The organism is Streptosporangium sp. NPDC002607 (genome assembly GCF_053592655.1).
This window is the reverse complement of sequence record NZ_JBSFWD010000021.1, coordinates 113,760-155,857: the sequence shown is the minus strand read 5'-3', so window position 1 is coordinate 155,857 and position 42,098 is coordinate 113,760. Positions and strand designations below refer to the sequence as shown.

The following is a 42,098-nucleotide window of genomic DNA, read 5'->3' as shown; positions in this document are numbered from 1 at the left end:
AGAGGAGGGCACTCCAGCGGAACATACTGCTGTGTTCTATGGTGTTCTATAGAATTGCATGTCTATGATGCGGCCATGGCATCGGTGAGCGGTGGCCTACGTGCCAGCTCGGGACCGCTTCCCCACACCGGTCCCGTCCCCTGGCGCTGGAGGGCGCCAAGGGACACGGTTCCGGGTTCCGCTCACCGATGCCCACCCACCAGGAGCTGTCGCCGAATGACGTGGAGAAGGGAGTGAACCGTGACCTTCCCCGACGACACAACGGTAAGGGCTGCCGAAGAGCTCCGGGAGGCCCTGACTCGGTACGGGATCACTGCCGATGTGCCTGACGGGTACGGGCTGGCGCTCGTGTCGGTCTGGGTGGATCTGATCGTGTGGTGCCGCGGGGATCAGTTCTGGTGGCGTACCGGCTGGAACCCCCGCCAATACCGTCCCATCTACGCCCGCCACCCGGTGACAGAGCCCAGCCGGGCCGCGCATCGCGTCGCCCTGCGGTACGCGGAGCTGCGGCAAATCCATCCACTGCCGGAACCGGACCAGAAAGCGGCGTACCCGGTATGACCGCGCCTGACGGGAAGCCGCTGGTTCGTCCGCGCTGGGTGGCTGTCGGGGCCGTGGTGCGGCCCGCGGAAGATCTCCACCCGGGATACTTCCTGGCCTTTGAGCGCGACCGTGACCAGCCGTTTCGGATCGCCCCGGTGCAGGGTGAGGAGTACGAGCGCAGACAGCGGTCCGCTGATCTCGTGTGGGGACACGTCACCGGGCTCGACCGGCTGGGGAGCAGCGGTTGCCGGTGGAAGCCGTCGACGTTCCTGCTGTCGGTGTTCCGCTCGTTCCCCTCCGATGCCTCCCTGATCACCACCTTGTTCAACCATTCCCCCGTGCTGCTGTGGCCTCGGCCGTCTTTCTCATGCGGCGGGATGGTGACCCCCTGAACGGGCGTGACCGCGCCGGCCTCGGGAGAGGAGCGCCGTCACGCCTCACCCCACCGGCCACGACGAAAGAAGGTAGGCATGTCTGAACGGTTCGCTCAACGGTTTCCGACCGGGTGGCCTCTGCCCGCGGTGAGTGCCGGACCGGTGATCGAGGGGTGGCGGACCGAACAGAGCGGCTGGGGCGTCTTCTCCGCGTGCCACGCCCCTGACCGCGTGCTGACCGAGCATGAGATGCTCGCTGGGCTCACCGGGCACCTGGTCGCCGAAACGGCCGAGGAACTCATCCGGCTGACCGACGAACAGCGACGCATCGAGGACCGACTGAACAAGGCACCGCCGGTGTGTCCACACTGCGGGTGCGTCCAAGGGGACGCGTCGTTGATCGTGACGGTGAGTCAACGACCCCCTCCTGAAGGAGGGGGCTTGAAGTGCAGTAATGCGCTTTGAAGCCCCGCGTTGACCAGCCCTGGCCATCAGCTCAAGGAGGTGCATTTTGATGGCTACGTTGAACACAAGATCACAGACCGACCTTGGGGTGCTTCCTCAGCCCCAGGCTCTCGAATCCGTGGGAGCAGACACGCCCGAGGGTGGGCACGAAACGGCTCACGGACACCGCCGCCAGGCGGTACCTGGTGTTCAACCTGGGCGAGGGGAGATCGAGCAGACCGGCACCCGGTCTACTCGGCGTCACCCCGACCCGGCTTCGGCTGGGAAGGGAGCGGGCACTCCAGCCCACCCGGTCGTGTTCGTCCTAGACAAGCACGGCCAACCGTTGCAACCCACGAGCCCTGCCTACGCGCGGAAACTCCTCCGTTCCGGCCGGGCCGTGGTTCACCGGCATACCCCGTTCGTTATCCGACTGAAGGACCGCACGGCAGCTGATTCCGTCGTGGCAGACGTACAGGTCGGTATCGACCCCGGCTCCAAGCACACCGGCCTGGCCGTGTTCACCGAGCACGGCGGGAGCCGGGCCGGACGGTACGCGATCCAGCTCGACCACCGGGGCGGGGCGATCCGCGACAAGCTCACCGCCCGCTCGCAGTATCGGCGTCGGCGCCGCAGTAAAAACCTGCGTTACCGCGCGCCCCGGTTTCTCAACCGCACCAAGCCGAAGGGGTGGCTCGCGCCATCGCTGCAACACCGCGTCGACACCACCATGTCGTGGGTGGCGCGGCTCACCCGCTGGGCGCCGGTGCGGGCCGTGCACGTCGAGCGGGTCGCGTTCGACACCCACGCCCTGTCGGCCGGGCGGCCGCTCGAAGGGGTGGAGTACCAGCAGGGCACCCTCGCCGGGTACGAGGCCCGCGAATACCTGCTGGCCAAGTGGGGCCGGGCGTGCGCGTACTGCGGCAAGCAAAACGTGCCGTTGAACCTCGACCACATCCACCCGCGTTCCCGGGGCGGCTCCGACCGGATCAGCAACCTGACCCTGGCGTGCATCGGCTGCAACCAAGGCAAGAACGCCACCCCGGTGGAGGAGTTCCTCAAAGGCAGGCCCGCCCTCCTGGCGAAGATCCTCAAGCAGGCGAAGACTCCGCTGCGCGACGCCGCCGCCGTCAACACCACCAGGTGGGCGCTATGGCGGGCCCTGGTGGCGACCGGTCTGCCCGTTCACACCTCCTCCGGAGGCCGCACGAAGTGGAACCGCTCCCGTACCCAAGCACCGAAGTCGCACACCCTTGACGCGTTGCACGTCGGCCACCTGGGAGGCGTCACCGCCTGGCCCTCGACGGTCTTGGTGGTCACGGCGACCGGTCGCGGCACCTACGCCCGCACCCGCACCGACCGCTACGGCTTCCCCCGGCTGCGGCTGCCCCGGACCAAGCAGGTCAAGGGGTTCGCCACCGGCGACCTGGTCCGCGCCGTCGTACCGAGCGGCAAGAAGACCGGTGTCCACTGCGGCCGTGTCGCGGTCCGCAGCACCGGCAGTTTCAACATCACCACCCGGCACGGCACGGTGCAGGGCATCGGCCACCGCCACGTCCGGCTGCTCCAACGAGCCGACGGCTACGGCTACACCACCCACCCAGAAGTGCGGCACCGTGCCGCGTTTCCTCGCGGCCCTGAAGGACCGGGTCTCCACGCTGGAGGTAATTGATGAATCATTGGTCACAGCACAGCGGTGCGCGCAGCTACGCGCCCCTGCTGGCTTCCAATTCCGTGGGCGGCCTTGTCAGGAGAAGCCCAGATAGTGGGCCATCCGGGGAAGCCTGCGGGCTATCTCCGTCTCGTCCTCGAAGTCCCACTCCTCGCCGTCGAATCTCCCGCCGATGAGAGGGAACTTCCCTTGAACTCCACGGGCGCGGACAGCGTCGCCCAGATGTCCCGTATCCAGGCCGGTGACCTTCTCGTAGGGCTCGAAGGTCACGTAGGCGAGGAGTTCGAAGTCCGGTTCCTCCTCCGACCACGCTGGGGGCTCGCCATTGGCGATCCTCGTGCGAAGCATCTCCATCAGACGCAGGAACTGAGGCAGCTCGACCAGGCTGTCCGGATCGGCCGCCACCTGTTCGAAGGCCATGCGTCCGAGGCTGATGAGCCAGTACACGAAGTACTCGAAGCCATTCAACGACTGTTGCCGAAAGACGTGGCAGTACACCGCGTACATGTCCCAGGTGCAGAGCCGGCTCGTCTCGGAGTCCCACCACATCGCGAAGTCGACGATCTCCTCGGCCGAGCACCGGGAAAGCCCGTCATCCAGCCAGGCGAGACGTTCTTGTCTGGTGTCGGTCTCTCGGCTGGACCGCTCGATCAGCTCCCAGAAGGCATCCGCGTCCATGAGACGTGATCGTGGCATCCACGATCATCCGTGTACAGATCGCCACCGTCCCCGTCCGCGGCTTGCGGAGCTCTCACGGAACAGGGCCTCCCAGGATCCACACGGCACCTGCGAGGCCCGGTCCGGGAGCCTCGCCCGGACCGGGTTTCCACTGGTCAGGCCCTACTTGAGCAGCTGGCGGGCCATCACCAGGCGCTGGATCTGGTTGGTGCCCTCGTAGATCTGGGTGATCTTGGCGTCGCGCATCATGCGCTCGACCGGGTAGTCGCTGGTGTAGCCGTACCCGCCGAGGAGCTGGACCGCGTCGGTGGTGATCTCCATGGCTGCGTCCGAGGCGGCGCACTTGGCCGCGCTGGAGATGAAGGTGAGGTCGGCCTGGGGCTCGCCGTGCATGGCACGCTCGGACTTGGCCGCGGCGACGTAGGTGAGCTGGCGGGCGGCCTCCAGCTTCATGGCCATGTCGGCGACCATGAACTGGACGCCCTGGAAGTCGGCGACGGCCTTGCCGAACTGCTTGCGCTCCTTGATGTAGCCGATCGCGTAGTCCAGCGCGCCCTGGGCGATGCCGAGCGCCTGGGCGGCGATGGTGATGCGGGTGTGGTCCAGGGTGGCCAGGGCGGTCTTGAAACCGGTGCCGGGGGCGCCGATCATCCGGGAGGCGGGAATCCGCACGTTCTCCAGGATGACCTGGCGGGTCGGGGAGCCCTTGATACCGAGCTTGCGCTCCTTGGCCCCGAAACTGACGCCCTCGTCGGCCTTCTCCACGACGAACGCGGAGATGCCCCTGGCTCCGACGCCCGGCTCGGTGACGGCCATCACCGTGTAGTACTCCGACACCCCGGCGTTGGTGATCCACATCTTGGCGCCGTTGAGCACGTAGTGGTCACCGTCCGCGACCGCGCGGGTCTTCATGGCGGCGGCGTCGCTGCCCGCCTCCGCCTCCGACAGGGCGTACGAGAACATCCCGTCGCCCCGCGCGACCGCCGGAAGATACTGCTGCTTGAGCTCCTCGGAGGCCGACAGCAGCAGCGGGACGGTCCCGAGCTTGTTCACGGCGGGGATCAACGAGGACGAGGCGCAGGCCCGCGCCACCTCCTCGATGACGATGACCGTCGCGAGCGCGTCGGCACCGGCGCCGCCGTACTCCTCGGGAACGTGCACGGCGTGCAGGTCCGCCGCGACGAGCGCCTTGTAGACGTCCGAGGGGAACTCCCCGGTCTCGTCGACCTCCGCGGCACGAGGGGCGATCTTCTCGTCGGCGAGGGCGCGGACCGTCTCGCGGAGCATCTGGTGCTCCTCGGGCAGTGCGTAGAGAGGGTAGCTCATAGGGAAATAGTAGGACGTCCAACAAACACTGGAGCGCTCCACCCCATGTGGTATGTCCTCCCGCGTTTACGCAGGTGGCAAAGTGGAAGTGTCAGATGCCGATACTCTGACGGCAAATAATTGGGCAGAACCGAAAGGAGCACCAGTGGCCTACCGCCTGACGATGGTGGGAACCGGATACCTCGGTGCGACGACGTCCGCCTGCATGGCCGAGCTGGGCTTCGAAGTCCTCAGCCTCGACGTGGACGCGGAGAAGATCGGCCGTCTACAGGCCGGTGACCTGCCCATCTACGAACCGGGCCTGCAAGAGGTGCTGCGGCGCAACCTGGCCAACGGGCGGCTGCGCTTCACCACCTCGTACGAGGAGGCCGCGGCCTTCGGAGACGTGCACTTCCTGTGCCTGGGCACCCCCCAGAAGCCGGGAGAGTACGCGGCGGACGTGTCCTACCTGGACGCCGCGATCGAGTCGCTGGCCCCTCACCTGACGCGCGAGTGCCTGGTCGTCGGCAAGTCCACGGTCCCGGTCGGCACCGCCCAGCGCCTGGCCGACAAGCTGGCACGGCTGGCCCCCATCGGCGCGGGCGCCGAGCTGGCGTGGAACCCCGAGTTCCTCCGTGAGGGCTTCGCGGTGAAGGACACCCTGCACCCCGACCGGATCGTGCTCGGCGTCGCCTCCGACAGGGCGGAGAAGGTCATGCGGGAGGTGTACGCCTCCATGCTGGAGATGGGCACCCCGATGGTGATCACCGACTACCCCACGGCCGAGCTGGTCAAGGTGGCCGCCAACGCCTTCCTCGCCACGAAGATCTCCTTCATCAACGCGATGGCCGAGGTCTGCGAGGCCGCGCACGCCGACGTCAAGCAACTCTCCCTGGCGCTCTCCTTCGACGACCGCATCGGCGGCAAGTTCCTCAACCCCGGGCTCGGCTTCGGCGGCGGCTGCCTGCCCAAGGACATCCGCGCCTTCATGGCCCGTGCCGGAGAGCTCGGTGCCGACCAGGCGCTGACCTTCCTGCGCGAGGTGGACGCGATCAACATGCGCCGCCGGGCCCGCATGGTCGACCTGGCCCGCGAACTGGCCGGAGGCTCCTTCCACAACTGCACCGTCGCCGTGCTCGGCGCCGCGTTCAAACCCAACTCCGACGACATCCGCGACTCCCCCGCCCTGGACGTCGCCGTCAAGATCAGCGAGCAGGGTGGCCGGGTCACCGTCTACGACCCCGTCGCCCAGGAGAACGCCCGCCGGGCCCACCCCCGGCTCTCCTACGGCGCCTCCGCCCTGGAGGCGGCCAGGGACGCCCATGTGGTGCTGCTGCTGACCGAGTGGCAGGAGTTCATCACCATGGACCCCGAGGAGCTGGGTTCCGTGGTGACCTCCCGCAAGATCGTCGACGGCCGCAACGCCCTCGACGCCGAGACCTGGCGCGCCTCAGGCTGGCACTACCGCGCCCTCGGCCGCCCCTGACCGCGCCGTTTCTCTTTCAGCCCCTCGCTCGGCCCTCTGGCCGTGACTCGCCGTCACGCCTTCTCCCGCCACGGCCCGCTCCGCGCATCGCGGGAGCGGGTCGTGGCGATGACGGTCGTCTGAATGATCGAACACAACGAGTGCGATCAGCCGGCGAACACCGCGCGAGGCCGGAGCGACAGAGGATCTTCGGGGTGGGAGGATGGCGCGAACCGTCTTCGAACACAGCTACGGGTTCCCGACATGTGCCGGAAACCCGTTCGAATGTGCGTTGACCGTTCGGGAGCCTCGTCGCTCACCACCGCCAGCCCCAGCGACGCCTGCGCCAGTGGCGGCGATGGAAGCGGCGCCCCCTCCAGCCGAAACCGTATTCGACCCGTCCTCCTCCAGGGAAGATCACGTTGAAGCTCATGAGCGCCCCTCTTCATGTCAATCCTCTGAACCTGTCAATAACCATAATATATGCAATATCCATATAAACCCACAAAAACACCCCCAATTTAGTATAAGAATGCTTTTGATAGATATTGCGCTTTTAAAACGCGTGACCGATCTCACCCGCGCGACTGGCCCTGCGGACCCGCTTTTCATGGTCGGGCAGACGTTTCCCCAGTTCACGGCAGGGATTCCGATGACAGGAAGGCGCGGGTCGCATGGCGCCGCGCCCCTCAAGACCGGGAAAAGGAATCGTGCCGGAGGAGCCGGCAGGCTCGACCACACAGACCCAGAAGGCCGGATGGGCCTCCATACGAACGTCGGCCGCGCCGGCCAAGAGGAGCACAGCCCCGGCCGCAAGGACCGCCGAACGAAAAGACCCCCGTCTCGGACGGGGGTCTTCCGGGCTTGGTTCCGTCAGTTGTCGAACTCGCCGAGCTTCACACCGCCGACGAAGGCGTCCCACTCCGAACGGGTGAAGAACAGCTTCGGGCCGTCCGGGTTCTTGGAGTCGCGCAGCACGTAGAGGGGACCGGCTCCGGCCTTGTGCCCCTCGTCGAGGTCGTCGATCACGGCCACCTCGACACAGTCTTCACCGGTGTCACCACCCGGAGCCGCCTTGCGCCAGACGGCGTTGCTCAGGTCCGCGTCCATGTGTCCATCACCTTCGTCATGAGGTCGATGCTCGCTCGCGGGGGCGAGGCCTCCGTGCGGAGCTCTTCGAAACGGGTGCAGATCCAGGCGACGTCTCGGGAACGGTCGGTGACATGCCCTTCGACGGCGCGGTCCACATACACAGTATCCGGACCGCCCCGGTAGGTCTCCAGTATCGGCACCGCTCCCAGGTCTCGTACGGAACGGGGCGGCCGGCGGGCCTTCGAACGGGCTGCCGGTGGCCGGGAGTCCTTCTCACCGGATGAGCTCCCGGATGGGTTCGACGCGCGGGTCGTCGATGTCCGCGTGGTAGTCGTCGGCCGAGGTCTGGTCGCGGCCCGCCGGCCGTTTCGCCGCGCGGAACGCGAGAGTGGCGGCCACGCTGACGGCCGCGTTCAGCACGCAGGCGGTCAGGGCGACGTAGCCGAGACGGCCGTCGCCGATGACCGGGATCTCCGCGAGCGATCCGCCGAAGTGCCTGCCGGTTCCGGGGTTGACGATGCCGTACGCGGTGACGGTGCCGTACACCATGCCGAACGCCCAGCCGACGAGCAGCGCTCCGGGGTGGAACCAGCGGGTGTAGAGCCCGACCACGATCGCCGGGAAGGTCTGCAGGATCCAGATTCCGCCGAGGAGCTGGAAGTCCAGCGCGAACTTCCTGTCGAGGAACAGCACGAAGGCCAGCGCTCCGAACTTGACGAGAAGGGAGGCCGCCTTGGAGACGCGCAGCTCGTCCTGGGAACTCGCGTCCGGCCTGATGAACTCGCGATAGACGTTACGGCTGAAGAGGTTGGCGGCGGCGATGGACATGATCGCGGCGGGTACCAGAGCGCTGATGGCTATGGTGGCCAGGGCGATGCCGCTGAACCAGCTCGGGAACAGGTCCACGAAGAGCCGCGGGATCACGAGCTGGGGGTTGGGCTGACCGTCCATGCCGACAGGGCGCGTACCGGCCGCGATCGCGAAGAAGCCGAGCAGCGCGAACAGGCCGAGAACCAGCGTGAAGGCCGGCAGAAGTGCGGCGTTGCGGCGCACGACGTCGCGGCTTCTGGTCGCGAGCACGGTGGTGACCGTGTGCGGATACACCACCAGTGCCATCGCCGACCCGAGGGCCAGCGTGGCGTACGGCCAGAAGCCACTCGCTCCCGGGATGAAGACCCCGGTGGGTCGTCCCGTCTTCGGATCGGGCGCCGCCATCCTCTCCTGGGCCGAGGCGAAGATCGTCTCAAAGCCGCCCAGCCGCTGGAGCAGGACGACGAACGCGACCGTCACGACGAGGCACAGCAGAAAGGCCTTCAGGATCGCGATGAGCGCGGGTGCCCGGAGCCCGCTGACGTAGGTGAAGGCGGCCAGCACGGTGAAGGCGACGGCGAGAGGCAGGTCGTTGACGAGAGGGTTGCTGCTCCCCAGGCCGAGCACCTCGAACACGGCCTGGATCCCCACCAGCTGCAGCGCGATGTAGGGCAGGGTGGCCAGCAGTCCGGTCAGGGCCACCGCCAGCGCGAGCCCTCTGCTCCGGTAGCGGCCGCGCACGAAGTCGGCGGGAGTGACATAGCCGTGCCGATGGGCCACCGACCACAGACGCGGCATGACAGCGAAGATCAACGGATACACGATGATGGTGTAGGGGACGGCGAAGAAGCCGCTCACCGCGCCCGAGGCGAACATCGCCGCCGGTATCGCGATGAACGTGTAGGCCGTGTAGATGTTGCCGCCCAGGAGCAGCCACGAGGAGAGGGTGCCGAAGCCCCGGTCGGCCAGCCCCCACTGGTCCAGCGCGTTCACGGTGCCCGTGATGTGGCGGCCCTTCCTGCCCTGGACCGCGGCGAACCCCATGACCGTGACGATCAGAAAGAAGATCACGAGGATCGTGAGAGCGGTCCAGTCGATGCCGTCTCGGTTCATCGGAGTCCCTCTCCGCGATCGGCGGGCCGATGCGCGCCGGTGCGCACCGGGCGGGTGGGGGTCGTGTGGAGGTAGGCGCACCAGGTGAGGCCGGAGGACAGGAAAATCCACAGGAACTGGTACCAGTAGAAGAACGGGAGGCCGAACAGCCGTGGCTCCGCACCCGCGTAACCTCCGACCCAGAGCAGCGCCGGGAAGGGCATCCACAGCGCCACGGTGCTCAGCTTCGCCCAGGGGCCGGAGGTCCTGGACCTGACCGGCCGGGCCGGTGGTGACGATGGAGCTGCCACGTCGTCTCCTGAAGTGTCGTCGTCTCCCCCGAAGTGAGGACAGGACGCCGGCGCCCTCCCGCCCGCTCGCCTGAGGATGGTCGGCGAGCGGGCGGAAGGCGCCGGCGGGGATGGGCGCGGATACGCTGACGGATCCCGCCTCAGCAGCACCGGATGCCGGGGCTGCTGTCCCGCAGATCGGATCGGCGCCGTTCGAACTCCCGTCGTGAGAGCGGCGGCGAGTGCGGATGGGGTCGGTGCCGGGCCAGGTACCGGTCGTATTCACCGGAACCGGTGAGTTCGCGGAGGTACCAGCGGGCGAAGTGCAGCAGTGAAGCCACAGTCATGATCGCTCGCTGTCCGCTCCGTTGTTCCCCGCCCCCACCTCGGCCAGCTCACGCCGCTCCGCCGCGGTGGTGAACAACCCCGCGGGTGCCACGATGCTGGATTCGACATAGGGCGCCTCTGCCATTGGCAGGGGGTTACGGGACAGTATGGCGCGCCGGCACACGACCACGGCGTTGCCGACGACGATGATGACCAGCAGTGCGAACATCGCCGCCAGCACGCCGTCGACGGTGGAGTTGACGACGACCGCCTGCATGTCGCCGAGGTTCTTGGCGGGCGCGATCACCTTCCCCGCGGCCAGTGCGTCGGCGTACCGTTCCCGCTGGGCGAAGAAGCCGATCTTGGGGTCATCGTGGAAGACCTTCTGCCAGCTGGCGGTCATCGTCACCGCCAAGTCCCAGACCAGCGGTATGCCGGTGACCCACGCCCACTTGAGCTTGCCCGACTTGATCAGGATCGTGGTGGCCAGGGTCAGCGCGATGGCGATCAGGAGCTGGTTGGAGAGGCCGAACAGCGGGTAGAGCTGGTTGATGCCGCCCAGCGGGTTGGTGACGCCGGTGTACAGGAAGTAGCCCCAGGCCAGCACGACCGCGGCGCTGGTGCCCCACAGGCTGGGCTTCCAGCTCACCCGCCCGATCGGCTTCCACAGGTTGCCGAGGGAGTCCTGAAGCATGAAGCGGGCGACGCGGGTGCCGGCGTCCACGGTGGTCAGGATGAACAGCGCCTCGAACATGATCGCGAAGTGGTACCAGAACGCCTTGAACGCGGCGCCGCCGAAGATCCCGGACAGGATCTCAGAGATGCCGACGGCGAGGGTGGGGGCACCGCCGGTGCGGGCGATCACGGTCTGCTCCTGGACCGCTGCCGCAGCGGCGCGCAGGTCGTCCGGGGTGATGACGAAGCCCAGCTTCGTGACGGCGGCCGCCGCGCTCTCGGGGGTGGTGCCGAGCAGGGCGATGGGCGAGTTCATCGCGTAGTAGAGGCCGGGTTCGAGCGCGCACGCGGCGATCAGCGCCATGACGGCGACGAACGACTCCATGAGCATCGCACCGTAGCCGACCAGCCGGACCTGCGACTCCTTCTGGATCATCTTCGGGGTGGTGCCGGAGGCGATGAGCGAGTGGAAGCCTGACATCGCGCCGCAGGTGATGGTGATGAACAGGAACGGGAACAGCGACCCGGCGAAGACCGGCCCGGTGCCGCTGAGCGCGAACTTGGTGATCGCCTCGTTCTGCAGGTGCGGCGCCGCGATGACCACGCCGACCGCGAGCAGCCCGATCGTGCCGACCTTCATGAACGTCGACAGGTAGTCGCGCGGCGTCAGCAGCATCCACACCGGCAGGACGGAGGCCAGGAAGCCGTAGACCACCAGGCAGATGACCAGCGTCTGCGGGCTCAGCGTGAAGGCGTCGGCCCAGGCCGAGTTCTGGACCCAGCCGCCGCCCGCGATGGCCAGCAGCAGGAGCACGACCCCGATCACCGTGGTCTCCATGACCCGCCCCGGCCGCAGAACGCGCTGGTAGAAGCCCATGAAAAGGGCGATGGGGATGGTCATCGCGATGGAGAAGGTGCCCCACGGCGAGTGCGCGAGCGCGTTCACCACCACCAGGGAGAGCACCGCGAGCAAGATGATCATGATGGCGAACACCGCGACCAGCGCGGCGGTCCCGCCCACCGGGCCGATCTCCTCGCGCACCATCTGGCCCAGGCTCTTGCCGTCGCGGCGCATCGAGAAGAACAGGGTGACCATGTCCTGGACCGCCCCGGCCATGATGACCCCGACGATGATCCATATGGTCCCCGGCAGGTATCCCATCTGCGCGGCGAGGACCGGGCCCACCAGCGGCCCGGCGCCGGCGATGGCGGCGAAGTGGTGGCCGAACAGCACCCGCCGGTCGGTCGGATGGTAGTCGACCCCGTTGTCCAGCCGTTCGGCGGGAGTCGCGCGACGGTCGTCGACGCCGAGCACCCGGCGGGCGATGAACCGGGAGTAGAACCGGTAGGCGATCGCGTACGAACCGAGGGCGGCGGCCACCAGCCAGATCGCCGAGATCTCCTCTCCTTGGGACAGGGCGATGACCCCCCAGGCGACCGCGCCCACCAGGGCGACCGCCGTCCATATGAGGATCTGCTTGGGGGTTGATCTCGATTTCGTGATGCCGTTTTCGGGCATGGCTGATTCTCCTGAACTCAGGGCATGGCAGAACAGCGCGGTACTACGAGGGAAAAGTCGCCCGGAGATCCGAGCGGGGTGACGTGGTCGGTATTACCGGCGACGCTGGTCGCGGGTGAGATGACGATCGCGAGGCGGGCGTTCCGCGCCACGTCTCAGGACGTAGGCGACGGCCATGAACACCACGCTCCCCGGCACCCAGATGAGCTGGTACCAGAAGAAGAATTTCATTCCGGCCAGATGTGGCGCGTCGTAGGAATACCAGGGCACCCACAGGAGCGCCACGATGGGCAGGGCCAGACAGATACCGGCCGCGAAACGTCGCGCCCGCCGCGTCGGCTTCACCATCGTCGTCCTCCGGAATGTTCCCGCGTTCTTGTTGCAAGGGTTGCGGATGGTTCCGATCTGGTTTACGCAGATTTCGAGGAGATTTCGTGTCAACCAGCCGTGCGGATTACGCAACCTACAAGTACTGCCCGGGCGTAGTGGACGGTGGCCGATGACAGAGCCGATAAGCGCGGTGACGTTCCTCGCCGTGCTCGGCGGCACCTCTCTGCTCGCGGTCGCCGCGCGCTGGTTCCGGCCGTCTCCCGAACTGCCCACCCTGGAGGACTGGGCGCTGGCGCAGCGCCAGTTCGGCACCCCGACGACGTGGTTCCTGCTCGGCGGGACGATATACACGGCCTACACGTTCGCCGCCGTACCGGGCCTGGTGTACGGCACGGGCGCGCTCGGGTTCTTCGCCCTGCAGTACACCGTGATCATGTGCCCGCTGGCGTTCGTGCTGCTCCCCCGGCTCTGGTCGGCGGCGCGCCGGCACGGGTACATCACCCCCGCCGACTTCGTCCGGGGACGCTACGGCTCCCCCGCCCTCGCACTGGTCGTCGCGGCGACCGGTGTGCTGGCGACCATGCCCTACATCGCGCTGCAGCTGGTGGGCATCCGTTCGATCCTGTCCGCCGTCGGGCTGTACCCGAGGGGGGTGCTCGGCGACCTCGCGCTGGTCGCCGTGTTCGCGGTCCTCGCCGTGGCGACCTACCGGCACGGGCTGCGCGCGCCGGCGGTCATCTCGCTGATGAAGGGCGCGGCCGTCTTCTGCTCGATCCTGGCCGTCTCCTTCCTCGTCCTCGACCGGTTCGGCGGGCCCGGGCCGATGTTCGACAGCGCGGAGCGCGCGCTGTCCGGCGGGGAGGCGACCCAGGCGTCGTTGACGCTCGATCCGAGCCAGTTCCCCGTCTACGCCACCCTGGCCCTCGGCTCGGCCCTCGCCCTGCTGATGTACCCCCACGTGCTGACGGCCGCCTTCGCCGCGTCCGGCCCGGACACGCTGCGCCGCGCGGCGGTCGCGCTGCCCCTGTGGACGGCGGTGCTCGGGCTGTTCGCCATGCTCGGCGTCGCGGCGCTCGCGGCCGGCATCCAGCCCCCGTCCACCGGCGCGGAAACCGCCGTCCCCCTGCTCGTCAAGGATCTGATGCCCGCCGCCCTCACCGGTCTGGTCTTCGGTGCGCTCGCCGTGGGCGCGCTCGTACCGGCGGCGGTCATGTCGATCGCGGTGGCGACCTCGTTCGTCCGCAACATCTACGTCGAGTACTTCCATCCGACGGCCACGCCCAAGCACCAGACACGGATCGCCCAGATGGTCTCGCTCAGCACCAAGGTCGGGGCGGTCGTCTTCGTGTTCGGACTGCGCAACCAGGACGCCATCAATCTTCAGCTGCTGGGCGGCGTCTGGATCCTGCAGACCTTCCCCGCCGTGGCCCTCGGGGTGTTCACCCGCCGCCTGCACCCCCGGGCGTTACTGGCCGGGTGGATGAGCGGCATGGCCGCGGGCACCCTCCTGGTGGTGCACAGCGGATTCTCGTCGCTGGTGCCCCTGGGCGTGGGCGGCCAGGAGGTGCAGGCATACGCCGCGGTGGTCGCCATGACACTGAACCTCGCCGTCGTCGTGACGTTGACCCCGCTCTTCAACCGAGTGGGCAGATCGCACGTTCCGAAGTCGAGCTCTCCGGTCCCCATACCCCCCGAAGCGGAGACGATCACATGACCGGGATCCGGCCACCCGCACCATTACCGACGTTCGTCGAATCCGGCTCCGTATCGGTCGACACGCCGCCCCCGGCGCGGACGGACGGGCCGTCCGCCGGGGGACCGCCCGCCCCCGGCCCGCCGGACACCGGGCGTGAGGCCGCGCTGACCCAGCTGTTCGAGACGCACTACACCGGCCTGCTCCGGCTGGCCGTGCTGCTCGGCGCCGACGACGCGGAGGACATCGTCGCCGAGGCGTTCTGTCAGCTGCACCGCCGCTGGAACCGGCTGCGCTCGGCCGAGGCCGCCCTGCCGTACCTGCGCTCGGTGGTCTGCAACCTGACCCGCATGAGACTTCGCCACCTGCAGGTCATCCGCAAGCACACGGATTGGACCACGGGCCTGGAACGGTCGGCTGAAAGCGTCGCCCTGCTCCACGACGACCAGAAGGCGCTCACCGAGGCCCTGCAGCGGCTCTCGGCCCGGCAGCGAGAGGCCCTTGTCCTGCGCTACTGGCTCGGTCTACGCGAAAGCGACATAGCCGAGGCCATGAGCATCTCCTGTGGTGCGGTCAAGGCGCACACCAGCCGCGGCATGGCCACTCTCACCAAGATCATGCAGGAGCGACGATGACGACCGGCCCCGCCAGCACCGAGGACCAGCTACGCGAGGTTCTCGACAAACTCGCCAACGGCGTCCAGCCGGCCCCGGACGCCTACCGCCGGGTCCAGGGCGAATGGCGACGGCGCGAGCGCAGACGCCGGCTCATCCTGGTCATCCTCGTGGTGCTCGTCCTCACGATCGCCGACATCGTGGGGCTGTGGGCGCTGAACCAGTACCAGGACCGGTCGCACATCGCCCCCAGGGAGCCCGTCTCGGCCCGATCGCACGCACCGCCCGCCGACGGCCTGCCGGACCTCCCGGTACGGTGATCGAAGCCAGGTCCGCGCGCTCCCACACGGCCCGGATCCGGGCAGGCAGCGCCTGATGTCCAACCAGGGCGCCCTCCGCCGCGTCCGGCGTGGCGTTCCCCGTCGGCCCGTGACACCAAGGGCGGGGAAGGTCGCCCCGACGATCTCAGGTTCCCGGCCGGGCGCTCGCGATCCTCGTTGCGGGACGGAGTGCTAATGCGCGGATACGGAGCTGACGCCGGAGTCGGCGGGCCGATGGCTCTCACCGGCGCCGAAGCTGCCGAACACCGCCAGTACGGCCGTCGTGATCCCGAGGAGGGCGCGGATCGCGTTCCTCATGATTCTCAACCTCCAAAGTCTCTGTCGGCCTCCCCCTTCCCGATGATTCCTCGTATATCCGTGATGTCACCAAGCCATCGGTCAAAGATGGCGATATCAGGCACCGAGCTGGGCGGCCTCGGCGCGGAGCCTGGCGCCCTTGGCGTGAGCCTGTTCCTTGAGAGCGAGCTGGAACGCCTCCATCTTCGCCCGTAGTCCCTCGTCGGCGGCGGCGAGGATCCGGACGGCCAGCAGGCCCGCGTTGCGGGCACCGCCGACGGCGACCGTCGCGACCGGGACCCCGGCGGGCATCTGGACTATCGAGAGCAGGGAGTCCATGCCGTCGAGGTATTTCAGCGGGACCGGGACACCGATCACCGGCAGCGGGGTCACCGAGGCGAGCATGCCCGGCAGGTGGGCGGCTCCCCCGGCACCCGCGATGATCACCTTCAGCCCGCGCCCGGCCGCCTGCGCGCCATAGGCGATCATCTCCTCGGGCATCCGGTGCGCGGAGACCACGTCGGCCTCGAACTCCACCCCGAACTCGGCCAGCGCCTCGGCGGCGAGCCTCATCACCGGCCAGTCGGAGTCGCTGCCCATGACGATGCCGACGGTGGTCATGCTCTCTCCTTGCCTCACGGCCCGGGGCCGCGCGCGTTCGCTGTGGTTGCGTGGCCCCCGCGGGTGCGGTGGCGCTCCGTGCTGTCGGGGCCGTGACGGTGCGGCGGTGCCCCGGACGGGTGGGCGACCGGCCTGCGGGCTCGGACGCGTTTCCCCCCGATGAGACCCGCTGGGCTCAGGTGTATCTTCCCTCGGTGAGGTAGACGGCGGCGTGCCGGGCGCGCGCGCGTACCTCTTCCAGGTCGGTGCCGAGCGCGGTGACATGGCCGATCTTGCGCCCCGGTCGCACCTCCTTGCCGTAGAAGTGAATCTTGATCCCCGGGTCGTGCGCCATCACGTGCTCGTACCGGGAGAAGATGTCGGAGTCGTCACCGCCCAGGAGGTTGGCCATCACCACGACGGGGGCGGCCGGCGCGGGTGAGCCGAGCGGGAGGTCGAGGACCGCGCGCAGGTGCTGCTCGTACTGGGAGGTGCGGGCCCCCTCGATCGTCCAGTGGCCGCTGTTGTGCGGGCGCATGGCCAGTTCGTTGACCACCAGACCCGAGGAGGTGGCGAACATCTCCACGGCCAGCAGCCCGGTCACGCCCAGTTCCTTGGCGATGTTCAGGGCGATCCGCTGGGCCACCGCGGCCTGCTCGGGATCGAGGCCGGGTGCGGGGGCGAGGACCTCGACGCAGATGCCGTCACGCTGGACGGTCTCCACCACCGGGTAGCTGACGCCCTGGCCGTGCGGCGACCTGGCGACCAGCACGGCGAGCTCCCGCTCGAACGGCACGAACCCCTCGGCCATCAGCGGCACCCCGGAGGCCAGGGGCCCGGCCGCGTCATCCGCGGAGCGGCAGATCCAGACGCCACGCCCGTCGTAACCGCCCCTGATCGCCTTGAGCACCACCGGCCAGCCGTTCTCCGCGGCGAACTCCTCGATGTCGGCGGCCGTCTCGACCCGTCGCCACGGCGGGCACGGGGCACCGATCCCGGTCAGCCGCTCGCGCATCACCGCCTTGTCCTGGGCGTGTACGAGCGCGTCGGCGCCGGGGTGCACGGCGAAGCCGTCCTCGACCAGGGCACGGATGTGCTCGGTGGGCACGTGCTCGTGGTCGAAGGTGACCGCGTCGCACCCCTTGACGAAGTCGCGCAGGTCCGCCAGGGACCGGTAGTCGCCCAGGCGTACGTCGGCGATCACGCGGGCGGCGCTCTCGTCTGACGAGTTGGCCAGGACCCGAAGCTCGACGCCGAGGGCGATGGCCGCCTGCTGGGTCATCCGGGCCAGCTGGCCCGCTCCGATCACGCCGACGACGGGTCCGATGGGACTGGCCAAGGAAGGGCTGCTCACGGGGGTTAAGTTTACCGGCACGCGGTACGGGGGCGGCTGGTGGGAGGCGCCCGGCCGATCCTGACAGCCGCTCCCGGCGAGGCGGCAGGCCGCCGTGCAGGTGGCCCGCCCGCCAGGAGGCCCCCAGCAGGGTCGTACGAGGGAGGCCGCCGAAGCCGTCGGGGCCCCGCCCCGAGCCCGTTCCGGGGCTCTCAGCCCGTCGTGAGGGTGGCGAGGCCGCGGCGGAGGCCGGCCGTGGTGAGTTCGGCACCCGTGCCGGCGATCTCGGTGGCGACGAGCGCGATCTCGGTCCCGGTCAGCTCGGCCGCCCTGGCACGGCCGGTGAAGCCGCGCAGGTCGGCCTTGCCGTAGATCGGGTGGGCCAGGGAGGATCGGCCGGAACGGGCCCGCTGCCGGTATTCGAGCTCCAGGGCGTGGATGACCAGCGCGCCGCCGTCGGGCAGCCGCAGCGCGCGCTGCGGGCCGACGAGCAGACGGACGTCCGCGGTGAGCCGGTCGGGCCGCACCTTCTGCGGGCGCCTGACCAGCTCGTCGAAGAGGTCGCGTACGGGGTCGTCCTTGGGGAAGGTCACCCCGCTCACCCCCGCGGGGTCGGTCAGGTAGGTCAGATAGCGCTGCGGGACGAGACGGGCCCTGACCCCCATGGCGGGGTCGTCGGTGGGCACCGCCCCCTCGGTCGGCTCGCGGACCTCGCCCCGTATCGGGATGGGGCCCGCGCCCAGCCGCCACTCGCCCCCCTCATGGACGAACAGGAAGTAGGCCGGGTCGGGCTCGCGGGCCAGGGCGACGAACCAGCGGTCGCTGTCGGCCGTGCCGGGCAGGTAGAACTCCGCCTCGGTGTAGGACTTCCTGGCGGGGGCTGGGCGGCCGTTCCGGGTCGCCTCACAGGCACGACCGCCCAGCGCATTCTCCGCCCAGGTGGTGAGCCTGCCGACGGCCGCGCAGTCCCGGTCGCGCCAGGCGTCGTCAAGCTTTCTCAGCAGCGTGAAGGCCTGGATCGCCTCCGCGAGCTCCACCCCGGCGGACGTCTCGCGCGACGGTCCGGCCTCGGGGACGGCGCCTTGCGCGTCTCTCCGCGCGCCACAACCGGTCATCATCGACAGACCGAGGATCAGAGCGAGGAGTCGGCGGCACAAGGGTTGATCCCCGGGGTAGTGGCCGTCGCGTACGGCAGTCCGTCAGGACCGATCACGGTTCTCCAACGGCATTCCGTGATCTACCGGATTAGCGTAACGTCGGACGAGCCGATTTAACCGGCGTTATGCGATATTTATTGAAATAGCACTTGATGACGGCTATGTGCACCAGCGGAGCGATGCCGCGCGGACCGTGGCCGAGCACCGGTAACCTGGCTCGGCAGTGTTCGAGGTCCTCCAACGTGGCGGATCAGTGGCCGACCCCCGAAAGGACCGTGCAGGAAACGTGGAGTTTCTCCGACACGCCTACCGGCGGCTCGCCGAACTGGCGCGAGAACTGGCCAAGTTCGGCACGATCGGTGCGGTCGCCTTCGTGATCGACACGGGCGGCACCAACCTGCTCCGGTTCGGCATCGGCTGGGGGCCGCTCACCTCCAAGGTCATCGCCACGATCATCGCGGCCACCTTCGCCTACCTCGGCAACCGCTACTGGACCTTCAGGCACCGGGAGCAGAGCGGCCTGGCCCGCGAGTACACCCTGTTCTTCATACTCAACGCCATCGGCCTGCTGATCTCGCTGCTGGTGATCGGCTTCGTGACCTACACCCTGGGCCTGGAAGACGCCCTGAGCTACAACATCGCCATGCTCACCGGCACCGCCCTGGGGACCCTGTTCAGGTTCTGGTCGTACAAGAAGTGGGTCTTCCTGCCCGGTGCCGACACGAGTCCGCCGGCGGCGTCGAAGAGCCAGGTCAACGGCCACGTGTACCTGCTGAACAAGAGCTCGGAGGAGAACTCGCCGCCGACCCTGCCTCGCTAGAGCAGGCTCAGGCGGGCCCCCGGACGATCCGGTTCCTGCCCGTGTCGCCCACCGGGCGCAGGAAGAACGCGAACGCCGCGGGACGCGGCCGTATCAGCTCCAGGCGCCCCCCGTCGGCGGCGGCCAGCGCCCTCGCGAGGGGCAGGCCGAGACCCGTACCGCCGGCCCCGCTCACGTTCCGCTCGAAGATCCTCGGGGCAAGGTCGTCTGGTATGCCCTTGCCCTGGTCCGCCACCTCGATCACGATGGACCTGTCCTTGGCGCTGGTGGTCACGGTCACCGTGCCGCCGCCGTGCTCCAGCGAGTTCTCCAGCAGGGTGGAGATCACCTGGCTGATGCCGCCGCCGGTGCCCAGCGCCTGGAGCTCACGCGTACCGGCCAGCCTCAGCTGCCGCCCGACCCTGCGGAACGCCGGGCCCCACTCGATGAACTGCTGGTCGAGCAGCGTGTCGAGTCTGACGCTCTCGGCCTGCGCCTGACGCTGTCGTCTGGCGGTGGCCAGCAACTCGTCGATCACCGCGGTGAGCCGCTCGGCCTGCACGATGGCGGCCTCGCCCTCCTCCTTGACGATCCCCGGTTCGTCCGCGGCGGCGACGATCTCCTCAAGCCTCATGGTCAGGCCGGTGAGCGGGGTGCGGAGCTGGTGGGAGGCGTCGGTCGCGAACTCCCGCTCCCTGGCCAGGAGGTCGGAGATGCGGGTCGCGCTACGGTCGAGCACCTCGGCCACCCGGTCGAGTTCCTGGATGCCGTAGCGGTGCTTGCTCGGCCTCGCGTCACCGGAGCCGAGCCGCTCAGCGATCATCGCAAGGTCGCTGAGCGGTAACGTCAGGCGGCGCGACTGCACGATGGCAAGCCCGACCGCGACCGCGAGAGCAGCCGCGGCGAGCCCCAGGATGAGGAAGAGCCATGCGCGGACCTCACGCTCCACCCCCGTCTTGTCCCGGCTGACCGCGACGTACACGCCGTTCTCCGACTGTGCGTCCGCGGTCATCTTCTGGCTCTCGGGGGGCTCGGTGCCCACCGTTATCACCTGGGGAGGCGTGCCTTTTGCATAGATCTGGATGTAGAGCTGGGAATACTTACGCTCCAGCTGCTGCTCGTCGATGGGCTGATCCTGGATCCGGGCGTACTCGACCTCCCCCAGCAGGCTCTTGGCATGGGAGGTGAGCTGCTGGATCGCCTCCTCCTCGATGAGCCTGTTGACCGCCACGGCGAGGGGAATGCCAAGCAGCAGCACCCCGATGACCGCGACGAGGAGGGTTGAGGAGAGCAGGCGTCGGCGCATTTCCTACTCGCGCTCGAACCTGAAGCCGACCCCTCGAACGGTTGTGATGTATCGGGGCTTGGCGGCGTCGTCACCGAGTTTCCGGCGTAGCCACGAGATGTGCATGTCCAGGGTCTTGGTCGAGCCCCACCAGTTGGTGTCCCACACCTCGCGCATGATCTGCTCGCGGGTGACCACCTTTCCGGCGTCGCGGACCAGGACCCTCAGCAGGTCGAACTCCTTGGTGGTCAGATGCAGCTCCTTGTCGCCCATCCACGCCCGACGGGAGTCGGCGTCGATGCGCACACCCTGGACCACGGGCGTCTCGGACGTGCCGCGCCGCAGCAGGGCGCGGACGCGCGCCAGCAGCTCGGCGAGGCGGAACGGCTTGGTGACGTAGTCGTCGGCCCCGGCGTCGAGGCCCACCACGGTGTCGACCTCGTCGACGCGGGCGGTGAGGATCAACACCGGAGTTCCATGGCCTTCGGCGCGGATGCGCCTGGCCACCTCCAGGCCGTCCATCTCGGGCAGCCCCAGGTCGAGAACGATCAGGTCGATGCCACCCGACAGAGCCCGCTCCAGAGCCTGCGGGCCGTCAGGGCTCACCTCTACTTGATAACCCTCGCGGCGCAGAGCTCGCGCCAGTGGCTCGGAAATCGAGGTGTCATCCTCGGCGAGTAGTACACAGGTCATGTTGCGATCGTAGGACCTTAGAGGATCGTTTCCCGGGTACAGCGCGCGGTTTGACTCGTCGTTGACCTATCCATTGACCTGGGCAAACACTGATAAATCCCGGATAGTCATCCCGCAACGGCCGAGGGTTTCGGAGTAGGTCTCCCACCTTGGAAGTTCCTCGAAAGCACAGGCGCACCAAAGGATTGACCGGCAAAGCAGAACACGCCCTACCAGAGAGGATCCAGTGGGCGTGTTCTACTTAATTCACCTCAAGACGGTGACGGCGGCTCGGCGTAGCGGGCGAGGTAGAGCTGCTCCCCGAGACTCTCCATCAGACCCAGTTCGGTCTCCAGATAGTCGATGTGGTGCTCCTCGTCCTCAAGGATCTCCTCGAAGATGCGGGCCGAGGTGACATCGCCCTTCTCACGCATCAGGATGATGGCGGGCCTCAGCCGGCTGACCACCTCAAGCTCGACGTCCAGGTCTGCGCGGAGCTGCTCCGCGACGGTCTGGCCGATATGCAGGATGCCCAGCTTCTGGTAGTTGGGCAGTCCTTCAAGGAAGAGGATGCGGTCGGTGAGCTTCTCCGCATGCCGCATCTCGTCCATGGACTCTTCGCGAGTGTATTTCGCGAGCTTGGTGTATCCCCAGTTCTCCTGCATCTTGGCGTGCAGGAAGTACTGGTTGATCGCGGTCAGCTCCGCGGTCAACTGCTCGTTGAGCAGCTCGATGATTTTCTTGTCGCCCTGCATGGCGGGCTCCTCGTGCTATGCGGTCGGAATCAGATCCTCAGACCGCTTCAGGATCGCACAGATCTTGCGCACGCAAGAAGCGCAGTCGCCACCGGCACCCGTAGCGTCGCGAATCTGGCGCGCGCTCTTCGCCCCTGCCGAGATGCAGTCGTGCACCTCATTTTCGGTGACCGCGCGGCAGACGCATACATACACGGGGGTGCGACCTCTCAGGAGCGTACCATAGGTTAGGCACACCTAAAGTAACTCATTTGGTTAGCCTTGCCTACGTGAGCTACGACACACACCCCTAATCTACCCGTCATCGCCACGAAGCCTCCATCCCGCACGGCGCCGGACACGCGAACGCGCCCCGGCGCGGGCCGGGGCGCGTCTCGGCGGACTTGCCGGTCAGTGTCCCCTGGCCAGCCATTCCTCCAGGTGACCGGCCTCCTCGCCGATCGAGGTGGAGTCGCCGTGGCCGGTGTACACGGTCGTCTCCGGCGGCAGGGTCAGCAGCCTCCCCTTGATCGACTCGATGATCGTGTCGAAGGAGGAGAAGGACCTCCCGGTCGCGCCGGGACCACCGTGGAACAGGGTGTCGCCGCTGAAGAGCGCGCCGATCTCCGCCCCGTACAGGCAGACCGCGCCCGGAGCGTGACCCGGCGTGTGCAGCACGGTCAGATCCACACCTCCGGCCGAGATCACCTGACCGTCCTTCAGCGGGGTGTACGGCAGGTCGGCGTAGACCATCTCCCACAGCACCTGGTCGGCCGGGTGGAGCAGGATCGGCGCGCCCACCCGCGTGGCGAGGTCGGCCGCCGCGTCGATGTGGTCGTTGTGCGCGTGGGTGCAGACGATGGCCTTCACCTCGCGGTCACCGACCCGCTCGGCGATCGCGGCGGCGTCGTGCGCGGCGTCGATGACGACCACCTCGTCGGCCGAACCGACGATCCAGACGTTGTTGTCGACCTCCCACGTCCCGCCGTCCAGCGAGAAGGTGCCGGAGGTGACCACCTTGTCGATCACAGGACCACCACCGAGCGCAGCACCTCGCCGCGGTGCATCTTCGCGAATGCGTCCTCGACGTCGCCGAGGCCGATCGTCTCGGAGACGAAGCGGTCGAGGTCGAGCCGCCCCTGCAGGTAGAGGTCGATGAGCATGGGGAAGTCGCGGCTGGGCAGGCAGTCGCCGTACCAGGAGGACTTCAGCGCGCCGCCGCGGCCGAAGACGTCGAGCAGCGGCAGCTCCAGCGTCATCTCCGGGGTCGGCACCCCGACCAGGACCACGGTCCCGGCCAGGTCACGGGCGTAGAACGCCTGCTTGTAGGTCTCCGGGCGGCCGACCGCCTCGATGACCACGTCCGCGCCGTTGCCGCCGGTGAGCTCCCTGACCGACTCGACCATGTCCGAGGTGCGGGAGTTGACCGTGTGGGTGGCGCCGAACTCCTTGGCCCACTCCAGCTTGCGGTCGTCCACGTCCACCGCGATGATCTTCGAGGCGCCCGCCAGCCTGGCGCCGAGGATGGCCGCGTCACCGACGCCGCCGCACCCGATGACCGCCACGCTGTCGCCGCGGGTCACCCCGCCGGTGTTGATCGCGGCGCCCAGGCCCGCCATCACGCCGCAGCCGAGCAGCCCGGCCACCTGCGCCGGCGCGGACGCGTCGACCTTGGTGCACTGCCCGGCCGCGACCAGGGTCTTCTCGATGAAGGCGCCGATGCCCAGGGCGGGGCTGAGCGGCGTGCCGTCCTCCAGGGTCATCTTCTGGGTGGCGTTGTGCGTGTTGAAGCAGTACCAGGGACGGCCGCGCAGGCACGCCCGGCAGTTGCCGCAGACGGCCCGCCAGTTCAGGATCACGAAGTCACCGGGCGCCACCTCCGTGACGCCCGCGCCGACGGCCTCGACCACTCCGGCGGCCTCGTGACCGAGCAGGAACGGGAATTCGTCGTTGATGCCGCCCTCGCGATAGTGCAGGTCCGTGTGACAGACACCACAGGCCTGCACCGTCACCACGGCCTCGCCCGGCCCCGGATCGGGCACGATAACGGTCTCCAGCGAGACGGGCTCGCCCTTGCCACGCGCGACCACGCCTTGGACGGTGTACGGCATGTCCTGCACCTCATCTGTTGCGAAACTCACCGAGCCCCACGGGACTCGCTTACCGGTTGGACGGCCTTGGAGAAGCCCCCGCCTCAATCATTACCAGCCCGGCGCAGCACGTACGGCTGCACCACCCCCAGACCCCGGGCAGGCCGCCGCCGGATGCGGCCGACCTCGACGCCCGGCGCGCCCTTCAGCGCCTCGGCCAGCTCGCTGTCGACGACGATGGTGCCGGGGCGGGCGATGGCCGTGAGCCTGGCGGCCAGGTTGACCGTGGTCCCGAAGACATCGCCCATGATCGGCAGCACCGGGCCGTACGCCAGCCCGATCCGCGCGTCGAGCCCGTACCGCTGGATGACGCCGACCAGGTCCAGAGCGATCATGGCCGCGGTCCGCGGGTCGGCCGCCGTGAAGAGCACCTCGTCGCCGAGTGTCTTGACCAGCCGCCCCCCGTGCTCGGCGACCACGTCGGAGGCCCGTGCCTCGAAGCCCTCGACCAGCTCGGCCAGGCCCCGCTCGTCCAGCTCGCGGGCGACCCGGGTGAAGGCGACCAGGTCGGCGAAGCCCACCGCGAGGGTGAGCCGGGTCGGCACGATCTCGTCGGTGATGTCGGCGATCGCCAGCAGGCGGGTCCCCGCGGCGGCGAGCTGGGCTCGCCAGACGTGGATCAGGACCTGCTCGAAGTCGGGGAGCAGCCGGCGCGCGGTCTCCATGACCCTCGCCAGGTCCTCGTCGGTGGGACGCCGGCCGGGGTCGAGCATGGCACCGATCATGATCTCGGCCTGCCACTGCGCGAGCCTGGCAGTCGTCTGGCCGAGCGCCCTGGCCATCCGGATGACGGTCCGGTCGTCCAGCAGGCCGCTCTCCATCATCATCCGGACCCGCTTGAGCACCGTCACGTCCGCGTCGGTGAAGGCCACCTCGTCGTCGGGGAGCGTGGCGAACCCCAGCGCGCGCCAGATCCGCTCGGTGAGCTCCTGCGGGAGCTCGGCGAGGCTCGCCACCTGGATCCGGGTGTAGCTGGGAGAGGTGCCGACGAACAGGTGCTCGATCTGCTCGGCCGTGGGACGTCCCGCGAAGATCTCCTCCTCTCCGCCCGCGCCTTCCCCCCGGCCCAGGGGGTTACGCCCCACCGGTCACCGCCCGCCGTGTTCCGATGGCTCCCCGTCGATCGCGTCGTCGAGCGCGCGGAACACCTCGGCCCGCACATCCTGGATCCGCGGGATGTCCCGCAGCGTGATCCGGCCATGGTCGCCCGCCGACTCGACGACGAGCGTGCCGCAGCCGAGGACCCTCTCCATCAGGGTCTGGTCGGCGCTGACCGTGTTGACCTTCGCCATCGGGATGTCGTCTATGGATTTGTTCAGCACCCCCGTACTGATGGTGAACCGGTGCGAGGTGAGCACGTACGAGGTGTTCTTCCACCTCAGGTACGGCACGAACGACCACACGGTCAGCAGACCGATGGCGACCACGGCCACCGCGATGCGCGCGTAGGAGTCGTATTCGAAGGCGGGCATGAAGAAAATGGCGGCGCCGGACCCCGCGATGATCAGAATCAACGCGAGGAACGGGCCGATGAGGCGCTTCCAGTGCGGGTGGAACGACCGGATTCGCCGCTCCCCCTCCGTCATGTGGTGATCGGGTAGACCCATGGGGCAAATCGTGGCACGCCTGCATGCCCCACGTCATGAGCTGTGCGGACGAACATGCACGACGTCTCCCGCGCTGAGCGCGTGTTCCTGCCCCTTGGAGCTGACGAGCAGGTGGCCGGCGCCGTCGATACCGGTGGCCGTGCCGGTGAGCACCCGCTCGCCCGGCAGCTCCACCCGGACCTCCTGGCCGACCGTGGCGCTGATCGCGAGATAGGCGGCCCGCAGGCCGCACGCCTCGGCGTCGCCGTCCGCCTCCGACCACTCCCGGTAGTGGAGCTCGATCTCCCGCAGCGCCGCCCGCAGGATCGGGTCGCGGTCGACGCAGGCGGCCTTCTCGATGGCCAGCGAGGTGGCGGTCTCCACCGGCAGTTCCTCGGCGCGCACGCTCACGTTGAGCCCGACGCCCACGATCACCGCGTTGTCGATCCGCTCGGCGAGCACCCCGGCGACCTTGCGCCCGCCGATCAGCAGGTCGTTGGGCCACTTGAGCCGGACGTCGACCTCGGCGACCTTCCGCACGGCCGACGCGACCGCGAGGGCGACGAGCAGGGACAGCCAGCTCTGCCTGTCCGGGGGCGGGTCGGGGCGCAGGAGCACCGAGAAGGTCAGGCCGGAGCGCGGCGGAACAGTCCAGGCCCTGCCGAGCCTGCCGCGCCCGGCGAACTGGGCCTCCGCGACGACGACGGCTCCCTGCCGCGCACCGTCGCGGACGGCCTGCGCGAGGTCGGCGTTGGTCGATCCGGTCCTGGCGACGACGGCGATGTCGGACCAGAGGCCGCCGGGACGGACCAGCGCGCGGGTGAGCGCCGCCTGGGAGAGCGGCGGACGGTCGAGATCAGTGAAGGGCGAGTCGAGCACTTAGCCATCTTGCCTCCCCTAACGACCCCCTGTTACCGAATTAGGGCAATGACCAGGGAATACTATTAACGAAGTCTGGGTGCGCAGGCGAAGCCCAGCTTTCCGAACGGGGATGAAACCGTTCGGACGGCAGCGAAAAGAGAAAATGACCGCATGAGCAGAGACCTTGACCCGCGGGACGGCATCGAGGTGGCGGCCGTGCGGAGGCCGGGGCCCACCACGCGGGCACGGGTCGGGCAGATGCGCTCGGGGACGCTCCACGAGCGCCGGGACGACCTGGCCACCGAGGAGCCGCTGGAGATCCGGATCCAGGCGGGCGAGGAGCGCCGCACCGTCGCGATCACCATGCGCACCCCGGGGCACGACTTCGAACTGGCCGCCGGGTTCCTGTACGGCGAGGGCGTCGCGGCACCCGCCGACGTGGCGTCCATCGCCTACTGCGCGGACGACGACGTGCCGCCCGAGGCCCGCTACAACACGGTGACCGTGCGGCTGCGCGGCGACGCCCTGCCCGATCTGCCGTCGCTCGACCGGCATTTCATGACGTCGAGCGCGTGCGGCGTCTGCGGCACCGCCAGCCTCGACGCCCTGCGTGGCCGCTGCTCACCGCTGCCCGCCGCCGATGACCCGCTGCGCGTCTCCCCCGAGGTCCTGTACCGCCTTCCTGGCCGGCTGAGGCAGGCCCAGGGGGTCTTCGGCAAGACCGGGGGGCTGCACGCGGCCGGGCTGTTCACCGCGGAAGGCGAGCCGCTCGCGGTCCGCGAGGACGTGGGGCGGCACAACGCGGTGGACAAGCTGGTCGGCTGGGCCATGATGACCGGGAGGCTGCCGCTGGGCGGGCACGTGCTCATGGTCAGCGGGCGGACCAGCTACGAGATCATGCAGAAGGCCCTCACCGCGGGCCTGCCCGTCGTCTGCGCGGTCTCCGCGCCCTCCTCCCTGGCCGTCGACCTGGCCAGGGAGTTCGGCATGACGCTGGTCGGCTTCCTGCGCGAGGAGCGCTTCAACCTCTACGCGGGGGCGCACCGCGTCGGCCGGTGAGCGCCGCCCGCCGGCCCGGTGCGGGGCCCGCGGGCGGTGGCGAGAAGATCAGCCCGTGTTCTGCAGACCGGCGGCGACGCCGTTGACCGAGAGCAGCAGCAGCGTGGACAGGCGCTCGCGCTCCTCCTCCGACAGCCCCTCGTCCGCGCGGAGCGTGGACAGGGCGCGGAGCTGCAGGTGGGAGAGCGCGTCGACGTACGGGTCGCGGAGCTGCACCGCGCGGGACAGCACCTTGCGGTCCTCCAGCAGGCGGGTGTGGCCGGTGATCTCCAGGACCAGGCGGCGGGTCAGGTCGTACTCGGCCAGGACCTGCTCGACGAAGTCGTCCCTGGCGCCGAGCGCGAGGTAGCGGGCGGCGATGTCGCGGTCGGTCTTGGCCAGCGACATCTCCACGTTGTCCAGCAGCGAGGCGAACAGCGGCCACTCCCGGTAGGCGGCGCGCAGCTCGTCCAGGCCCGCCTCGGAGATGACCGCCTCCAGGCCGCTGCCCAGGCCGTACCAGCCGGGCAGGTTGACCCTGGTCTGAGCCCAGGCGAAGACCCACGGGATGGCCCGCAGGTCGTCCAGGGACCGGGGCGCGCCGAGGCCGCGCCGGGCCGGACGGGAGCCCAGGCGGAGCGAGCCGATCTCCTCCAGCGGGCTGACCAGGGAGAACCACTCGGGGAAGCCGGGCGCCTCGGTCAGCAGCCGGTACGCCTTCTCCGAGGCGGAGGCGACCTGCTCGGCCACCGCCCGGAAGCGTCCCGCGGCCTCGGCCGTGCGCGCCTCGATGGACGGGGTGGAGGCGAGCAGCACCGCGGAGGTGACCTGCTCCATGTGACGGCGGGCGATGGCGTCGTGGCCGTAGCGGGCGAAGATGACCTCGCCCTGCTCGGTGACCTTGAACCTGCCGCCCACCGACCCCGGGGCCTGCGCGAGCACCGCCCGGTTGGCGGGACCGCCGCCCCGGCCCAGGGCGCCGCCCCGGCCGTGGAAGAGCGTCAGCGGCACGTCGTGCTCGGCCGACCAGGCGGCCAGCGCCTCCTGGGCCTCGTACAGCTTCAGCGTCGCCGCGGCCGGGCCGAGTTCCTTGGCGGAGTCGGAGTAGCCGAGCATGACCTCCAGGCGCCGGTCGTCGGCCAGCCTGGCCTGGACCTCGGGGATCTCCAGCATCCCCGACAGCACGCTGGGGGCGGCCGCCAGGTCGGCGCCCGACTCGAAGAGCGGGACCACGTCGAGCCGGGGGGCCCGCTCGCCCAGCGCGTGCACGGCCAGCGCGTGCACGGCGGCGATGTCGTCGGCCGAGCGGGTGAAGGAGACGACGTAGCGGGAGCAGGCACTCACCCCGAACCGCTCCTGGATCCAGGCGATCGTACGGATCGTGGCCAGGACCTCCTCGGTCCGCTCGGAGACGCGCCCGGCGGCGATCTCCTCCAGTGCGGCGGCGTGGACCTGCGAGTGCTGGCGGACCTCCAGCTCGGCCAGGTGGAAACCGAACGTCTCCACCTGCCAGATGAGGTGCTGCAGCTCCCCGTACGCCTGCCTCCTCGCCCCGGCCGCGACCAGCGACTCCTGGGTGATCCGCAGATCGCCCAGGAGCTCCTCGGGCGAGCGGTAGGCCAGGTCGAGACCGCGCTGCCTGGTGGCCGCGATGCGGGCGGCGACGAACATCAGCCACTGCCGGTGCGGCTCCTGCGGGGAGCGGGTGGCCATCTCCGAGACCAGGTCGGGGTGGTCGTTCACCGCGGCGGACAGCGCGGCCCGCAGCTCGGGCGAGGCGGGGGCGTAGCCGGCGGCGAGGGTCAGCGAGCGGCCGATCCGGCCGGCGGCGGTCTCCAGGGCGATCAGCACGTGCTCGGCCTGGATGAGCACGGCGTCCCTGGTCACCTTGGCCGTGACGTTCGGGTTGCCGTCGCGGTCGCCGCCGATCCAGCTGCCGTACCTGATGAAGGCGCGGGCCCGGGGCTTCTCGGTGCCGCCGCCCCCGCCGAGCGCGGCGTCCAGGGCGCGGTAGACCTGCGGGACCACCCGGAAGAGGGTCTCGTCGAAGGCCGCCATGGCGGTGCGGACCTCGTCTCGCGGGTCGAGCTTGGTGGATCTGAGCTGGGCGGTCCGCCAGAGCAGGTCGATCTCCTCCAGCAGCCGCCGGCGGGTCTCCGCCCGCTCGGCGGCACCCCGCTCGGGGCTGTTGTACAGGGCGAGCTGGCCGCTGATGCGCTGGATCGCGGTGACCACGGCGCGCCTGCGGGCCTCGGTGGGGTGCGCGGTCAGCACCGGGTGCAGGCGCAACTCCTCGACCAGGCCGGCGACCTTCTCGCCACCGAGTTCCTGGACCGCCTGGGCCAGGGACTCCGGCAGCGGCTCCTCGCCGGTGTCGCGGACCCTGAGCGTGCGGATTCTGAAGTGCTCCTCGGCCAGGTTCGCCAGGTGGAAGTAGCACGTGAACGCGCGGGCGATCTGTACCGCGCGATCGACGGGCCACTCGGCCACCATCGCGGTGATCTCGTCGACCGATACCTGCCTGCGGCGGGCACCGATGACTGCCTTGCGCAGCCGTTCGACGTCGGCGAGCAGGTCATCGCCACCATGCTCGGCGATGACCTGCCCCAGAAGCTCGCCGAGCAGTCGCACGTCCGCGCGCAGCTCGTCGGGCATCTCGGTGACAGCGGAGGAACGCTCTACCTGATGAGACACGGTGGCTGGCATGTTCGTCAGCGTACCCAGTCCGTTTTCTCCGGCGGAGACCGGTCTCACCCATTGGACTAGACCATTCAGGCGGCCTTGGAGATCGCCTGCAGCAGCGCTGGATACCTGGCGAAAGCGGCTTTACCCGCGATTCTCCGGCCACCGGCGGAGAGCAGCAGTCCGTACGGCACCGCCAGCGCGGCGACCCAGGTGAGGCCGAACAGCACCGGCAGCACGATCGGCAGCACGAGCAGGCCGGTGCCGATCAGCGCGCCGAACGAGGCGACGAAGGCGATGCCGCCCTGCCCCGGAGCCGCACCCGTGAAGGCGTTCAGGCGTTCGGGCACGGTGTAGGGCATCTGCACGCTGGTCAGCGCGCCCACCCCGAGCCCGACCCCGAGGACGCCCCAGGCGGTCAGGGTGGCCGGGACCGCCCAGCCGACGTCTCCGGCCAGCAGGGCCGCGACCAGGGAGAGCACCAGCAGCACCGGCACGCCGATCGTCGCCACGGCCAGGTGCCGCCCCGCGATGTCGGTGCGCCAGTCGCGGTCGGTGCCGTAGGCGACGGCGTTCATCCACAGCGAGCGGCCGTCGATGCCGAAGGCGTTGCACCACTGCATGCTGATCAGCGCCGCACCGATGCAGGCGGGAGCGACCGCCAGGGCGACCCCGGTCGGACCGCCCTGGCCGTTCAGCGAGAAGGCCATGATGCCCGCGACCGCGACGGCGGCGAACCAGCCGACCCTGCCCCGCGGATCACGGCGGGCGTACCTGAACTCCTTGCCCACGACCGCGGCGAGCGGGCCGTCGGGCAGGACCCTGGCCAGCAGGCCCCGGGAGTTGCGCACCGAGGAGCTCTGGGTGGAGGCGTCAGGGGAGACCAGGGCGCGGCGCAGCGCCGCGATCCACAGCCACCCCACCCCGGCGACCAGGGCGGCGAGCACGACGATCGCCAGAAGGGCCGCCGCTCCTCCGTCGGCGACGGCGTGCGCCGCCATACCTGACGGGGTCCAGCGCAGCACCGAGGCGGTACCGCGCAGCATCGCCCCCGGGTCGGCCGACAGACCGCCGTTGAGCAGCAGGTTGGGCAGCTGTGCCGCCAGCACGACGAAGATCACCGAGACGGCCAGCACGTCGCGGCCCCTGCGGGTGCGCAGCACGCTGGAGAGCGCCGTGGTGACCAGCCGGGAGAGGACGACGCAGAGCGCGAAGTGGAGCAGCACCGCCACCGTGCCCAGGAGCACCCCGCCGGCCCCCGTGGCCAGTCCGGCCACGGCCCCGATCATGACGACCAGCGTGGCGGCCGGCCAGACGCCGGTGATCGAGGCGGCGAACATGCCGGTGGCGAGTTGGCCGGTCCGCAGCGGGAAGAGCGCCAGCCGCGACGGGTCGAGCGTGTCGTCCAGCCCGAACGCGAGCAGCGGCACGACCGCCCAGCCCACCAGGAAGGCGGCGAACAGCACGGTGACGACGTCGCCTGCGACCTCGGCGGACGCGAGACGCAGCGTGGTCATGGCGAAAAAGCCCAGGGCGGCGAAGACGATCGCGGCGATCACCGTGAAGACGAACCCCAGCAGGTGCTGGACGCTGCCGCGCAGGTTGCCGGCGACGAGCCGGAGCTTGAGTCGTACGAACACCGAGGGCCCCACCCGCACGGTCCCGGGCACCGCCCGCTGCCGGTCCGGCGCGCTCATGCCGGGGTCGCGCCCAGCCATGACAGGCCCTCCTGCCCGCTCGCACCGTCACCCCGGGCGCCGACCAGCCCCAGGAACGCCTCGTTGAGGCTGCGGCCCGCCCTGACCTCGTCCAGCGGCCCCTGGGCGACGATCAGCCCGCCGTCCATCACCGAGACCCAGTCGCACAGGCGCTCGACGAGCTCCATGACGTGGCTGGAGAAGACGACGGTCGAGCCGGAGTCGGTGTAGCGCCTGAGCACCTCGACGAGCGTGTTGGCGCTGACCGGGTCGACGCCCTCGAACGGCTCGTCGAGAAAGAGCACACCGGGGTTGTGCAGCAGCGCGGCGGCCAGGCCGATCTTCTTGCGCATACCCGTCGAGTAGTCGACGACGAGTTTGTCCGCCGACTCGGTCAGGCCCATGACCTTCAGCAGCCCCTCCGCCCGCTGCTCCACCTCGGCCCTGGGAATGCCTCGGAGCTGGCCGTTGTAGGACAGCAACTCCCTGCCGGAGAGCCGCTCGAACAGGCGCAGCCCCTCGGGGAGCACGCCGATGCGGCTCTTGACCGCGACCTGGTCGCGCCAGACGTCGACACCACCGATGTGGATCGAACCCCCGTCGGGACGCAGCAGGCCGGTGACCATGCTGAGCGTGGTGGTCTTTCCCGCCCCGTTGGGACCGACCAGCCCGGCGAAACTGCCGGCGGGCACCACGAGGTCGACGCCTCCCACGGCCACCTGCTGCCCGAATCTCTTGAACAGCCCCTGCGTTCGCACCGCCTCGATGGCGTCCGGCATGTTCCCCCCTTCCAGGATCACGGCTCCGGCGATCAGCCGACTCATCCGGAAAACGAACGGTCGCCCCCGATAGTTCGCACTGTCAGAGGGCGGTTTACCCTGCTGGCATGAGCGAGCCCTTGAGCGCCGAGACCACGGCCGCCGAACCCGATATCCGTACGACGGCCGGGAAACTGGCCGATCTGGAACGCCGTCTGGACGAGGCCGCCCACGCGGGTTCCGCGCGCGCCATCGAGAAACAGCATGCGAAGGGCAAGATGACCGCCAGGGAGCGGGTCCTCGCCTTCCTGGACGAGGGCAGCTTCGTGGAGTTCGACGAACTCGCCAGGCACCGGTCCACGAGCTTCGGCATGGAGCGCGAGCGTCCGTACGGCGACGGGGTCGTGACCGGATACGGCACCGTCGACGACCGCCCCGTGGCGGTGTTCTCCCAGGACTTCACGGTCTTCGGCGGTTCTCTGGGCGAGGTCTTCGGAGAGAAGATCGTCAAGGTCATGGACCACGCGCTGAAGACCGGCTGCCCGGTGATCGGCATCAACGACTCCGGCGGGGCGCGCATCCAGGAGGGCGTCGTCTCGCTGGGCCTGTACGCCGAGATCTTCAAGCGGAACGTCCACTCCTCGGGAGTGATCCCGCAGATCTCGCTGATCATGGGCCCGTGCGCGGGCGGCGCCGTCTACTCGCCGGCCCTCACCGACTTCGTGCTGATGGTGTCGGAGAAGTCGCACATGTTCATCACCGGCCCCGACGTGATCAAGACGGTCACCGGCGAGGAGGTGACGTTCGAGGAGCTCGGCGGCGCGCACACGCACAACTCCCGCTCGGGTGTCGCCCACTACGAGGCCTCCGACGAGGCCGACTGCCTGGAGTTCGCCAGGGCGCTGCTCTCCTACCTGCCGTCCAACAACATGGACGAGACCCCGGTGTTCGACGCCGAGGTGGTGCTGGAGACCACCGACTCCGATCGGGAGCTCGACACGCTGGTCCCCGACTCGGCGAACCAGCCCTACGACATGCACACGGTTCTCGAACACGTCCTGGACGACGGCGAATTCCTTGAGGTGCACGCGCAGTTCGCGCCGAACATCCTGGTGGGTTTCGGCCGGGTCGAAGGGCGCTCCGTGGGGATCGTCGCCAACCAGCCGATGAGTTTCGCGGGCACGCTGGACATCGCGGCCTCGGAGAAGGCCGCGAGATTCGTGCGTACATGCGATGCCTTTAACATTCCGGTACTGACATTTGTCGATGTCCCCGGATTCCTTCCCGGCACCGACCAGGAATGGAACGGGATCATCCGCCGCGGCGCCAAGTTGCTCTACGCCTACGCCGAGGCGACGGTGCCGCTGGTCACGGTCATCACCCGCAAGGCGTACGGTGGAGCCTACGACGTCATGGGTTCCAAGCACCTGGGCGCCGACATCAACCTGGCCTGGCCGACCGCGCAGATCGCGGTGATGGGAGCGCAGGGCGCGGTCAACGTCCTCTACCGGCGCGAGCTCGCCTCGGCCGCCGATCCGGACGCCCAGCGGGCCCGGTTCATCGCTGAATACGAGGACACGCTCGCCAACCCGTATCTCGCGGCCGAACGTGGGTATGTGGACGCGGTGATCCGCCCCTCCGACACCCGAGTCCAGATCGTCAAGGCGCTCAGGACCCTGCGCAACAAGCGCGCGACCCTGCCGCCGAAGAAGCATGGGAACATCCCGCTGTGAGACACCTGAAGATCATTAAAGGGGATGCGACCCCCGAGGAGATCGCCGCGGTGGTGATCGCTATCTCTGCGCACACCGCGGCCGCGACTTCGGGCCCGAAAGCCCTGCAGACGCCAAAATCCTGGAGCAATCACTCACATGGCATGCGAAAACATCTTCCTACCGGACAAGGTGCGTGGAGATCGAGCGCACTGCCGAGATAGATCCTCAGAACGGGGTGTCAACTTGCACGAGAGTTGGGACCATCTAAGAAATGGGCGCATATAGTCAGCCGATCAGCTAGTTACGAGGCCTGGAGGACGACATGACCATCCTGGACCTCACGTCACACCCCATCGCCGCGAAGTACGCCGTCCTGGTCGACGTCGGGTACCTGTACGCCGCGGCGGGAGAGGTGCTTCTGAGTGCCAAGGAGCGCAAGGAGTACCGGGTCGCGGCGGACGAACTGATCCAGGCGTTGCAGAAGCACGCGGAGGAGCGAATCCACGGCGAGCTGCTGAGGATCTACTGGTACGACGCCGCCCGCGACCGGGTGCCGACCGTCGACCAGCGGGTCATCGCGCAGCTCCCCTGGGTCAAGGTCCGCCTGGGCAACCTCAACGCGAGGGGCCAGCAGAAGGGCGTGGACGCGCAGATCAGGAGCGACCTGGAGGCGCTGGCCAGGCACCACGCGGTGAGCGACACCATACTGCTGGCCGGGGACGAGGACATGGTCCCCGCCGTCGAGGCCGCCCAGGCCTACGGGGTGCGGATCCACCTGTGGGGGGTGGAGCCGCCGTACGGCACCAACCAGGCCGAGCGCCTGGTCTGGGAGTCCGACACCGTCGAGATCATCAGTGCCGACTTCCTGCGCTCCTTCTTCAGCCGGGCCCCCGCGCCGGTCCCGGTGCCGGCCGCCCCGAGCGCCCCCTCCCCCGCCCAGGTCTTCGCCGGGCGCACCGCCGCCGCCACCGCCACCGCCAAGCCCAAGGCCCCCGCGGGCCAGGTCACCAAGCTGGGCCCGAGCCGCCCGCGCGTCGAGGAGGTCGGTGAGCACGTGGCCCAGAAGTGGATCCTCACCCGCGGCCGCGACAACATCCGCGACCTGCTCCCGGGGCCGATCCTGCCCACGGTCATCGACACCGAGCTGCTCATCGAGGCGGAGAAGGAGCTGGGCCACTCCCTCCGTCCCTACCCCGAGGCACGCGTCTGGCTACGCGACGGATTCTGGGCCCGCGTCTACCGGGAGTTCGAGATCGGGGTCGGCGTCTCCTCCAAGTGACGCGCCCGCGAGGCACGCCTCAGCGGATCACCGCCCTCCCCGCGACGACCGCCACGACCATGTCCGATTCCCGCCAGCCGTACGGGGTGGGCTGCGAGTAGCGTCATCAGCATGTCCGTGAGAGAGCTCGACTTCGACGCCTGTTACCGCGCGGTGGCCGCGAGGGACGCCCGGTTCGACGGGCGCTTCTACACGGCGGTCACCTCCACCCGTATCTACTGCCGGCCGATCTGCCCGGCACGCACCCCTGCCAGCCGCAACGTGCGGTTCTACCGCCACGCGGCCTCCGCCGAGGCGGCCGGGTTCCGGCCGTGCAAGCGGTGCCGGCCCGAGCTGAGCCCCGGCGATCCCGGCTGGGACCACCGGGGCGACCTGGTCGGCAGGGCGCTCCGGCTGATCGACGAGGGCGTGGCGGACGACGGCGGGATGGCCCGGCTGGCCGGGCGGCTGCACATCACCGGGCGGCACCTGCACCGGCTGTTCACCACGGAGATCGGCGTGGGACCGCTGGCCGTGGCCAGGACCAAGCGCCTGCTGCTGGCCAAGCAACTGCTGACCGAGACCGGGCTGCCGATCGTCGACGTGGCGTTCGCGTCGGGTTTCGGCAGCGTCCGGCAGTTCAACGCGACCATGAAGGACACCTACGGGTTCACCCCGGGCGAGCTGCGGGCGACCACGCGATGCAGCGCCGACGTCTCGGGCGACGCGCTGACCCTGCGGCTACATCGCAGGGAGCCGTACGACGCCGCGGCCCTGATGCGGTTCCTGGCCGCGCGGGCGATCCCCGGTCTGGAGCACGCGGACGGCACGTCCTACCGCCGCGCCGTCCCCGGTGGCACGGTCACCCTGACCCCCAAGGTGGACCACGTCCGGCTGGACGTGAGCGTCGACGACACCAGCCACCTGGCCAGGATCGTCGCCCGCTGCCGCCGCCTCCTCGACCTCGACGCGGACCCCGAGGCCATCTCCGCCGCCCTTGGCGAGACCTCGCTGGAACCGCTCGTCGCCGCCCGTCCCGGGCTGCGGGTGCCCGGCGCGTGGGACGGCTTCGAGGTGGCCGTCCGCGCCGTGATCGGCCAGCAGATCTCCGTCGCGGGTGCCCGCACCATCCTCGGGCGCGTCACCGCCCGAGCCGGGCGCCCGCAGCCCGGAACGGGCGTCGACGAGAGATTGACCCACCTGTTCCCGACCGCGGCCGAGCTCCACGAGGCTGATCTGGGCGGGCTGGGCCTGACCGGGCGGCGGGTGGCCACGCTGAAGGCGCTCGCCGCCAGGGTGGCGGACGGCGAGATCGACCTGGACGGGGCACAGCAGCCCGCCCAGGCGGTGGCCGGACTGCTTGAGGTCCCCGGGATCGGGCCGTGGACCTCGGGTTACATCGCGTTGCGGGCGCTGCGCGACCCGGACGCCTGGCCTGGCGGAGACCTCGGCCTGCGGCGGGCCATGGCCTGCCTGGGCATCCCGGAAGACCACATCGAGCGGTGGCGTCCATGGCGGGCGTACGCCGCACTGCATCTTTGGAGTTCCGAATGATAGAAGCACAGGTACTCGCCACCCCGACCGAGCCGCTGGCGCTGCTCGCCCGCGAGGGCGTCCTGGTCGCGGCGGGCTTCACCGACGCCCCGGACGAGATGTTCGCGCGGCTCTCCCCCGGCCTCCGGGCGGAGGGCCTGGCCCTGACCGCCGACCTGGGCCACCCGGCGCGTGCCGTACGCGACTACCTGGACGGCGACCTGAAGGCCCTCGACTCCGTGGCGCTGGAACAGCCGGGCACCCCCAAGCGGCAGCGGCTGCTCACCGCCCTGCGTGAGGTCCCGCCGGGCGTCACGATCAGCTACGCCGAGCTCGCCGAGCGGGCGGGCCTGCCGAGGACGGCGGCCAGGGCGGCCGGGAGCGCGTGCGCGCAGAACCTGATCGCGCCGTTCGTCCCCTGCCACCGCATCCTGCCGTCCACCGGCGGGTTCGGCGGCTACTACTACGGCACGCCGGTCAAGCGGTGGCTGCTCATCCACGAGAAGGCGATCGCCGGCGAGTGACGCCGGCCGTCTTCGACCATGAGGCGCGCCCAGCTCGGTCAGCGGGGCGTCACGGTGCGGCATGAGGGCCTCCGGCGGATGTGAATCCTGGTCGACTCACACCACGTCACGAGGCTCTCGCCCATTTCAAGATCATTCGACCGGGCCGCCATCACCGACGTCCATGGGTGGTACACCTATCCGGTCTTCCTGACGGTGCTCTGCACCTCGCCCACCGGGACGTCGCGGGTGACCCCGACCTCGACCGGGTCGTAGGCGAAGGGCACCACGTCGTCCTCGATCTCGATGGGCCAGACCGAGGTGACCGTCAGCACGTAGGCGTCACGCGGCTGGTCGACCGAGGCCCGCAGGTAGCGCACGCCGCAGGTGAACGCGGCGCCCTTCGCGTACGGCTTGCCGCCGGGGCCGCACTCCTCCTTGACCTCCGCCCGGTCGGCGGTGGTGCCCGCGTCGATCCGGATGTCCTCAAGGGTGGCGGTCACGGTGGCGCTCATCACCCCGGGCAGCGTCGCCGTCACGGACCTGGTGGTCTCGCCGATGCCGCTCAGCCAGACCCAGGTCGGCAGGTTGACGTAGCTCTTGGCGTCCGGATTGAGCTCGATCTTCGGCTCGGGCACGGTCAGCGCGGCGCGGGCGATCTCGACGAGTTCGGCGATGGTGATCCCGGCGGGCGGCGTGGTGTTCGGGGGCGCGAACACGTAGGGCTCGCCCAGCGCGGCCACGCACGCCAGCCCGTTCGGATCGGCGGAGTTGTAGGCGCGCTGCCACCAGGTGCCCTCCTGGCCGATCCGGGCCTCGAACGGCTCCAGCGCCTCCTTCCGCCTCTCCCACTCCTGCCCGGGGAGGGCGTCGGGAAGGGCGTCTCGCTGCGAGTCCAGCATGTCGGCGGCGTTGCCCCGGGGCTCGTACCAGCAGGGGCGCTTGATCCGATATCCATCGTTCTTCCCGCTGAGCCCGGTGCCCGTGACGACGATCCGGGAGTCCTTGAGGGTGACCCCGGCCTTGTTGCCGTGCTGGAAGCCCTCACCGGTCGCTCCCCCGGTACTGGGAGGGTCGGACGGCACAGCGGGGGAGAACAGCAGCAATCCCGCGAGGATCACTTTTCCGATCATCGAACACCTCCGGTGTGGGGACCGGGTCCCGGCCGCGGGGAGAGAGTCATCTGAGGCAGCCCTTCGCGCGCTCGTCGGGGAGCTTCGCGTGGCGGAAGAGCCTGATACGCCAGCCCCCGTCGGCGGCCCGCCCCATCGCGGCGGACTGGAGGAAGGGCTTCCTGGTCCAGTCGGGCTGCCTGGCGACGGGCTTGCCGGTGGAGGAGTCGAGGAGGCGCATCTTCGACTCGTCGACGCAGACGTCCAGCTGCGCCCCCCGGTCGTCGCCCGAGCCGCTGACCGCGCTGACGTTCAGGGCGTACAGCCGGGCGGTCCCCCGCACCGACCTGCGCTCGTCGAGAAACGCCCCCACCCAGGAGGACGCGTCGTCGACCGCGTCGTACTCGACCACGTCGAGGTAGCCGGTGTCACGGCCCTCGCTCACGACCGCCCTGAAGGCTCCGGCGAAGTAGTCGCGGAGAACCTCGATCATCGCGGTCGTGTCGGCGTCGGGCGCGGCGGGCCACTCGACCACCACCCGCACTCCCGGCGCGACCCCGACCTTCTCCTCTCGCGGCGCGGCCGACCGCGCCGAGTCCTGCGGGGAGGGCCGCGCGGGAACTCGCGAGGAGGTCTCGACGGGAGAGGTGTCCGAAAGATCGACGGGAGTGAACGGCTGAGCCTCCGACGGGGTACAGGCCGCCGACAGGAGCATGACCAGCGCGATCACCACACGCACACCGATCACGCTAGGAGCGTCCGCCCGCCGGAACCACCGATATGCACGATTCGGCATGGCTCCCCTGCCGCCCTCGCCCCGCATCCGGCGGCCCACCGCGCCGCCGCTCCCGTGGTGGGTCTCCGGCAGGGCATCCGCCGCGCCGCGACCCCGCGTGACCCCCGGCGCGCGGACCGGGCCCGCCGGGCCCGTCATGCCGTCGGGGCCGAGCGCATCCGCCACGAGGGCAGCAGCTCATCGATGAGGGCCTCGGTCTCCGGTGCCATCCCACCGCCGTAGGGGTGGGAGGCGGCCCGCCGGTGCAGGGCGTCGGCCACGGCACGCAGGCGGACGGGGTCGTCGGTGAGATGCGTGGCCCGCAGCAGGTCGCGCCAGAGCCCCTCGTCATCGGCGGCCAGCAGCAGCCCGGCCCGCACCGCCGCCACCGCCTGGTCGGTCTCACCGCGGGCCAGCCGTACCTCGCAGAGCCGGTGCGCGGCGTCCGCGACACCCGCGGTCACGTTGTACTCCAGGTCGTCGGCTGCCAGCCAGGCGTAGCGGCCACGCGGGCGGCCGTTCAGCAGCGGACCCCGTACCAGGCCCAGTGCCCGATCGAGGAGCTCGGGACGCCCGCCGGGGTTGGCGTGCGACTGCCGGACGAGGTCGCGGAAGAGCATCCAGTCGGTGCGCACCTCGGGGCCGAGCCGCAGGCGCCCCGAGGTGTCGGCGTAGAGGTTGGGCCGCCCCTGGCTGTCGGCGCCCAGCCACGCGACGACCCTGGCGATCGTGGCGTCCCTGACGACCGCCTGCACGCCACGTGGCCAGAGGATGCCGCCGAGCACGACGGGGTGGACGCCGCCGGGGTGCGTCGCCAGGTAGACGACGAGCTCGACCGCGATCACGGCTCGCCCCTCCTCCATCGGCGAGGGACCGACGACCTCGGCGGGGCCGAGGATCCGCACCTCGACCGCGGGTGTCTGGGTGACCGGTTCCGGCTCATCGGCGAGCGGCTCGCCCTCCAGCCGTTCGGTCGCCAGGAACAGATCGATCAGTGCCCGGTACTGCCGCCGTGGCAGCAGCTGCGCGGCCACGTCGAACCCGAGCGCGTCCACCCTGGCGCGGCCCTCCTCGGTGATCGTCCAGTTCCAGGTGGCGTGCGGCACGTCGCCCGCGATGACGTACCCGGCGGCGGTCCTGACGCCCTTCCTGGCGAGCAGCGCCAGGCGGCGGCCTTCCTCCTCGGTGGGGGCGATCGCGGACAGCAGGTAGTGCGGGGTGCAGACCGGGTCGGCGGCGCGTCCGTGGATCCTGCCGGTGAGCACCTCGCCTCGGTTACCGCCGTCTTTGCCCGACGCCTCCAGCTCGGGCAGGATCTCCGCCAGGCTGCCCACGTACCTGATCCGGTCGGAGGCGATCACGGTCAGCTCCTCGCCGAAGCCGACCAGCGTGACGCGCATCCGGTCCGACCAGCGGTTGGTCGCCAGCTCCACGGCGAGCGCCGCCAGAGCGGCGGTGGCCTGCGCGCCCCCGATGCTGATCGGACCGTGAGCGGCCTCCAGGTCGACGAGCACCCGGCCCTCACCGCTGGAACCGAGCGAGACCAGCCCCGGGTACGGCGCGGGCGCGTCGGTGAGTGCCTGCTCGTCGAGCATCCGGCCCTCGTGCGCGGGAAGCCGCCAGACCTGGCCTCCGTCGTGGGCACTCCAGGGCGCGGGCGCGTCGGGGTCCGGCGGATGGATCCACAGGTCGAGGGTCTGCGGTGACAGGTGGGCCGCGTAGACCGTGGGCGGGACGCGGTTCTGGGCGGCGAGGGACCTGCCCAGCAGCCGGAGCCCGACGTCGAGCATCCGGCTGCCCGGGGCGTCCGCGCCGAGCCTGAGCGCCAGCTCGGCCTGGGCGGCGTCGTCCCTCGGCCGGGTGATCCGGCGCCCGAACGCCCGGTGCCAGAGCTGCCGCCTGCGCCTGCGGCCGAGCGCCACCAGCAGTCCGGCCGCGGCCAGCGAGGCCCCGGCCAGGTAGTCGAGCATCTCCAGCCCGGTGTGCTGCCCGTTCTCCGCGGGCCCCGCCACCGCCGCTCCCGGGTCCGCCGGGCCGGGATCCTGCCGCCCGGGCGCGGTGGTGGCGGGCGCGCCGGTGGCCGCCGTGTCCGGACCGCGCTCGGCGGTCGCCTTGGGGACGGGCACCTGGCGCGGGTCGTGCGAGGCGCCGCGCTCGGCGGCGGTGTCGGGACGGTGCCCGGCCACCTCGTGGCGCCCGTCCTGTCCCCGGCCGGTCTCCCGCGCCTGGCCCGCGCCCTCGCCGGGAGTGGAGAGCTCGGGTGCGGGCTCCGCCGGGAGGTCCGCACCGCCCGGGGTGAAGGTCTGGGTA

43 protein-coding genes (1 of these 43 only partly in view) are annotated in these 42,098 nt (G+C 69.8%); 15 read left to right on the top strand and 28 right to left on the bottom strand.

Translation table 11 applies throughout. The features are described 5' to 3' along the window. Positions 1-240: 240 nt before the first annotated feature. The 4 genes from ACWD3H_RS24135 to iscB all read left to right on the top strand — a co-directional run bounded on the left by ACWD3H_RS24135 (position 241) and on the right by iscB (position 3,033). Positions 241-561 (top strand): hypothetical protein, encoded by a 321-nt coding sequence (locus tag ACWD3H_RS24135; RefSeq protein WP_451956550.1) that lies wholly within the window; start codon positions 241-243, stop codon positions 559-561. Further along, positions 558-935: a hypothetical protein gene (locus ACWD3H_RS24130; protein ID WP_451956549.1), complete on the top strand. Its 378-nt coding sequence runs from the start codon at positions 558-560 to the stop codon at positions 933-935. Before ACWD3H_RS24135 ends, ACWD3H_RS24130 begins: the two co-directional genes overlap by 4 nt. Before the next feature lie 78 nt (positions 936-1,013). Continuing rightward, the gene (locus tag ACWD3H_RS24125; protein ID WP_451956548.1) at positions 1,014-1,382 is read left to right on the top strand and encodes a hypothetical protein; all 369 of its coding nucleotides are present in this window, start codon (positions 1,014-1,016) and stop codon (positions 1,380-1,382) included. A gap of 295 nt (positions 1,383-1,677) precedes the next feature. Next, positions 1,678-3,033, top strand: coding sequence for an RNA-guided endonuclease IscB (iscB, locus tag ACWD3H_RS24120; protein ID WP_451956547.1), 1,356 nt, complete (start codon positions 1,678-1,680; stop codon positions 3,031-3,033). Positions 3,034-3,108: 75 nt separating this feature from the next. Here the strand turns inward: iscB and ACWD3H_RS24115 are convergent, their stop codons facing one another. Both ACWD3H_RS24115 and ACWD3H_RS24110 read right to left on the bottom strand, forming a co-directional pair. Further along, complete coding sequence (locus tag ACWD3H_RS24115) at positions 3,109-3,729, bottom strand: DUF4240 domain-containing protein (protein WP_451956546.1); 621 nt, start codon at positions 3,727-3,729, stop codon at positions 3,109-3,111. 144 nt (positions 3,730-3,873) lie between these two features. Beyond that, positions 3,874-5,037 carry an acyl-CoA dehydrogenase family protein gene (locus tag ACWD3H_RS24110; RefSeq protein ID WP_350911906.1) on the bottom strand — a complete coding sequence of 388 codons (1,164 nt, stop codon included), beginning with the start codon at positions 5,035-5,037 and terminating at the stop codon, positions 3,874-3,876. A 163-nt stretch (positions 5,038-5,200) separates the two neighbouring features. Here ACWD3H_RS24110 and ACWD3H_RS24105 point away from each other — a divergent pair, with 163 nt between their 5' ends. Beyond that, the gene (locus ACWD3H_RS24105) at positions 5,201-6,502 is read left to right on the top strand and encodes a UDP-glucose dehydrogenase family protein (RefSeq protein ID WP_451956552.1); all 1,302 of its coding nucleotides are present in this window, start codon (positions 5,201-5,203) and stop codon (positions 6,500-6,502) included. Positions 6,503-7,354: 852 nt separating this feature from the next. Here the strand turns inward: ACWD3H_RS24105 and ACWD3H_RS24100 are convergent. From ACWD3H_RS24100 to ACWD3H_RS24070, 7 genes are all read right to left on the bottom strand, one after another. After that, positions 7,355-7,591: a DUF397 domain-containing protein gene (locus ACWD3H_RS24100; protein WP_350911900.1), complete on the bottom strand. Its 237-nt coding sequence runs from the start codon at positions 7,589-7,591 to the stop codon at positions 7,355-7,357. After that, entirely contained in the window at positions 7,576-7,773 is a 198-nt protein-coding gene (locus tag ACWD3H_RS24095) for a Scr1 family TA system antitoxin-like transcriptional regulator (RefSeq protein WP_451956545.1), read from the bottom strand. The genes ACWD3H_RS24100 and ACWD3H_RS24095 overlap by 16 nt, the downstream gene beginning before the upstream one ends. A gap of 73 nt (positions 7,774-7,846) precedes the next feature. After that, positions 7,847-9,496: a monocarboxylate uptake permease MctP gene (mctP, locus tag ACWD3H_RS24090; RefSeq protein ID WP_451956544.1), complete on the bottom strand. Its 1,650-nt coding sequence runs from the start codon at positions 9,494-9,496 to the stop codon at positions 7,847-7,849. Continuing rightward, on the bottom strand, positions 9,493-9,786 hold the full coding sequence (locus ACWD3H_RS24085) for a DUF3311 domain-containing protein (protein WP_451956543.1): 294 nt from the start codon (positions 9,784-9,786) through the stop codon (positions 9,493-9,495). Before ACWD3H_RS24085 ends, mctP begins: the two co-directional genes overlap by 4 nt. Before the next feature lie 140 nt (positions 9,787-9,926). Beyond that, the gene (locus ACWD3H_RS24080) at positions 9,927-10,112 is read right to left on the bottom strand and encodes a CstA-like transporter-associated (seleno)protein (RefSeq protein WP_451956542.1); all 186 of its coding nucleotides are present in this window, start codon (positions 10,110-10,112) and stop codon (positions 9,927-9,929) included. Continuing rightward, a complete protein-coding gene (locus tag ACWD3H_RS24075) occupies positions 10,109-12,286 on the bottom strand; it encodes a carbon starvation CstA family protein (protein WP_451956541.1) in 2,178 nt (725 codons plus the stop codon). Before ACWD3H_RS24075 ends, ACWD3H_RS24080 begins: the two co-directional genes overlap by 4 nt. A 93-nt stretch (positions 12,287-12,379) precedes the next feature. Next, entirely contained in the window at positions 12,380-12,634 is a 255-nt protein-coding gene (locus tag ACWD3H_RS24070) for a DUF3311 domain-containing protein (RefSeq protein WP_355552862.1), read from the bottom strand. 151 nt (positions 12,635-12,785) lie between these two features. Here ACWD3H_RS24070 and ACWD3H_RS24065 point away from each other — a divergent pair, with 151 nt between their 5' ends. From ACWD3H_RS24065 to ACWD3H_RS24055, 3 genes are read left to right on the top strand one after another with little or no spacing between them, the layout of a single operon-like run. Next, entirely contained in the window at positions 12,786-14,330 is a 1,545-nt protein-coding gene (locus ACWD3H_RS24065) for a sodium:solute symporter family protein (protein ID WP_355552865.1), read from the top strand. Then, positions 14,327-14,944 carry a SigE family RNA polymerase sigma factor gene (locus ACWD3H_RS24060; RefSeq protein WP_451956540.1) on the top strand — a complete coding sequence of 206 codons (618 nt, stop codon included), beginning with the start codon at positions 14,327-14,329 and terminating at the stop codon, positions 14,942-14,944. Before ACWD3H_RS24065 ends, ACWD3H_RS24060 begins: the two co-directional genes overlap by 4 nt. Then, positions 14,941-15,243 (top strand): hypothetical protein, encoded by a 303-nt coding sequence (locus ACWD3H_RS24055; RefSeq protein WP_451956539.1) that lies wholly within the window; start codon positions 14,941-14,943, stop codon positions 15,241-15,243. Before ACWD3H_RS24060 ends, ACWD3H_RS24055 begins: the two co-directional genes overlap by 4 nt. A 192-nt stretch (positions 15,244-15,435) precedes the next feature. On the opposite strand, the gene ACWD3H_RS24050 is transcribed toward ACWD3H_RS24055, so the two are convergent. From ACWD3H_RS24050 to ACWD3H_RS24035, 4 genes are all read right to left on the bottom strand, one after another. Further along, positions 15,436-15,561 carry a hypothetical protein gene (locus tag ACWD3H_RS24050; protein ID WP_350911882.1) on the bottom strand — a complete coding sequence of 42 codons (126 nt, stop codon included), beginning with the start codon at positions 15,559-15,561 and terminating at the stop codon, positions 15,436-15,438. Positions 15,562-15,657: 96 nt separating this feature from the next. After that, positions 15,658-16,161 (bottom strand): 5-(carboxyamino)imidazole ribonucleotide mutase, encoded by a 504-nt coding sequence (gene purE, locus ACWD3H_RS24045; RefSeq protein ID WP_350911880.1) that lies wholly within the window; start codon positions 16,159-16,161, stop codon positions 15,658-15,660. A gap of 175 nt (positions 16,162-16,336) precedes the next feature. Then, positions 16,337-17,494 (bottom strand): 5-(carboxyamino)imidazole ribonucleotide synthase, encoded by a 1,158-nt coding sequence (locus ACWD3H_RS24040; protein WP_451956538.1) that lies wholly within the window; start codon positions 17,492-17,494, stop codon positions 16,337-16,339. Positions 17,495-17,685: 191 nt separating this feature from the next. Continuing rightward, complete coding sequence (locus ACWD3H_RS24035) at positions 17,686-18,630, bottom strand: hypothetical protein (protein ID WP_451956537.1); 945 nt, start codon at positions 18,628-18,630, stop codon at positions 17,686-17,688. A 286-nt stretch (positions 18,631-18,916) separates the two neighbouring features. On the opposite strand from ACWD3H_RS24035, the gene ACWD3H_RS24030 reads away from it, so the two are divergent. Then, positions 18,917-19,450, top strand: coding sequence for a GtrA family protein (locus ACWD3H_RS24030; RefSeq protein WP_355552882.1), 534 nt, complete (start codon positions 18,917-18,919; stop codon positions 19,448-19,450). 7 nt (positions 19,451-19,457) lie between these two features. On the opposite strand, the gene ACWD3H_RS24025 is transcribed toward ACWD3H_RS24030, so the two are convergent. The 9 genes from ACWD3H_RS24025 to ACWD3H_RS23985 form a co-directional block, all read right to left on the bottom strand. Further along, positions 19,458-20,735, bottom strand: a complete 1,278-nt coding sequence (locus ACWD3H_RS24025; protein WP_451956536.1) for an ATP-binding protein — start codon at positions 20,733-20,735, stop codon at positions 19,458-19,460. 3 nt (positions 20,736-20,738) lie between these two features. Then, positions 20,739-21,407: a response regulator transcription factor gene (locus ACWD3H_RS24020; RefSeq protein WP_012888073.1), complete on the bottom strand. Its 669-nt coding sequence runs from the start codon at positions 21,405-21,407 to the stop codon at positions 20,739-20,741. A gap of 251 nt (positions 21,408-21,658) precedes the next feature. Continuing rightward, positions 21,659-22,141, bottom strand: coding sequence for a bacterioferritin (gene bfr / locus ACWD3H_RS24015; protein WP_350911870.1), 483 nt, complete (start codon positions 22,139-22,141; stop codon positions 21,659-21,661). Between the two features lie 15 nt (positions 22,142-22,156). Further along, positions 22,157-22,336 carry a (2Fe-2S)-binding protein gene (locus ACWD3H_RS24010; RefSeq protein WP_084195179.1) on the bottom strand — a complete coding sequence of 60 codons (180 nt, stop codon included), beginning with the start codon at positions 22,334-22,336 and terminating at the stop codon, positions 22,157-22,159. Between the two features lie 195 nt (positions 22,337-22,531). Then, on the bottom strand, positions 22,532-23,149 hold the full coding sequence (locus ACWD3H_RS24005; RefSeq protein ID WP_355552890.1) for an MBL fold metallo-hydrolase: 618 nt from the start codon (positions 23,147-23,149) through the stop codon (positions 22,532-22,534). Beyond that, positions 23,146-24,231, bottom strand: a complete 1,086-nt coding sequence (locus tag ACWD3H_RS24000; RefSeq protein WP_350911864.1) for an S-(hydroxymethyl)mycothiol dehydrogenase — start codon at positions 24,229-24,231, stop codon at positions 23,146-23,148. The genes ACWD3H_RS24005 and ACWD3H_RS24000 overlap by 4 nt, the downstream gene beginning before the upstream one ends. An 83-nt stretch (positions 24,232-24,314) precedes the next feature. Further along, positions 24,315-25,355: an adenylate/guanylate cyclase domain-containing protein gene (locus ACWD3H_RS23995; RefSeq protein ID WP_451956535.1), complete on the bottom strand. Its 1,041-nt coding sequence runs from the start codon at positions 25,353-25,355 to the stop codon at positions 24,315-24,317. 3 nt (positions 25,356-25,358) lie between these two features. After that, positions 25,359-25,877: a PH domain-containing protein gene (locus tag ACWD3H_RS23990; RefSeq protein WP_355552896.1), complete on the bottom strand. Its 519-nt coding sequence runs from the start codon at positions 25,875-25,877 to the stop codon at positions 25,359-25,361. A 33-nt stretch (positions 25,878-25,910) separates the two neighbouring features. Next, positions 25,911-26,735, bottom strand: coding sequence for a biotin--[acetyl-CoA-carboxylase] ligase (locus ACWD3H_RS23985; protein ID WP_451956534.1), 825 nt, complete (start codon positions 26,733-26,735; stop codon positions 25,911-25,913). 153 nt (positions 26,736-26,888) lie between these two features. On the opposite strand from ACWD3H_RS23985, the gene fdhD reads away from it, so the two are divergent. Next, entirely contained in the window at positions 26,889-27,776 is an 888-nt protein-coding gene (gene fdhD, locus ACWD3H_RS23980; protein WP_451956533.1) for a formate dehydrogenase accessory sulfurtransferase FdhD, read from the top strand. 48 nt (positions 27,777-27,824) lie between these two features. Here the strand turns inward: fdhD and ACWD3H_RS23975 are convergent, their stop codons facing one another. The 3 genes from ACWD3H_RS23975 to ACWD3H_RS23965 all read right to left on the bottom strand — a co-directional run bounded on the left by ACWD3H_RS23975 (position 27,825) and on the right by ACWD3H_RS23965 (position 32,913). Next, complete coding sequence (locus ACWD3H_RS23975; protein WP_451956532.1) at positions 27,825-30,461, bottom strand: phosphoenolpyruvate carboxylase; 2,637 nt, start codon at positions 30,459-30,461, stop codon at positions 27,825-27,827. Positions 30,462-30,526: 65 nt separating this feature from the next. Further along, positions 30,527-32,155, bottom strand: a complete 1,629-nt coding sequence (locus ACWD3H_RS23970) for a hypothetical protein (protein WP_451956531.1) — start codon at positions 32,153-32,155, stop codon at positions 30,527-30,529. Then, positions 32,131-32,913 carry an ABC transporter ATP-binding protein gene (locus ACWD3H_RS23965; protein WP_355552909.1) on the bottom strand — a complete coding sequence of 261 codons (783 nt, stop codon included), beginning with the start codon at positions 32,911-32,913 and terminating at the stop codon, positions 32,131-32,133. The genes ACWD3H_RS23970 and ACWD3H_RS23965 overlap by 25 nt, the downstream gene beginning before the upstream one ends. Before the next feature lie 107 nt (positions 32,914-33,020). Here ACWD3H_RS23965 and ACWD3H_RS23960 point away from each other — a divergent pair, with 107 nt between their 5' ends. The 5 genes from ACWD3H_RS23960 (at position 33,021) to ACWD3H_RS23940 (ending at position 37,922) form a co-directional block, all read left to right on the top strand. Beyond that, the gene (locus tag ACWD3H_RS23960; RefSeq protein ID WP_451956530.1) at positions 33,021-34,625 is read left to right on the top strand and encodes an acyl-CoA carboxylase subunit beta; all 1,605 of its coding nucleotides are present in this window, start codon (positions 33,021-33,023) and stop codon (positions 34,623-34,625) included. Next, positions 34,622-34,828: an acyl-CoA carboxylase subunit epsilon gene (locus ACWD3H_RS23955; protein ID WP_350911848.1), complete on the top strand. Its 207-nt coding sequence runs from the start codon at positions 34,622-34,624 to the stop codon at positions 34,826-34,828. Before ACWD3H_RS23960 ends, ACWD3H_RS23955 begins: the two co-directional genes overlap by 4 nt. Positions 34,829-34,929: 101 nt before the next feature. Beyond that, complete coding sequence (locus ACWD3H_RS23950) at positions 34,930-35,886, top strand: NYN domain-containing protein (protein WP_350911846.1); 957 nt, start codon at positions 34,930-34,932, stop codon at positions 35,884-35,886. 111 nt (positions 35,887-35,997) lie between these two features. Next, complete coding sequence (locus tag ACWD3H_RS23945; RefSeq protein ID WP_451956529.1) at positions 35,998-37,419, top strand: AlkA N-terminal domain-containing protein; 1,422 nt, start codon at positions 35,998-36,000, stop codon at positions 37,417-37,419. Then, complete coding sequence (locus ACWD3H_RS23940; protein WP_451956528.1) at positions 37,416-37,922, top strand: methylated-DNA--[protein]-cysteine S-methyltransferase; 507 nt, start codon at positions 37,416-37,418, stop codon at positions 37,920-37,922. The genes ACWD3H_RS23945 and ACWD3H_RS23940 overlap by 4 nt, the downstream gene beginning before the upstream one ends. Positions 37,923-38,098: 176 nt before the next feature. On the opposite strand, the gene ACWD3H_RS23935 is transcribed toward ACWD3H_RS23940, so the two are convergent. The 3 genes from ACWD3H_RS23935 to ACWD3H_RS23925 form a co-directional block, all read right to left on the bottom strand. Further along, the gene (locus tag ACWD3H_RS23935) at positions 38,099-39,034 is read right to left on the bottom strand and encodes a hypothetical protein (RefSeq protein ID WP_451956527.1); all 936 of its coding nucleotides are present in this window, start codon (positions 39,032-39,034) and stop codon (positions 38,099-38,101) included. A gap of 46 nt (positions 39,035-39,080) precedes the next feature. Beyond that, positions 39,081-39,761 (bottom strand): hypothetical protein, encoded by a 681-nt coding sequence (locus ACWD3H_RS23930; RefSeq protein ID WP_355552926.1) that lies wholly within the window; start codon positions 39,759-39,761, stop codon positions 39,081-39,083. Between the two features lie 182 nt (positions 39,762-39,943). Continuing rightward, positions 39,944-42,098, bottom strand: the 3' portion of a protein-coding gene (locus ACWD3H_RS23925; protein WP_451956526.1) for a hypothetical protein. 797 nt of this gene lie beyond the right edge of the window; only the last 2,155 of its 2,952 coding nucleotides appear in the window; the start codon falls outside the window, past its right edge; its stop codon occupies positions 39,944-39,946.

Coding starts and splice junctions, on each gene's coding strand:
- ACWD3H_RS24130 (WP_451956549.1), top strand. CDS start 558: ATGACCGCGCCTGACGGGAAGCCGCTGGTTCGTCCGCGCTGGGTGGCT.
- ACWD3H_RS24125 (WP_451956548.1), top strand. CDS start 1,014: ATGTCTGAACGGTTCGCTCAACGGTTTCCGACCGGGTGGCCTCTGCCC.
- ACWD3H_RS24115 (WP_451956546.1), bottom strand. CDS start 3,729: ATGCCACGATCACGTCTCATGGACGCGGATGCCTTCTGGGAGCTGATC.
- ACWD3H_RS24110 (WP_350911906.1), bottom strand. CDS start 5,037: ATGAGCTACCCTCTCTACGCACTGCCCGAGGAGCACCAGATGCTCCGC.
- ACWD3H_RS24105 (WP_451956552.1), top strand. CDS start 5,201: ATGGTGGGAACCGGATACCTCGGTGCGACGACGTCCGCCTGCATGGCC.
- ACWD3H_RS24100 (WP_350911900.1), bottom strand. CDS start 7,591: ATGGACGCGGACCTGAGCAACGCCGTCTGGCGCAAGGCGGCTCCGGGT.
- mctP (WP_451956544.1), bottom strand. CDS start 9,496: ATGAACCGAGACGGCATCGACTGGACCGCTCTCACGATCCTCGTGATC.
- ACWD3H_RS24080 (WP_451956542.1), bottom strand. CDS start 10,112: ATGACTGTGGCTTCACTGCTGCACTTCGCCCGCTGGTACCTCCGCGAA.
- ACWD3H_RS24075 (WP_451956541.1), bottom strand. CDS start 12,286: ATGCCCGAAAACGGCATCACGAAATCGAGATCAACCCCCAAGCAGATC.
- ACWD3H_RS24070 (WP_355552862.1), bottom strand. CDS start 12,634: ATGGTGAAGCCGACGCGGCGGGCGCGACGTTTCGCGGCCGGTATCTGT.
- ACWD3H_RS24065 (WP_355552865.1), top strand. CDS start 12,786: ATGACAGAGCCGATAAGCGCGGTGACGTTCCTCGCCGTGCTCGGCGGC.
- ACWD3H_RS24060 (WP_451956540.1), top strand. CDS start 14,327: ATGACCGGGATCCGGCCACCCGCACCATTACCGACGTTCGTCGAATCC.
- ACWD3H_RS24055 (WP_451956539.1), top strand. CDS start 14,941: ATGACGACCGGCCCCGCCAGCACCGAGGACCAGCTACGCGAGGTTCTC.
- ACWD3H_RS24050 (WP_350911882.1), bottom strand. CDS start 15,561: ATGAGGAACGCGATCCGCGCCCTCCTCGGGATCACGACGGCCGTACTG.
- purE (WP_350911880.1), bottom strand. CDS start 16,161: ATGACCACCGTCGGCATCGTCATGGGCAGCGACTCCGACTGGCCGGTG.
- ACWD3H_RS24025 (WP_451956536.1), bottom strand. CDS start 20,735: ATGCGCCGACGCCTGCTCTCCTCAACCCTCCTCGTCGCGGTCATCGGG.
- ACWD3H_RS24020 (WP_012888073.1), bottom strand. CDS start 21,407: ATGACCTGTGTACTACTCGCCGAGGATGACACCTCGATTTCCGAGCCA.
- bfr (WP_350911870.1), bottom strand. CDS start 22,141: ATGCAGGGCGACAAGAAAATCATCGAGCTGCTCAACGAGCAGTTGACC.
- ACWD3H_RS24000 (WP_350911864.1), bottom strand. CDS start 24,231: ATGCCGTACACCGTCCAAGGCGTGGTCGCGCGTGGCAAGGGCGAGCCC.
- ACWD3H_RS23990 (WP_355552896.1), bottom strand. CDS start 25,877: ATGGGTCTACCCGATCACCACATGACGGAGGGGGAGCGGCGAATCCGG.
- fdhD (WP_451956533.1), top strand. CDS start 26,889: ATGAGCAGAGACCTTGACCCGCGGGACGGCATCGAGGTGGCGGCCGTG.
- ACWD3H_RS23975 (WP_451956532.1), bottom strand. CDS start 30,461: ATGCCAGCCACCGTGTCTCATCAGGTAGAGCGTTCCTCCGCTGTCACC.
- ACWD3H_RS23970 (WP_451956531.1), bottom strand. CDS start 32,155: ATGGCTGGGCGCGACCCCGGCATGAGCGCGCCGGACCGGCAGCGGGCG.
- ACWD3H_RS23965 (WP_355552909.1), bottom strand. CDS start 32,913: ATGCCGGACGCCATCGAGGCGGTGCGAACGCAGGGGCTGTTCAAGAGA.
- ACWD3H_RS23960 (WP_451956530.1), top strand. CDS start 33,021: ATGAGCGAGCCCTTGAGCGCCGAGACCACGGCCGCCGAACCCGATATC.
- ACWD3H_RS23950 (WP_350911846.1), top strand. CDS start 34,930: ATGACCATCCTGGACCTCACGTCACACCCCATCGCCGCGAAGTACGCC.
- ACWD3H_RS23945 (WP_451956529.1), top strand. CDS start 35,998: ATGTCCGTGAGAGAGCTCGACTTCGACGCCTGTTACCGCGCGGTGGCC.
- ACWD3H_RS23940 (WP_451956528.1), top strand. CDS start 37,416: ATGATAGAAGCACAGGTACTCGCCACCCCGACCGAGCCGCTGGCGCTG.
- ACWD3H_RS23935 (WP_451956527.1), bottom strand. CDS start 39,034: ATGATCGGAAAAGTGATCCTCGCGGGATTGCTGCTGTTCTCCCCCGCT.